The following is a 45,319-nucleotide window of genomic DNA, read 5'->3' as shown; positions in this document are numbered from 1 at the left end:
TTACCTACTTCTTTAAGACCTTTTTCTCCATGAAATCTATATTTTGAAGCAATAATACTTAGAGTCCCTGTAGCAATATTATATTCTTTTGCTACAACTGAAATTGGAATTCCTTCTTCAATATTTTTAACCATTTTAAGTTTTTCTTCAAATGTAAATTTACCTTTTCTTCCCATAAAAAATGTACCTCCAAACTTTTTCACATTTCTGTGTCCAGTTTTTTGGTACATATTCTGGCTTTTATTCTCCATATCCTGTATTTTTCTTATTAAATGTAATATCTATTGGGCATCCTTCAAATCCAAAATATTCTCTCAAGTTATTTTCTATATATCTCTTATATGAGAAATGTATTAAGTCTGGATTATTTGAAAAGAATACAAATCTTGGTGGTGCAACACCTATTTGTGTTCCATAATTAATCTTAACTGCTCTACCTTTTCTTGTAGGAACAGGATTTTTAGCTATCATTTCTTCTAGTACTTGGTTTAAAAGTCCAGTTGAAATTTTCTTATTATATTCTTCATCTATCATTTTAACTTGATCAATGATATTTATAGTTCTTTTACCTGTTAATGCAGATATAGTTACTATAGGTGCATAGTCTAAAAATGGCATATCCGCTTTAACAAGATCTGTAAATTCTTTAACAGTCTTATTATCTTTTTCTATTAAATCCCATTTGTTAATAGCTATAATTAAAGGTTTTTTCTCTTCATAAATTAATCCAGCTATTCTTTTATCTTGTTCAGTTAATAACTCAGTTGCATCTAACATAAGTACACATACATTAGCTCTTTGTATTGCCTTTACTGCTCTAAGTACTGAATAATATTCTATATCATCTTCAACCTTAGATTTTCTTCTAATACCTGCTGTATCTATAATAGTATATTTATTACCGTCATAATTAAAGCTTGAATCTATAGAATCTCTTGTTGTACCAGCTATATCACTAACTATAGATCTTTCTTTATTTAATATCTTATTTACAAAAGAAGATTTACCTGCATTAGGTCTTCCAAGAACTGCTATAGATAATCCTGGTTCTTCCTCCTTATTAACTACTGGGAATTTTTCAACTGCAGCATCTAATAAATCACCCAAGTTTACTTTATGTTCAGCAGAGATGGGAATTACATCTTCAAATCCTAATCCATAAAATTCATACATTGCATCCTTATCTCTCATATAGTTATCTATTTTATTAACTGCAACTATTACTTTTTTATCTTCTTTTCTTAGTATTTTAGCTATATCTTCATCTATTGCTGTAATACCAGCTTTTCCATCAACTAAAAATATTATTGAATCCGCTTCATCTATAGCTACTCTTGCTTGATCTTTAATTTTACTCATCATAAAATCATTGCTACGAGGTTCTAATCCTCCAGTATCTACTAATAGAAATTTTTTACCTGACCATTCTGTCTCTCTATATAGTCTATCTCTTGTAACTCCAATTTCATCTTTAACTATTGATAATCTATCTCCAATTAACTTATTAAACAGTGTAGACTTACCAACATTAGGTCTTCCAACTATTGCTACTATCATATTTCACTCCTTTCACATTTCAATTAAAATTATTCCTTGTATTTCTTTTATTTTATCTAATTCTTCATCTGAAACCCTTAGTCTCATCATTACTCTTTCGTTATATACTTTATCTAATACTTCTATATTATTTTTTTCTATTAATGTTTCAACTTCGGTAGATTTAGAATAATCAAAATCTAAAAGAACTATTTTTCTTACTACATATTCTACTATACCTGCCTCATTAATTGCAAGTTTTGCACATTTAGCATAATTTCTTATTAATCCGCCTGCACCAAGTTTTATTCCACCAAAGTATCTTGTTGCAACTACAACTAAGTTTGAAACACCTAATCTTGTTATTATCTCTGCCATAGGTTTTCCTGCAGTATTTACAGGTTCACCATTATCATTAAATTTAAAATATTCTTGATTATTTTCTATTACCTTATATGCATATACATTATGTGTAGCATCAAAATGTTTTTCATTAATCATTTCTATGAATTTTTCTGCTTCCTTAACTGTACTTACTGGTTTTATATATCCTATAAATTTTGACTTTTTCTCTATAAATTCTATTACCGTTTCTTTTTCTACTGTATTCATTTTATTAATCCTATTAAATCAAATATTATAGATCTAAATATTCCTGTATTTAAGATTACATACATTAGTATAACTAAAATTACTATACTGTATTTACTCATGATATAGAATATTCTTCTTAAATCATCATCAGCATAAGAATAAATCATATCAAACATATCAAAACCAGGAAGTGGTAATAGATTTAAAAGTAAAATAGAAGCAGAAACTACAAATATTGTAAACAGTAATTTAAAAAAGTTTACAAAAAATATTAATTCTGATTCATAATTTACAAAACTTATTATTATACTTTTATACTTAAATATTAAACCAGATAATAACATTAATGCAAAAGTTGAAAATAAAGAAGCAAATGCAACTTTAAGCATTCCTTTCCTATAATCCTTGAATAATCTGTATTTTATTTCTAAATTTTTACCCTGACCAAAGATTATTGGAGAATTAAAGAATATTAAAGCACTTATTATTACTATATCTGGAACTGATATATGATTTAATGGATTTAAACCCATTTTACCTTCAAATAACATAGTTACATCTCCAGCTCTAAATGCTGCCCTTGCTTTAAATGCTTTTCTAACAGTATTTACTATTAAAAAAGCAAATATATACATAATTCTAAAATCTATAATGATATATATACTTGTTATAATATATATAAATGTAATTAATATCATAACTAATAGTTTATTTTTTTCTTCTTTACTCCTCATTATTTCATAGACTCCTCTATTAATAAGTCTAAAGTTTCAGAATAAGAATATCCCATATATTGAGTTGATTTAGGTAATAAAGAATTTTTAGTCATACCAGGAAGGGTATTAACTTCTAAGAAATATGCCTTATTATCAACTAAAATATAGTCTATTCTTGCAAAACCTTTACATTTAACCGCCTTATATGCCTTTTCTGTAAAATCATTTATTTCTTTTTGTAATTCATCATCAAAGAAATGTACATATTCTTTAGCCCCACCATTTTCATATTTAGAAACATAGTCAAAGAAAGTGTCTTTTAATGGTTCTATAAGTAAAGTTGGAAATACTTTACCTGCAATTATAGGTACTGATATTTCAATACCTTTCTTCATTTCTTCTATAACAACTTCTTCTTCTCCTAATTTAAAAATTTCTTCTAAACCGTATTCTAATTCTTCTTGATTAATTGCAAAGTATATACCTATACTAGATCCACCACGATTAGGTTTTAGTATAACTTTTTTTCCTAAATTTAGATCAGAGAAATTAATAGAATCACCTTTTTTAACACAAATACCATCTATTACTCTTACACCAGCATTTTTAACTAATACTTTAGTAATGTCTTTATCCATACAAACAGCACTAGATAAAATCCCACTACCTGAATATTTAATACCTGCAGTTTCAAGCACAGCCTGTACATCTCCACTTTCTCCAAATTCTCCATGTAAAGCTATATATGCAAAGTCAAGATTTAAATCTACAACTTTAAATATATCTTCTTTTTTTGATATTTCTATTTCTACAACTTCATATTTATTTTTATCTAAATTACTAATAATTTGTTTTCCTGTATTGATTGAAACTTCTCTTTCTGTTGAAATTCCCCCATATATTACACCTATTTTCATTACTCTATCACCTTTTTCATGGCATCAACAACTGGTTTAAATACTTTCTCATTTTCTTCATTTAATCCCATTAGTATTTCATGCATCTCTAATATATATTTTGATTTTTCTAAATTATTTGAAAAGTCTTCACCTGATATTTCTTCAGTAACCTTTATATCATCTTTAGTTATTACCTCAACAAATTTATTAATACCCGTTTGTTTTAAGAAATTAAACGCTTCATCACTAGGATTAAGTATAACTAAACTCTTACCTTTAGACATTTTTATATCTATAGCATACTTAGCTACAAGTCCAAGAAAAGTAGAATCCATATATGTAGTTTCCGACATTTCAAATAAGATTCCTTTTGCTTCATTTATTTTTTCATCAACAAAATCTGATAAAACTTTTGAATTTTTCATAGTTGCCTTACCACAAATCTTAAATATATATTCATTATTAATTTCTGTAAATAGATATCCGTCCATGCTTCCCCCTTATTTTATTTTATTTTATATTTTTTACCACAAAAATTACATTCAATTTCTATAAATCCATCTTCTTTTATTATTTCTTCTTTTTCTTCTTTAGTTAATGCAACATCTAAAGCTCTTTCCATATATTTTTTATTACAATCACATTCATATGTTACATTGCTTTTTTCTAATATTTCTATATCCTCTATCATAGGTAATTTATCATATGGTAGTCCTTTATATAGATGCTCATTTTTAAAAATTTCTTCATCATTTTCAAATATTAAATGGGCTATTCTCTCTAAACTAAAGTCATTTTTTAACATATCTGTAATACTTAATAATCTTTCTAATTTATGTGCTAACCACGACAGTACATTTTCATCACCATTAGGTAATAGCTGTATTAATAGTCCCGATGCTTTTTCAACTTTTAAATTATCATCATATTTAGTTGAGCATATTAATATAGTTTTAGTTTGTTCAGACATTTCATAATATTTATTTAATGATAATTCTAACAAATTATCTTCAACTATAAATATTGATGAATATGGTTGTTTTAAACCATAATCTATCATTACCTGTAACTGTGCTCCAGTTAAATCATAAAGTTTTTTTACTTCTTCTATATTATTTGTATTAATTGCATCTAAAAGTTTAATATGTTTTTCTTGATCTATATCAACCTTTACAGCGATATTTGAATTTTTTGTTGATTTTGCAACAAAATTTCTAAGTGCTCCTTCACTTTTTAATGAAAGAGACATTTTAGTATTATCTAATTTAATACTTTGTGCAAGTATTGCACCCATAGTAGTTAGTTTAGAAACATCCTTAGAATAAAGTACATCTAAATTTGTATTTTCTATTACTTTATTTACAAGTTCTGTACTATCTATTATCATAAATTTTACACTTTTACTTATTCCTCTTAAAATCATTTATTCTCCTTGTTGTATACTAAAATTTATACCATTTAAAGTGGTAAAATATCTTCCTAAGATATCGTCAATATTTTCTTTTCTCAATAAGATTTTTCTATCTCTACCCTCATTTACCATTAAAAATTGACTTATTACTATCCTTTTAGGTATATTTTTAGAAGTCATTAATTCTACAAAGACATCTTTAATATTAACATCTGTTTGTCCAAGAAAAGTTTTTTTGAATATTTGCTTATATGCTAATTCAAACGTTTTTTCAACATCTATATTAGATATTTTTACATTTACAACTTCAGTTCCATCTTCCCTTTTAGTCTTATTTTGAACTTCGTATTCTAGATTATTAAATAAGGCATCAAAAAATACCACTTGAGATTCATTTTTAAAATTTAAATCTAAGCTATCAATAAGTTCTGGATTATTTAAATATTTTTTTGAATCCTCCATATTATATTCTTTAAATTCCTTCATAAATTTATTTACTACTACTTCACTTCTTGAAGTACAAGATATTGTAACTAAAAAAATACATAAAAATATTAAAATCTTTTTCATCTATACCTCACTTTTTAAATAACAAAGAGGACTAGTTTAACTAGTCCATAAATCTAGAATGTTTGTCCAAATCCAAAATTAAATTTACCTTTAGATTTATTTGTTCCTGGTTTTCTTTCTAAATCCCAAGCATAATCAAGTCTTACAACTCCTATAGGAGTGTTAACCCTTGCCCCTAAACCTATATTGTTCATAAATTTAAGTTTACCATTTGCATTTACAGCTTTTTGTGCTATACCTCCATCATAGAAAAGTACAGCTTGTAGGTAATCATTGATATATGTTCTATTTTCTGCAGTAAATGTAACAGCATATTGATTTCCAACTATAGGTGTTTGTAATCCTCTAAGAGTAATTCCATCTCCTACAGTAGTTAATTGACCTGAAGGTGTATTTGCATGTGAATAACTTGCAAGTAATCTATAGGCCATAGAGTTTTTATCTTTATACACTGGATGATATCCTCTTAAATCAAGAGATGTTGTGAAGTATGCTCTTGGTTTTTGAGTAATATAGTTATTATTATCATCTTTAGCAAATGCATAAGTTCCATCATTTTGTTTTTGTAATATTAATGATTTATCTCTAACTATATATCCACCTTCAAGGAATAAATCTGCATATAGTCCTTTTTTAGGTGTATTTCTATCATCTCTACTATCATATATTAAATCACTTCCTAATGCAAGTAAAGTATAATCTTGATATACTCTTGAATTTACATCAGTACCTTTATTTTTAGAATAAACATTTAATAATCTAGGTGAAACAGTTAAGTAAAGATCTTTTGTTAATCCTTTACCTATTTGACCATTAATACCAAATACAAATTGTTTATCTGTTGGTTGAACTAAGTTTTTATCTATAACTTCTTGTTCATTACCTTTTTTATATCCTTCTAAATCTCTTGGTTTAACAGAAGTTTTCTTAAAGTATATTGATCCTCCTGCAAGTAATCTATCAGTTCCTTTAATCCAAGGATCTTTAAAGTTAAATGAGAAGTTATAATTTCCTTTAACACCAGCTTCTCCAACTAATGAGAATGTTTGTTCACTACCTAAGAAGTTAGTATCTTCTAATTTTAATGAACCTGATAAACTATCTTCAGTTGAATAAGATATATTAGCACTTATCCCTGTTGTAGGTCTTTCAGTAACTATAATCTTTATTGTTAAATCTTCTAGATTTTCTGAATCTTTAATAATTTCATGAGAAAGAGAAGCAAATAGTCCTGTTCTAAATAATTCTCTTAATGTTACTTCTAATTCTTTTTGATTTAGTATTTCTCCTTTTTTAACATAAGTATTTCTTTCAAATATATGTTTTTGAGTTTTAAGAGCATAATCTTTTTCACTTATTCTCTCATTTTCTTTAACATTACCTTTTTTTTCATATACTACATCTTTAACTTTACCTTCTAGTAATTCTATAGTAACATCTCCATCTTTAGTTACTGTTACATCTTTAAATCCTACCCATAAGAATCCATTTTCAGAATATACTCTTATTATTGGAGATTCCTCTAAAGTAAGTAATCTACCATTTAATACATCTCCTACTTTTAATCCAGAAATTTCTTTTAATTGTTCTTCAGTTAAAATACTTGAACCCTTAATATTAATTGATTTAATAACAGGGTTTTCTAATACATTAACTTCTACATCTATTACTTTTTCGTCAGCAGTTCTAAATACTCTTATTTCTGTTGCACCAAAATATCCTGATGAAAGTATTAAATTTTCTAATAATTTAGCATCATAAGGAGTAAAATATTCTCCTCTTTTTAAACCTGTTTTATCAATTAAAGGTTGTATATTTTGATTAGTACCTTTAACTACTATATCTCCAATTTTAAATTCAGTTTTTTTCTTTAATTCTTCTATTTCCTTCATATTTTGAATTATTTTATCTGCATTAGGAACTTCATCTACTACTATTTTTAAATTAACATTTTCTCCATCTTCTGTAGGATAAACATTAACATTTTGTATAAATCCTGTTCTAACTAAAGCTAAGTAAATATCACTTAATTGTTTATTTGTATATTCTGTTCCTTCTTTTATCGGTAATAGTTCTCTTACCATTTCTTCTGGTAAATTTTTTAAATTGCTAATTTCAATATTATTAATTTTTGGAGCTGCAAATATAGCTGTTCCAAGAGATAATAAAGCAATTAATATCTTATTTTTCATAGAGTATCCTCCTATTTTTTATCAATTTATACATTTGTAATTATACCATAATTTTACTTTTTTTTCTACTTATTAGTATCTTCGTCAACATTATTTTCTATTTTTTCTTTATTTTCTAAAACCTTTTTCTTTTTAAATAAAGAAGATAAATCATCAATAATTTCTACAAAACTTCCATATCTATTATCATACTGAAGACCTGTATAGAATGTTGCATTTCCTGTCTTACTATTTGATATATCTATAGGTGTCTTAATACCTACAGTAGTTGATATACCTTTTTTAAGTAAATAATTTAACCATAAATTATATTTCAACTTATTCTTTACACTGTCAGTTCTTAAATCAAATGGAACTGTAAGCTCAGCATTCCAATATAGGTTATTTACATTGAAGAACTGATCATTGATATAGAAAGTAGTTGAAGTATTATCAATAATATCTTTAATTTCCAAACTATTCTTTGAATCAAAATTGGCTTTAATTTTAAAGTCATTTATACCTAAAGTTGAACTAATTTTATTAGTAAATGTTGAAAACAGAAGATTATTTAATGCAGATGATAAGGCTTTTCCTACTATATTAGATGTTTTTATTTTTTCAATATCTAATAATCCTCCCTCTTCATCAAATGCTATAATACCTAAAATTTCATTAGTATCTTTACCTTGTTCTGAACTAAGTTCTATAGTTCTATTATTAAGTGTTCCTGTTATTTTAACTTGTATTATATCTCCATTAACATTAGTAAATGCTTTAAATTCTATACTTGGATCTAAATTACCTACGAATTTTACTACAGCCTCTTCTATCTTAAATTTATGTCCATTTAATACAAATTCTCCTTTATTTACATTTAAATCTGAATAAATAGATAAGTTAGATCTATCAAAAGCTACCCTTGCATTACCAAAAGCACTTCCCTTAATATCTTTTACTAAACCTACAACTGAAGGTATATTAATATTAATATCTTTTTCAGTTTCTAGTGAAACGTCTAATACATGTTGATTAATAATATTTTTAATTATTTGATTTTTTAATTCAGTAAAATAGTCATTTACGTTAGTAATTGATTTTTTTGATTTATTATTTGAATTTAAAAATGGAGAAATATTTACAATATTACCATTATTTAAAACCACATTACCAAATATTTTATTATTTTCTATCTTAATATCACTAGTAACTTTCAAATTATTACCTGCATATTTTAGATTTACATTATCTATTTTAGTATTTACTTCTATAGGACCCATCTTAATATTTTTTGATTTTAAGAAGTCATCAGCTATTTCTGGTAAGTCTAGTTTACCTAACATACTGAAGTTACCTCCATTTGCATTACCTCTTAATTCATTAATACTAATAGTTTTATTCTTTAGGTCTATATCTGCATTAACTTTATTTAAATTAGCTATATCATCTGTAGTCTTTAGTGAGAAATTATCTATATTAATCTTTCCTTCGACTAAGTTTTTCTTAAGATATAGGTTTAAATTAGCTATACCACTTGACTCCTTAATTTTATCACTAATTTCTAAGAATTTTAAGTTAAAATCATTAGCTAATAGATTGAAATGATAGTCATTAAATGGATAAGATACATAACCATCTAATAAGAAAGGGTTATTTTCATATTCTAAATATGCTTCAGAAATATTTATACCATTTTCATTACCCTGAACATCTAAATTGACATCAGTTACTTTAAGATTATTTAGTAATAATGAATCACTCTTAACATTTAATGATGCTAATGTCTCATCTTTATTATGTCTTAATATCATATCTAATATTAATTTACCTTTATATGTTTTAGGATTTAATATAGTTATCTTTTCTAAATCTATTTCTTTTTTATCAACTCTATAATCTATATCTAAATTAGATAAATCAAAACTGTCTTTAAATTTAAATACTTCATTATTTTTACTATCTTTTATTTCAAAGCTATTAATGTCTAAATTACCAGTTTTAGTTAAATTAAATAAATTAGCATTTTTATGATTAATATCTAAGAATATCTTAGGTATTTTATATTCTTTATAGCTTAAATTTTCTATATCTAAATTACCTTTTATATCAGTATTTTCAAAATTACCCTTGATATTTAATTTAGAATTTACATTTAATTTAAGATCATTTATATCAACTAATTCTTCTATATTATTTTCTTTTAATTCTACATTTACATCGTAATTTTTTTCTTTAATATCAAATTCACCACTAATGTTATAGTCTCTAACTTTCATTTTTTCTAAATTTATCTTGTTATTTACTATATTTCCATTCATGACAAAATCTGATATTTGTTTTTTATTAAGTAATACGGGTGATTCATCTACTGAAATATTTCCATTTAAATCATTTATATTACCATTAACATTTAATCTCATATTATTAACTAATACATCTATATCTGGACCGAAGGTAGAGTAAATATTATACGCATTTAAACTAGATTTTAATTCAACATTTTCAGTTTTTAAATTATATTTACCCTCTACCTTTAATTTATCATTACCAAACTCATCAACAAAAATATCTTCTTTTCTAATTTTAACTTTAGATTTTACATCTAAGAATCTTTGATATTTAATCCATAATTCATCCATAGATAAGTCAAAATCCATATCAAATTCTTTAAGATTATTAATAGTACCTTTTAATTTTAAATTTTCATATTCTGCAATATATCCACCATATGCACTAGTTATATCTATATTCCCTCTTAGATTATCTAAATTACCATTAATTTTAGTATTAAAATTAAGTGGCATTTTTTCTTCTATATCTTTATTTAAATAACCTAGTTGTTTTCCTATTTCAAATATATCTATCTTCTCACCAGTTATATTATATGAATTAATTAAATCCTTAGTAGTATTACCACTAACTATTAATTTCCCATCTTTTATATTAACAACACTATTTATATCGTATTTTCCATTATTAATAATGATATTTGCATTAGCCATGTCAAAGAATTTTCCATCCCCACTAACACCTAAATCAATATTCCCTGATTTAACATTTCCATCTTTGTAGTTATATAGTACATCTCTTAATTTAGGCTTAATACCAAATTCATTGTCCTTATACAAAATATTTATAGGTTTTTTTACATCAGCTGAAATCAATATACTATCTTTAAGATTTTTAGCAACTATATCAGCACTTAAATCCTGTCTTGTACCTTCTACTTCATCTAAGTTTTTAACACCTATTTTTTTTGCAAATTTTATTAAGTCAAAATTCTTAGCATTAACATTATATTTATGAACTAAATTCTTACATGTTTGTCCATTTATATTAATATTTCCTTCATCTGTATTTGCTGAAGCATTTACTTTATATAGGCCCTTACCTATATTTACTTTACCATTTAATGTATTAAAGTATTTTCTATCGTTAGATTTTGCATTAATATCTAAGATACCACTTAAAATATCATTATTCTTTATAGAATAAGTTAAATCTTTAATACTAGGTATAATATCTAAATTATTATTTTTATATATTACATTAATTGGTGATTTAGGAATAAGATTTAATATGACATTTTGGTTTTCATTTACGTATTTTAAATTACCATTTACTTTATTTTCTTTAAAATCAACCAATACATCTTTGTTTTCTTTTACTTCAACATTACCAGTAATTTTTTTAAGATTAATAAAATTAGATTTATTATCAAATTCAAATATTCCTTTACCACTAATATTTTTAAGATTTAAATCAAAGTCTGCATTTGCATTTCCTTTAACTACTAAATCCTCTGATATTTTATTTGTAACTCCTATATTGTTACCACTAATATTTAATATATTTTTTTCTTTTAATTTAAATCCTAAATTTAAATCATTAAAATCTACTCCAAAAGAATTTAAATACTTAGTATTTACACTACCATCAAACTTATCAAAATCAACTTCTTTATCTTTAATTGAAAGTCCTAAATCTATGTCAACATCAATTTTATCTGATTTATTACCTAAATTCATTTTTTCTATTAATGAATATTTTTTTAAAGTCTCAATATATGCATTTTTTATCTTAGTTTTAAGATTTAATTTATTATTATCAACATTAAATTTTATACCTAAATCTAAATCAGAACCATCAACTTTAGCATTACCATTTAAATCTATATCATATTTATTAAATTTAACATTAGCATTTGCTTTTTTTATTATATCCTTGTATTCTTTATACCATATATCTGAATCTTTAATATCCAAATTCCCAAAAAACTCAAGTTTTCTATCCATGTTTTCAACTATTTCTAGTTTACCATTTAATTTCCCGTTATTTGCGGAAACCATGTCATTAATAGGTACATATTGAAATAGATCATTAGTTATATTTACATTTTTAAAATCAAAGTTAAATTTTATTCTTTCATTTTTTTCCTCACTATATTCTCTATTAGAGAAAAGATCAAATCCATTTTTCTTTTGTTCTGTTTCTAACTTAATCTTTATCTTTAATTCTTCATCTAAATCAGACTTACCTATAGCCTCTAAATCTAAACTAGTTTGTAAACTGTTATATAGATAACCATCTACATCCTTAAATTCCTTTTCTATTTTCTTATCAAAAGAATTGTCTATATATCTTAAAGTAACATCATTGAAATTAACCTTATTAATTAAAGATAATCTTCTATAATCTGTTTTTTTAGTAATAGGAAGTATTTTTTCTAAATTTATTCCTTTTTCATCTCTTTCTAAAATTACATTACCACCATAAAGTTCAACATCAGATATTCTAGATGGTGTAAATAGGTTAATTTTAGCCTTAGCTAAATCTACAGCTATTACTTCCTTATCATCTTGAGTTTTAAGTCTTAAATCTTTAATCTCTATTCTAGATAAACCATGTAATTTTAAGTCTGAATAATCTACCTTTATTTTAAAAACTTTATTTAATAAAATTTTTAAATGAGATTCAAAAGCATTAGTATTAACATATTCTTTAGCTCCAACTACTATTAAAGAAAGTGGTAATATCACTGATAAACTTCTTTTTAATCCCTTGTTCATATTCAGACCTCCTTTTTATATTGGTTTTTTACTAGGTATACCTACAGCTCTAGGATACATACTAGGCGTTTTTTTATTCTTACTAATTTCTAAAACTATCCTTTCATCCTTAGAAATAGGTAAATTGAATTTATGTATATTATCTATACTAGAATGTAATACATTTAATGCATTATTTGATTCTTCTAACTCATTTAAATTTAATTTTTGAGGTAAAAATCTTCCATTAACCTTTAAAAAAGGTATCATATACTCTAGTATTATTCTTAAATTTGCAACACCTCTACAAAGAGCTACATCAAATTTTTCTCTATATTTTTTTATTATTTCCTCTGCTCTTTCTGTACTAGTTTTTACATTTTTTAAATTTAGTTTTTCTATAACTTCATCTAAAAATGCAACTTTTTTCTTAACTGAATCCACTAATAGGAATTGCTTTTCAGGATAAAATATTGCTAGTACTAAGCCTGGAAATCCAGCACCTGTTCCAAGATCTATAAATGTTTTTTCATCATCCTTTATTACTTTAGTAAGCAAAAGTGCATCTATAAAGTGTTTTTCTAACATATCTTTTTCATCTCTAATAGCAGTAAGATTCATAACCTTATTTTTTCCTGCTAAAAGATATAGATAAGATAGCATATTATCAATTATATCTTCATCCATTTTTATTTCAGATAAATTTAAAAGATTAATAAAATATTCTTTCATTAAATTTCACCTTTTAATTCATAATATTTGGAAATGAATTCATATACTCTACCTCCAGCTTCTACTGCCCCATAACCACCTTGTTCAACAAGAGCAACAAATGCTATTTCTGGATTATTACTAGGAAAGTAGCCTGCCATCCACGAGTGATGTGCTTCATTTCTATTTTGTGCAGTACCTGTTTTGGCTGAAACTGATACAGGCAATGAATTTAATGCTCTTGCTGTACCCTCAGTTACTGTCATTCTTAATGCTTTTTGCATATTTTTTATATTTTCTTCTTTTAGGTTTAACTTTCTTAAAACTTCTGTTTCTTTAGTCATTTTCATTCCATCTGAATTTTCAAAATATTCTATAAAAGTTGGCCTAAGCATAACACCATTATTTGCTACAGCCTGATACATCATAAGTACTTGCATAGGAGTCATAAGCATATATCCTTGACCTATAGACATGTTTATTAAATCTCCAGGCAACCATTTTTGATCTATTGCATTTTTAAATCTTTTTTTCTTCCAATCCGGTGTAGGCAATACTCCTGAGATTTCTCCAGGTAAATCTACTTCAGTTAATTCACCTATACCGAAGTCTTTAGCTACTTCAAAATACTTATCTCTATTTATTCTTAAAATATTTTGGTAATAGTATGTATTTACTGATTCTGCTATAGCTTTAAAGAAATTAGTAGTTCCATGACCTGCTCTATTTGAATCTCTAAAAGTAACCTTACCATAAGTAAATTCACCCGTAGAATACATAGTTTCATATGGAGATATACCATTTTCAATTATAGCTAAACCACTGACTATTTTTGCTGTAGAACCAGGTGGGAATAATCCTGCAATACCTCTATTTAATAGAGGTCTCTTAGGTGAATTAAGTAAATTATCCCAGTCTGTCTTACTAATTCTTGAACTTAAAATATTTAAGTCTATTTCTGGATAACTTACATAAGTAATTACCTTACCAGTTTTAACATCTATAGCTATAAAGGTACCTACTTTTCCTCTAAATTTCTCTGTCATATATTCTTGTAGATTAAAATCTAGTGATAGATAAATATTTTTACCTGCTTCAGATTTTTCTTCATCAAGTTTATTTAATACATTTCCTCTTGCATCAACTTCAACAAATTCTTTACCAGATTTACCTTTTAGTTCTATATTATATGTTTTTTCTATACCATCTTTCCCTACAAGGTCATCTTTTTCAAAACCTTTGTCCTTAAGTTCTTCATACTCTTTTTCACTAATTAACTTAACATTACCTATAACATGTGATGCTATCTCATGTTTATGATAATATCTTTTATCATATTCTAGAATATCTAAACGTGGATTAGTTATTTTTTCTACTCCTATTAATGCATTATTTACATTTAAATCCTCATCTATAATTATTACCTTATCAAATCCTGTAGGTAAAACTTTATAGAATTTGTTAATTATATCTTCATATTCCATATTAGTAAGTTTCATTATATCTAAGCTATCTAAATATATTTCTTCTAGTTTAGCTTTTGATTTTTTACTTAGTTTAGAAAAAGCTTCTTCTCTATAAACATCACTTTTATTATATACATCTTTTAATAATTCAGCTTCTTCTTTAGATATATTTTGAGTTTCTTTATGTATTAAATGATAACCTGTAGTATTACTAACTAAAAGTAATCCATTTTTATCATATATTTTACCTCTTGCTGGCTTAATAGTATTAGTTCTTAAACTATTTCTTGAGGCCCTATTTTGATATAGCTCACTATTAGTAATTTGTAAATTATATAGTCTTAATACTAATCCAAAAAATATTAGAAATACTATGAATATAAAAGCTGAAGCCCTTTTACTCTTATCTTCTATATCTAATATTCTCATTTTTCTTATACACTTTCATAAAATTCATCTAGGTTATAGTAATCTCTTGCATCTTTTGTAAAAACACTAACTATTACATCTCCACCATCTATTAAAACCCAATTTGCCTCTTCTTGTCCTTCAATTCCTTTTACTAAAGGCATATTTTTCTTTAATTCTTGTACTATAGCTTCAACATTTCTAGAAGAAGAACCTGTACAAAGTATAGAATAATCAAAGAAAGGTGATTTACCTTTTAAATCATATACTTTAATATCTAATCCTTTTTTTTCCTCTATTGCATCTACTACTACTTTTACTATATCTTCCATATTTCTCCTTATTTTGTTGTTATTATTAATTTTCCATTTACAGTTGTATCTTCTTTTAAAGTTGCATTAGGTAATAATCCTAATAATTTTTTAGCTATAAATATATCTTCAGGATTATATATGATTATAGTTTCATCTTTAATATCTTCATTATTGTATTTTGCTTCAGTTTTTGTAGTAACACTATATCCTGAAAGCAAATTTTCAACATCTTTTAATCCACCTTTTGATAACACTTCTATACTATATTTAACATTTGCATCATTACCAGTAATTAATACAACATCTTGATCTGATTTTAAATCTGGATTATTTTGAACTTTAATATATTTTATATTTACAGTATTTACTAATTTTTCTAATTCTTCTTGTGTTAATTTATGATTAATTATGTAAGATAAATTTTCTCCTTTACCATAATTTTCTGACATAGCATCTAATCCTAAAGTAGCTTTTAAACTTTCTCCTAATCTTCTTGCATAACCATCTATACCATTAGCATTTAATATTGCTATTTTTTTACCTGTTAAATTTACTTCTTTAGCTTCTGTTTTATTATCTTCTTTTTTCTCTTCTTCATCCTTAGTTTCATCTTTTGCTATTAAAAGCTCAGGATTTTTACTAGATAAATCTTTAGATAGAGCTATTGCATCTATTATTTTCTTTTCACCTAATGAAAGTAGAGGCATTTGACTAAAGTTAGTAGGTGCTTCACCTTCTACTATACCATTAAATCCATGTGGAAAATATTTTTTTAAGTCAACTAAGAAATCATCTTCTTCATTGCTAAAAAATGATCCTTTAAAATAGTCTGAAACTTTTTTATCCTTAGTAATATATGTGTCCTCATTTAATTTAATAACTGTATCGTTATAGTGTAAGTAATAAGTATTTTCTACTTTTACTATTTTGTTCCCTTCAATTTCTTTCATTGTCTTAGTTCCACAAGAAACTAATGCTAATAATATTAAAAATATTGTTAAATTTTTTTTCATTTTTACCTTCCTTTTATTCCTTTATATTTATTATACTTCCTGCAAGCACTATAGCTGCTGTTTCAGCCCTTAGTATTCTTTTTCCTAAACTAATTTCTATAGCTCCTACAGATTTTAAATATTCAACTTCTTCTAATGTAAATCCGCCTTCTGGACCTATGATAATTAATATATTTCTATCATCTTTACTAATTGCATCTTTAATATTTAAAGATGAACTACTATTTTCATAAGCATATATAATTTTATCATAGTTTCCATATTTTATCCTTTTAATTTCATTAAGTATTTCTACGTTAGTTTTTTTTATGGCCCTACATTGTTTCATACTTTCTCTAACTACTAAGTCCCATTTTTCCTTCTTCTCATTAATTTTAACTACTACTCTTTCAGTTTTTAATGGAATAATGTTTCTTATACCTAGCTCTGTTAATTTTTGTATAAGTAATTTCATTTTTTCATTCTTTAATAATCCTATTGCAATATCTATATTAAATGGTAATGAATACTGATCTTCTTTTTTTTCAGAAATACTAATTAAAATATTTTTCTTATTTATTTCTTTAATTATTCCCCTGTATTCATATTCAAAATCTATAACCCTTACTTCATCATTTTCTTTTAGTCTATATACATTTTTTATATGATTAATTTCAGTTATTTCATTAATTTCTACTAAATTACCTAAAATTTTATCTGCTATAACAGTTAACATCTTACCTCTTTTCAAGTCCCATATGAGAGTAAGCTAGGTCTGTAACCTCTCTTCCTCTTAAACTTACTTTTAATAGTCCTAATTGTATTAAATATGGTTCATATACTTCTTCTATAGTTTTTCTATCCTCACCTAAATGTGTAGCCAATGTTTCAACTCCTACAGGACCTCCTGAATAATTTATAATTATAGCTCTTAATAAGTTTCTATCCATCTCATCAAGACCCTTATCATCAACCTTAAGTATTCTTATTACTTCTTTCATAATATTATCATCTATAATACCATTACCATTAACAGTAGCATAATCTCTTGATCTTTTTAAAACCCTATTTGCAAGCCTAGGTGTTCCTCTACTTCTAAGAGCAATTTCACGTAATGAATTTCCTCTACACTCTACTTCTAAAATATTTGCAGATCTTGCAATTATTTTCATAAGTTCTTCTGTAGTATAGAAATTCATTCTATGTTGTATTCCAAATCTATCTTTAAACGGTTTAGATAATTTTCCTGCCATAGTTGTTGCGCCTATAAGAGTAAATCTTTTTAATTCAACTCTATAACTAGTAGCTCCATGACCCTTTCCTAACATTATATCTACTTTAAAATCTTCCATAGCTGAATAAAGTATTTCTTCTATATTAGTACTTAATCTATGTATTTCATCTATAAACAAGACATCCCCATCTTCAAGTGTAGTAAGTATAGATACTAAATCACCAGCCTTTTCTAATACAGGCCCTGAAGTTATCTTAATATTAGTTCCCATTTCATTTGCAATAACTGTAGCCATAGTAGTTTTACCTAGTCCTGGTGGACCAAAAAGTAGAATATGATCTAATGACTCCTGTCTTATCTTTGCTGCTTTTATAGATATATTTAGCGTTTCTTTAAGATCTTCTTGTCCTATATAGTCTTTAAATAGTTGTGGTCTTAAAGAATTTATATCATTACTTATTTCATAATCTTCCAATAATTCATTTAAATCAACAAATCTGTTTTCCACAATTACCTCCCTATTCTAATTCTAACTCAATAACATTATTATATACTTTTGTATTATTCTCAATATTAATAAACTCACCCTTAACTAAATCTCCATATACTTTTACCTTTTCGTTAGCAAAATCTATTAAATCTTTTTTAAAATTATTAAATTTAACTAAGTTATTATTACCATCGAAAAACAAGGCATCTATAGAAGTACTGTCTTTTGATAAGTCAAAAATACTTTTTTCTATTTTAGCTGAAATTTCTGTAGATAAATCTTTCTTTATTATATCTTTTAAATTTTTTATATCAAAATCAAAATTCTTACTAACTATAAAAAGATTTTCTACATTTAGTTTTTCAGTAAATACAGGGTTTATAACATTGTTATTGGGTTGACTTGGTTCAGAAATCAAATCACTAGTATTAACATATGTAGAATAGTCTTCAATATTAATGCCCTCTAAATGATCTATATATTTTTTTACTATTTCTTCATCTTCAAATACATTTACCTCTTTTTTTAGCTCAATTGGAGAAGAAATTACTCCAATTAAAGCTATAAATAATAATAATTTTTTCATTTCTCCTCCTTTATCACTTAAACTTGTATTAATTTATTAACTTTAGCTAAAACTTCATTTATTAAAGCTATTCTATTATTTTTTATTGCTTCATCTTTTACATTAATTATTACATTTTCAAAGAAATTATTAATTATATCTTTCTTATTTAATAACATATCTATGTCATTAAAATCTCCAGTTAATTCTTGAGATAATGAATATAGTTCTTTTTCTTCAGAAGTTTCAAAAATATTTAAATTTACATTTAAATTAACATCTTTAGCTATATTTTTTAATCTCTTAATTAGGTTAATTAATATTTCAAAATTTTCACCTTTTTCAAGACTTGAAAGCTTAGTTAATCTATCTTTAAGTTCCATAATAGATGTAACATTATTAATTTGGTAAGAAATTAAATTCTTACTGAAATCACTAGAAAGTATTGCTTCTAATCTTTGTTTTACAAATTCTAAAATATTTTCTCTTGATTTTTCATTTAATATTTTCTTATCTTCACCAAATATTTCTAATGCCTTATCAACTAATTCTACATAATCTATATTTAATCCTTTATTAAATGCACATAATAATAATCCGTTAGTAGCACGTCTTAAAGCATAAGGATCCTTAGAACTTGTAGGTATTAAATTAACTGAAAAAGCACCAACTAAAGTATCTAGTTTATCAGCTATAGATGCTATAGTACCTTCTATAGTTTCAGGTAAAATATCTCCTTGGTATCTTGGTAAATAGTGTTCAAATATACCTTTAGCAACTTCAGGTTTTTCTCCTTCTTTTTCAGCATAAACTGAACCCATAAACCCTTGTAATTTTGTAAATTCTTTTTCATTAATCACATTACTTACAAGATCTGCCTTAGATAAGAAAATGGTTCTTAAAATCTCATCAGTTTTTACTAAATTTAATTTTTCTATTAGATATTTAGCAATTTTTTGACTTCTTTCCATTTTTTCAAATATAGTTCCCATATCTTTTTGGAAAGTAACATTTTTAAGTTTTTCAACATTATCTTCTAATTTAATTTTTAAATCTTCATCAAAGAAGAATTTAGCATCAGCAAGTCTTGGCTCTATAACCTTTTCATTACCTTTTTTAACAAGTTCTGAATATTCAGGAGCGTTTCTTACTAATACAAATTTATTTGCAAGTTTACCATCTGAACTCTTAACAGGGAAATATCTTTGATGTGTTTCCATAGTTATAGTAATAATGTCTTCGGGCAATTCTAGATAATCTTTATTAAATTCACCTTTAATAGCATAAGGATATTCTACAAGGTTTACTACTTCATCTAATAAGTATTTATTTACTATTACCTTATCTCCATCATTTTCACAGTTATTTTTAACACTTTCAATTATCATTTCACGTCTTTTAACAGGATCTACTACTACATATTCTTTAAGTAATTTCTCCTCATACTTAGTACTATCATCTATTAATACTTCTTGACTTCCAAATAATCTCATACCTCTAGATACATTACTTGCTTTAATACCTTCAAATTCAAAATCAACAACCTTATCATCTATTGTTGCAACTATCCATTTTATAGGTCTTGCAAATCTAAAAGTTCTATCACTCCACTTCATAGTTTTATCAAAATCAAGTGCTTTTATAGCTTTTTCCATTAATTCTGGTAAAACTAAAGTTGTTTCAACTCCTTTAAGATTTTTTTCTACATAGATGTATTCACCTTTATCAGTTTTTTCTATTTTTAAATCACCTTCAGTTAAATTTTGAGAATTTAAAAATCCTAAAGCTGCCTTAGTTAAAACCCCATCTTTATATGCTACTGTTGTCGATGGACCTGTTTTCTTTTCATAAAAGTCTTTTTGCATACTTGCAATATTTTCAAAATATATTGCCATTCTTCTAGGTGAATTGTATTTTTTCTCACCTGAAAATTCAATTCTTGCTTCATTTAATTCTTTTTTAAATACTTCAAGTAAATCATCACTAGCCTTATCTACATATCTTGAAGGTAATTCTTCAACTCCAATTTCAAATAGAAATCTCATTATTTATCTCCCCCTTTTTTTAAAAGTGGATGTCCTAATTCCTCACGTGTTTTAACGAATATTTCTGCACATTTTTTAGCTAAATCTCTTACTCTTAAAATATATGACATTCTCTCTGTAGTTGAAATAGCTCCTCTTGCATCTAAATTGTTAAAAGTATGAGAACATTTTAATACATAATCATAAGCTGGTAATACTAATTTATGATTAATACAATTATTTGCTTCTTTTTCATACATATCAAATAAAGTAAAATTCATAGCACTATCACTAACTTCAAAACTATATTTGCTCATTTCATACTCATATTGGAATCTTCTTTCCCCATATTTAACACCCTTAGTCCACTCTAAGTCATATACATTTTCTTTGTTTTGTAGATAAAGTGCTATTCTTTCTAGTCCATAAGTAATTTCTGAAGGTGTAATATCTACTTCTATACCCCCTACTTGTTGGAAATATGTAAATTGTGTAATTTCCATACCATCTAGCCATACTTCCCAACCTAATCCCCAAGCTCCAAGAGTTGGAGATTCCCAGTTATCTTCAACAAATCTAATATCATGATTTTTTACATCTATACCTAAAGCTTCTAAACTTTTTAGATAAAGTTCTTGAATATTATCTGGTGATGGTTTCATTATCACTTGGAATTGATGATGTTGATATACTCTATTTGGATTTTGACCATATCTTCCATCTTTAGGTCTTCTTGAAGGTTCAACATAGGCTACATTCCATGGTTCTGGTCCTAAAGACATTAAGAATGTATCTGGGTTAAAAGTTCCTGCTCCAGTTTCAACATCATATGGATTACTAATTATACATCCTTGTTCACTCCAGTATTTTTGAAGTGTAAGTATTATATCCTGAAAATACATAGTATTTCCCCTTTCTTATGCTTATTTTTCTTTCTTAAATAGGTATATTAGTATAAGCATGTATATACCTATATGTATATAAATATCTGCAACATTAAATATGAATTGCCAGATTCCTCTGAAGTCTATCATATCTATAACAAAACCTCTAAAGAATCTGTCTATCATATTACCAGTTGCTCCTGCTGCAATAAAAATTATTGCAATTTTTTTTATGAAATCTGATTTTAAAAAATTTTTCCATTCTGTATAAATTATGTATGTTATTAAAATAGTACTAATTATTGTAAATACAACAATATGTCCTTGAAACATACCAAATACTCCACCATGATTTTCTATATATGTTAATTTAAAGAAATCTCCTAGTATAGGGATAGAATAACCAATTTGAGCATTTGAAATATTATACATAAAACTTTTTGTAAATTGATCTAGAAATACTAAAAATGCATATACTAGTACTAAAAATAAATATTGCATATTATTGTCCTTTCAACATTCTTAATACTTTAGCATCTCTTAGTGTTACATCAGGATATTCTGGATCTGTTCCAACTTCTTCAGAATATTTCCAACATCTTTCACATTTTTTACCTAAAGCTCTTACAACCTTAACTTCAAATCCTTCTAAATCTGTTGATTCTAATTCTTCTGAATTTGTAAATTCAACTTGTGAAACTAAGAATATATCTGAAATATCCCAATTTGAGTATTCTTTAATAAATTCATACTTATCATTAGTTACTTTAATTAATACTCTAGCATCTAATGATAATCCTATAGAACCATTTTGTCTTTCTTTTTCTATTTTTTTGTTTACTTCTTTTCTAAGCTCACCTAGTATTTGCCATTTTTTAGCTAATTCTTCATTTATATGTTCTGGTTTTGCTTGTACCCATGAAGCTAAATGAACACTTTCTTCCTTACCTTCATAGTCAAGTCTTTCCCAAATTTCTTCAGCTGTAAATGATAATACTGGAGATATTACTCTAACTAATACATCTAATATATCTACAAGTACTGTTTGAGCAGATCTTCTTTCAACCGAAGTTTTATATTCACAATAAAGTCTATCTTTTATAATATCTAAGTAGAATGATGACATTTCTACTGAACAGAAATATAGGATTTCTTGGAATAATGAATAGAATTCATAATTATCATAATGCTTAGTTACTTTAGCTTTTAATTCTTCTAATTTATGCATAGCCCATTTATCTATTTCTAGCATATCATCATATTTTACTCTATCATTTCTATCAAAATCATTTATATTACCTAATAAGTATCTTGCAGTATTTCTGATTTTTCTATATGAATCTGCCATTTGTTGTATTATATTATCAGATATTCTAACATCTTCTCTATAATCAACACTAGAAACCCATAATCTTAAAATATCTGCACCATGTACATCTATTATATCTTTAGGAGTTATAGTATTACCTAATGATTTAGACATTTTTCTACCTTGTCCATCCATAACAAATCCATGAGTTAATAATTTCTTATAAGGAGCATCATAAGTAGAAGCAACAGATGTAAGTAGTGATGATTGGAACCATCCTCTATGTTGGTCAGAACCTTCTAAGTAAAGATCTACAGGTCTAATATTATATCCTCTAGGTCTTAGTACAGCTCTATGTGTTACTCCAGAATCAAACCAAACATCAAGTATTGATTTTTCTTTTCTTAATTCTATATTTTTTAGGTTATGTTTAGCTAATAGTTCTTCACCTATTATTTCTTCAGCACTATATTTCCACCAAATATCAGTACCTTCTTTTTCTACTAAGTCTATTACTCTAGACATTATTTCTGATTGATATATTACTTCATTAGTTTTTGCATTATAGAATATTGGTATAGGCACTCCCCATACTCTTTGTCTAGATATAGTCCAATCTGGTCTATTTTCCATCATAGAAGTTATTCTATTTCTTCCCCAACTAGGTACAAATTCTACTTCTTCTAATCTATCTAATGCATTTTCTCTAACTTCCCCATCAACTTTTATAAACCATTGTTCAGTTGCTCTAAATATTACAGGTTTTTTACTTCTCCAATCATGAGGATAAGAGTGAACTAATTTTTTATGTCCTAGTAAATATCCTTTTTCATCAAGATCGTTCATTATTGCACCATTAGCTTTTTTGTAGAATAACCCTTCATATCCTGGAGCTTCATGAGTCATATGACCTTTATTATCTACAGGAGACAGGATTCCTATTCCATATTTTTGTGCTACGTTATAGTCATCAGCCCCGTGTCCTGGTGCAGTATGTACACATCCAGTCCCTGCATCTTCAGTTACGTGATCTCCTAATATTAACATAAACTCTCTGTTGTATAACGGGTGAGTATAAGTTAATCTTTCAAAATCTTTCCCAGATATTTCTTTTATTAACTCAAAACTTAAGTTCATTTCAGAGAAAGCTTTTTCAGCTAATGATTTAGAAAGTATTAAGTTTCCTTTTTCTGTTTTATATACTCCGTAAACAAATTCTTCATTTAAAGATATTGCAAGGTTTGCAGGTATAGTCCAAGGTGTAGTTGTCCATATTACCATAGCTGCATTTTCAACACCTAATTTTTCATTAGATTCATCAGTTAAGTTCATCTTAACGTATATTGAATCTGATTCAACATCCTTATATTCTATTTCAGCTTCTGCTAAAGCAGTTTCTGTAGTTGGTGACCAGTACACAGGTTTTAAACCTTTGTATACATATCCATTTTCATATATATCTCTAAATACTCTCAATTGCTCTGCTTCAAAATCTTTGTTTAAAGTTATATATGGATTTTCCCAATCACCTAAAATACCCATTCTAACAAAGTCTTTCTTTTGATTTTCTACAGATTTTAACGCATATTTTTTACAAGCATTTCTTAATTCTATAGGAGACATTTCTTTTGCTTTTTCTCCTAAATCTTGTATCATTTTCCATTCTATAGGAAGTCCATGTGTATCCCATCCAGGTATATATGGTGCATTAAATCCTTGTAATCTTTTATATTTTAATATTATATCTTTAAGCACTTTATTTATAGCATGTCCTATATGTAAATCTCCATTGGCATATGGTGGTCCATCATGTAAGAAAAAAGTTGGTTTTTCATCATGTAAAGATTTTTCATATATTTTATTCTTTCCCCAATCCCTTATAGTTAAAGGTTCTTTTTGTGCAAGATTTGCTTTCATTTTAAAGCTTGTTTTAGGTAAATTAAGCGTACTTGCATAATCTACTTTATTTTCTTCTGACATATTTTCCTCCTATTTTTTTATTTTCCATCCTTTATTTATTAATTGTTGCTCAAGTTTTCTTCTTTGAATCTCTTCTTTATTAACTTTTTGTTGTTTTTTCTTATTTTCCTTACTATTTTTATTAGGTTTAACATAGTTTGGATCTCTTCTAGTTAAACCAACTCTGCCTCTTTGCATATCAACATCTAATACTCTAACTTTAATAATTTGTCCTATTGATAAAACCTTAGTAGGATCATCAACAAATGAATCTGATAATTCTGAAATATGTATCATAGCATCATTTTTTAATCCTATATCAACGAAAGCTCCAAACTTAGTTACATTTCTAACTGTCCCTTCAAGTTCCATTCCAGCTTTTAAATCTTCTATAGATAATACATCTTCTCTTAATAAAGGTTTATCAAAATCATCTCTAGGATCACGTCTATCTTTAATCAATGCTTCATAGACATCTTTTGTAGTTTTATCTAATCCTGTTTTTTCAATAATATTTTGTAAATTAATAGATTTAAGTTTTTCTCTTACAGCTTCTAAATCTGTTTTTAAATCTTCTACTTTAGTTTCAGAGCTTGATAAAATTTCTTCTGCTATATGATAAGACTCTGGGTGAATTATTGTATTATCTAAAGGATTTTCTCCATTAGGTATTACTACAAATCCTGCAAGTTGTTCAAATGCCTTAGCACCTAAACCTTTAACTTTTAAAATTTCTTTTCTATTTTTAAAGTCTCCATTTTCTTTTCTATATTCAACTATATTTTTAGCAATATTCTTCTTAATACCTGAAACAAAACCTAATAATTCTGCACTAGCTGTGTTAATATTTACTCCAACTCTATTAACTATTTTTTCTATAGTCTGTTCTAGTTCTTCATTAAGTTTCTTTTGATTTACATCATGTTGATACATACCAACACCTATAGATTTAGGATCTATCTTAACAAGTTCTGCTAAAGGATCTTGTAATCTTCTAGATATAGAGATAGTTCCTCTAACAGTAACATCTAGTTCTGGGAATTCTTCTGCTGCTACTTTAGATGCAGAATAAACAGATGCTCCTGCTTCATTAACTATAATATATGATACTTTCTTTTCCTTATATTCCTTTAACAAGGCTGCAACAAAACTTTCTGTTTCACGGCTTGCAGTACCATTACCTATGGCTACTATATCAACATCATATTTGCTTAAGTATTTAAGTATTTTACTCTTTGCAGTTTCAAGTTGTTTATCTGTATGCATATCTTTTACTAGATATACTACATCGCTTTCTTGAAAGAATCCATCTTTATCTATAATTGCAAGTTTTGCTCCCGTTCTATATCCAGGGTCTAAACCTAATATAGTTTTTTTGTTTAAAGGTGGTTGTAAAAGTAATCCTTCTAAGTTAGTAGCAAAGTTTTCTATAGCTTCTAATTCAGCCTTTTCTGTTAATATATTTCTTAATTCATTTTCTATAGATGGATACATTAATCTATCTATAGCATCATTAATTACAGTAATAAAGAAAGCTTTTAAATTTACATTATTAAAATTCATTTTATATATATGATTTACTAATTCTTCTCTAGTAACTTCGTCAATTTCTAAATTAACCTTTAATATTTTTTCATTTTCTCCACGATTTACAGCAAGTATTCTATGTGTTACTATTTTAGAATAAGCCTCAGAGAAATTATAGTAATCTTTATATACTTGTTTTTCGTCTAAATCTTTATTTTTTTCTATTAATTTAGATACTACTAATGATTTTTCAGCAAGTAATTTTCTAAAATATTCTCTATTTGCAACTTCTTCAGATAATTTTTGCGCATAAATTAAATGAACTCCTTCTAAAGCAGCATCTACATCACTAACATTTTCATTAATATATTTAGTTGCTTCTTCTCTTAAAGCATCCATAGTAACTTTTTCATCCTTCGCAAAAATTGATAGTGGTTCTAAACCATTTTCTATTGCAATATCAGCCTTAGTTTTTTTCTTTTTCTTATATGGCATATATAAGTCTTCTACTCTTTGTAAAACCATAGCATCATTAATAGATTTTTCTAATTCTGGTGTTAGGGCACCTTGTTCCTCTATTAATCTAATAACTTCTTCTTTTCTCTTTTCTAAGTTTCTGTAATAAGTAATTTTTTCAACTACATCCCTAATTTGTTCTTCATCTAGATTTCCTGTAACTTCTTTCCTATATCTAGATATGAATGGTATAGTTGCACCATCATCATAAAGTTTCATAGTTTCTTCTATTTGTTTTAAACCTATATTTAGTTCTTTAGAAACATACTCAAATATTTTACTTTCCATTTTTGCCTCCAGTTTTTTCCTATCATATTATTTTATCATATTTTTTGCAAAAATTCTAGATAAAATCATATATTTAAGCTATATATCACATAAAAAAAACAGTAATTAATATATTGAAATTTTTACATTTTCAAAAGTATCAATTACTGTAACAAATATTATCAAATCATATTTTCAAGTATAGTCTTCTTAAGTTCTAAAAGTTCAGGTTTAGAATAAAAGTATTTAATTTTATAAGACTTAACATCATTTCCCTCAGGGAACTTATTTAAAACAAAAAACACAAATGTTTCTGCAAAATCTTCATACATGTTATTTGCAGCATAAGATGAAACAAATATATCTCTATTTGCATTATAGAATTTTTCAAAAACTTTAGGCTTCTTCATTTCATTATCTTGCCAATTTTCAGGAAATCCATCTTTCCAAAAAAGATTATAGTATTCTTTTAAATATGAATCATCATAAAAACAATTAACTTTTTCTAATTTACAAGAGTAATCAAATTGATTACTATTAAGTGAAAAACTATGAGCAAATTCATGTGTTAAAAAATATATTTTACCCTTAATTGTTCTAAACAAACCTTCATCTACATTTATTGCAAAATATTGCAAATCATTATTTCCTTCAAGAGTTGTAATATACCCTCCCATACCAGGATTATTAACAAAACCTCTAAATTCAACAACATTTTTTGCCCAATCTTTAGGAAAAATTTTAAAGAATATTTCTTTCATTTCAACTAATCTTTTAATTTCTTCTTCACTAGGTTCATTAAATTTTTCTATTTCCTTAATACTGTTATCTTCATTTAAAATTAATATTGCTTTTGGTAAAAATTTGCCATCTGTAAGTTGATCTATGTCCTCAGTCCTATTTTCAGTAGCAATTTCACCAAGATTTATTATATCTATATACTCATCTACTTTTTTTACTTTCCCCATATCTAAATCAAAAGCATAAATTTTTTCACCATTAAAAACAGGAACTTTTTCAGATCCTCTTAAGTATATTACGCTTCCTATTATAGCTAGAAATAGGAATAATAAAATTTTTTTCATTATTTCTTCCTTTCAAAAGCCACACTACCTATTTCAGTAGGATGGTCTAATATTAATATTTCTTTTTCTTTATCTATATTTTTCAAAATATTTTCAACTATTAAAATATCACCAAAAGCACCTACTACCATAGTAACCCCAACAAAAAGAGTTAAAAAACTCCCTGTAATAAAACTATGTATAGCAGGAATTATTCCTAATATTACTAAAGGCATTAAAGCCGATATTACATATTCTTTTAAAAATACAGGTGAAATACATGAACAATATACTGTTAAATGTTTCCAAACTGCTCCAAAAGCTATGTCTTTAAATCCATTTTTAGAAAACATTGCAAAAAATATTCCATGTATTAATTCATGTATTACTATTAATAGAAAATATATTAAAATCATATATATTATTTTTGTATTTAATACAAATAGATCGGAATTATTTTTATTAAGTAGATAAAAAGGAATCAAAATTAACAATACTGTTGGTATCATTAATTTTATAGCCCTAGAATTTACCTCATTAATATCTAACATAAGTTCCTTCTTTTCATAACCCATATCTATCATTTCTTGACATTTTTTATCAAATATTTCTTTTCTTTTTTCTTCATTTTTCGTTAATTTTCTTCCCATTAAAACCTCACTTTTCAAATTCTAAACCACATCTATTTAAGGCATTTATAAAATCTTTATGTATTTGTCCTATAACCTTAATTTCTTTATTAGTTATAGGATGTATAAATTCTAGTGAATATGCATGTAGCATTTGTCTTTCATATTCATCTTTTCTCCCATATACATCATCACCTAAAATAGGAAAGAAAAAATGTGATAAATGAACCCTTATTTGATGTGTTCTACCAGTCTCTAAATTAACTTTAACTAAAGAATATTTTTCATTACTATCCACTACTTCATAGTTAGTAATAGCTAATTTACCACTTTCAACTACAGCCATTTTTTTCCTATCATTAGGATTTCTACCTATCATAGTTTCTATTCTACCACTTTTTTTCTTTATATTACCCTTTACTATGGCATAATATATTTTTTTTATTTCTTTATTTTTAAACATCTCTGTTAATCTATTATGAGTCTTATCATCTTTTGCAATTATTATTAAACCTGAAGTATTTTTATCTAGTCTATGAACTATACCAGGTCTTAAATCTCCATTTATTCCTGATAAATCTTTTATTTTAAACATAATTGCATTAACCAAAGTATTTTCTTCATGTCCCTTAGATGGATGTACTACCATACCAGCATATTTATTAATTATAGCTAAGTATTCATCTTCATAAACTATATCTATATCTATATTTTGTGCTTTAATATCTACTTCTTTAACTTCAGGTATTTCTACCAAAATATTATCTCCAGCACTAACCTTATATGAAGCTTTAGTCTTTTTATCATTAACTAGAATATTTTCACTTTTAATTAATTCCTGTATCCTACTTCTTGTTTCATCAAGAATTCTAGATAAATATACATCTATTCTCTCTAAATTATCTTCCTTTACCTCAATTAGCATCATCTACTCCTTGAAATTTTTTCATATTTTCATCTACATCTTTATCATGGTGTATTAAAATCAATTTAGAAAGTTCATCATCTAATACAGATAATCTTTCACTTCCTATTTCCATATGCTCTCTCAACTTTGTTTTAAAACCTAATTTATGTAATACTCTAGTCAAAAATGTAGCACCATCTTTACCATTATCATGAAGCAAAGCAAGCTTCAAATATATTTTAGGTAAGCCAAGTTTTAAAACTCCCTTATATACATTTAAACTATGTAATTTATCATATTTAGATTGAGATAAAAATATTTTTCTCTCTACTTCATTTAAAATTGATATAATATTTTTCATTTCAACTTCATCTATTTTTTGAATAAAATATTCATAAAACTTTCTTATCATAGGTACTTCTCTATAATTTCATCTACTGTATCTACCTTAGTATTTTCATCTATTCCAACCTCACCTTTAACCTTACCAAATCCCCAATTACAGTAAACAAAATCTACATTAGAATTTTTTGCAGTATCTCTATCAACTAACATATCACCTACAAAAAGTATGTCTTCATTTTTTAATTTAAATTCATCTCTTAACCTTAATACATTTACATTAGATGGTTTTCTTTCATCTAATTTTTCTGGATCTACACCTATGATTTTACAGAAAGAATAAGGTTTTAGTTCATCTATCATACAAGATTTAACTGCTAAGTCATGATCCTTATTTGTAATTACAGCAAATTTAATATCATTTATAGTTAGATGATATAGTAACTTTTCTATACCTTCATAAGGTTTAAGATTATAGTCATATTCTTTATTGTATATATCAAGTAGTACTTCCATAATTTCATCTACACTTTTATCATGACCTTCTTTTTCTATAATTATCTCTACTAATTTTCTAAGTCCATTACCCACAAAATTATTATATTCCATTGCATCATATGTTTTAAGTCCAAAATATTCAAGTGCCTTATTTGTTGCATTGGCTATAGCATATATAGAATTTAATAATGTACCATCTAAATCAAAAATTACTAATTTTTTCTTCATTTTCTTACCTTTTCTTTCTAAGTATCTCTCTCATTTTTTCTAAATCTTCTCTATTAAATGATCCTATTTTTACTTTTCTTCCATTTTTTAGAGTAACTACAAAATTTTCAGCCATAATACCTTTTTGAATTTCACCAACACTACTAATATCATTAAATAGTATTTTTAATTTTTTGTAATAAAAGAAGTCTTTATTATAGCTATAGTTTTCTCCATCTATTACAAAAGATAACATATATAATATATATCCATTTAAATTTAAAGTTTTAAATACTAACAAATAATAAAAGGTTAAAAAAATGGATAAAACTATAACAAAATATCTAATATAGTCTATGTTATTTAATCTAACTACATTACTATTTTCTAAAACATTAAGTTTTGATATATTAAGTATTCCAAGTAATACTACTAATACAGAGTATATTATAATATCTATTCTTGGATATATATCATTAAATAAATTTAAAAACAACGGAACTAACATAAGAACACTTATTATTATTACCAAATTTTTTTTATTCATAAATTCTCCTACTCTTTATTTTAAAATAGCCCAATTATTACCTTCACTACCATTAACTTTTAATATTACATTTTCAAATTTAATAGTATTTTCCATAATATTTCTAATTTTTTCAGCATAGTCTAAATCTTCCCTTACTTCAAAAATTAATTCATCATGTACTTGTAGTAACATTTTAAAATCTTCATTACATAACTTGTCAAATATTTCTTTCATTACTTTTTTAATAATATTAGCTGCTGTACCTTGTATCACTGTGTTAACAGCCATTCTTTTAGCTTGTTCTTTAACATTTACATTAGATGAATTAATATCATATACATATCTTCTTGTACCAAATAAAGTTTCTACATATCCATCATTTTGTGCTTTTTCAATAATATCATCAAGTAATATTCTAACTTTTGGATATTCCTTAAAATATGTATCTATGTATAATTTTGCATCTTGAACTGTAATTTTTAATTCCTTAGATAAACCAAAAGAAGTCTTTCCATAAAGAACAGAGAAATTAATTACTTTTGCTATATTTCTTTGTACTTTACTTACAACTTCATCATCTTTTAACATGAATAATTTTCTTGCAGTTAATTCATGTAAATCCAAATTATTTTTATATGCATTTATTAAATTTTCATCTTTTGATATTTCTGCCAATACTCTTAATTCTATTTGAGAATAATCAAATGATAAAAGCTTCATCCCCTTTGAAGCTACAAAACCTTCCCTTATTTTAGAACCTTCTTCAGTTCTAGTAGGTATATTTTGTAAATTAGGATTACTAGATGAAAGTCTTCCTGTTGCAGTCCCTGTCTGATTATATGTTGTATGTATTCTTCCATTAGTTTCTAATTTTAAAAGAGGTTCCACATATGTAGATTTTAATTTAACAAACTCCCTATATTCTAGTATTAATTCTGCAATTTTTATTCCCCTATCTCTTAATAATTCTAATACTTCAGCATCAGTTGAATATCCTGTTTTATTCTTTTTAACAGCCTCTATTTCCATTTTTTCAAAAAGGATTTCACCTAATTGTTTAGGAGATGATATATTAAATCTTTCTCCACTTTCTGCATATATTTTTTCCTCTATATCTTTTATCTTATCTTCTAATTCTAAACTATATTTTTCAAAATATTTAGAATCTATAGCTATACCTTGTTTTTCCATATATATTAAAACATCCGTAAAGTCTTTTTCTTCATTATACATATTAACTTGATTTTCTTTTTCAAGTAAATCTACAAATACATCTTTTAGTTTAAATAAAGAGTAAGTAATTTTAATTAACCTATTTTTTTTGTACTCATATAGCTTGCTTGGTTCTAATTTATTAATTACCTTTTTATCTAATTCTTCTATAGATATACCCAATTTATCAAATGCCATAGTTTCAATTTTTTGTGATCTATCTGTTCCCAATGTAAAACTTGCAAGCAAGACATCAAAATAGTTTGTGAAGTTTACTCCTAAACTCTTCCATTCCTTAGCTGAATAAACACATACTTTTAAATCACTATCTATATCTCTTACACTAACACTTTTAACAAATAGATTATCTATACCTTCATCTAAATTAAAAGTATAATGTACCTCTTTATTATTATAGAAAGCTATACCTTCTTCTCCTAGGTAAATAGAAACTTCTGAGTTATATGTATTTAACTTATTAATAAAATCTGAAAGATTATCATATTTAACTTCATTAATTAAAAGTTCTTCTTTAGGTTTATTCTCTATTAATTTTTCATATTCTTTTCTAAGCTCATATTTTAAATATATCTCAGATAATTTATCAAAGTCTTTTTCTTTAACTTTAGCATCTTCTATATTTAAATCTAAATCTAAATCATCAAATACAGTTGCTAAATCTCTACTTATATATGCTATATCTTTAGAAGCTATAAGTTTCTTTTGTACAGCACCCTTAATATTATCTATATTTGCATAAATATTATCTAGATTATCATATTCAGCTATAAGTTTAGCACCTGTTTTAGGCCCTATACCTGCTACACCTGGTATACCATCACTACTATCACCTATAAGGCCAAATAAATCCCTTATCTGGTTTGATTTTACCCCTAAATATTCTATTACATCTTCATCATTTTTAACCATTTTATATGGCTCATTATCTTCTTTTTTTCCAAGTAATGCTATAGAAGTATTTTCATTAATTAATTGTGCTAAATCCTTATCTCCTGTAAGAACTACAACTTCAAAGTCTTTTGAATATTTTTTGGCAATTGAAGAAATTACATCGTCAGCTTCATAGCTAGGTATTTTTATTATAGGTATACCATAGCCATCTAAAACACCATCTATAGCATCAAGTTGTCCTACTAATTCATCTGGCATACCACTTCTATTTTCCTTATACTCTGAATATATTTCACGTCTTTTAAGTTCTGCTCTTTTAACATCTTTAGCTGCAATGATATAATCAGGTGAAAAATATGTTAATGCAAGTTCTAATTGTCTAATAAATCCTAATATAGCTCCCACTGGTTCTCCATTTGAATTTCTAAAATTCATAAGAGCAAAATGTGATCTATACATAATCGCACTAGTATCTAATACTAATATTTTCTTCATTTCTACTCCTATCTTAAATAACCAAGAATTTGTTTGTATATTTCTTCATTAAACATACCTTTATGAAATTTTTCTTTTTCTTCTTCACTATTTTGTATTAATTCTTTTAAATTTTCTGGATATTCAGAAAAAATTCTAGTAACCTTTATACCATCAACTATAAATAGAGTAGGTATTTTACCTTCTGGCGAATATTGAAGTAGTAATTCCTTATCCTCACTTCTTTTTCTATAGTCAACATTCATACTAGGAATGAATCTTCTCATTGCCTCTAAAACAGCTATAACTATAGAACAATCAGGACACTTAGGATGTGCAAAAACTAATAAATTAATTTCTTTATCAACTTCTTCTAATTCTTCTTGTTGATCCTCAGATAAATTTACTTCACCTAAAAGTCTAATTTGTTTATCCATATATTCCATTTCATCAGTAAATCTTAAATATTCTTTGAATGTAGCCATATTTCCTCCTATTTTGAGTTATTTAATTCAAGCATTTTAGCATAAAGACCGTTTAATTTGATTAAATCATTATGTATTCCACTTTCTACTATTTCACCCTTATATAATATTATTATATTATCAGCATTTCTTATAGTTGATAATCTATGTGCAATTATTAATGTTGTCCTATTTTTCTTAAGAACTTCTATACCATGTTGTATAATTTGTTCAGTTTTACTATCAACATTTGCAGTTGCCTCATCTAGTATAAGTATTTTAGGTTCTTTAGCTAAAGCTCTTGCAAAAGATATTAATTGTTTTTCTCCAGTAGAGAAATTACTTCCATCTTGTAAAACTTTACCATCTAGTCCTCTTTCATCTATTAGGTATTTTGCACCTATCATTTCTAAACATTTTCTAGAAACTTCCATATCACTTGAAATATTTTCAGCTATAGTACCTTCAAACAAGAAGGAATCTTGTAAAACTATAGCAATATTATCCCTTAGAGTATAAGTATCTATATCTTTGATATCTATACCAGAAACTTTTATTTTACCTTTTTGATTTTCATAGAATTTAACTAAGAGATTCATTATAGTTGATTTCCCACTACCAGTATGACCAACAAATGCAACTGTTTGGTTTTCTTTTATATCTATATTTATATCTTTTAAAACATATTTTTCATCTTCATATGCAAAACATACGTCTTCAAATGAAATATCCCCATAAATATCATCTGGAATTATCAATCCTTTTTTTGATTCAACATTTAATTCTAATAACTCAGAAATGTTTTTAGCAGATCCTCTTGCCTTAGAATAAAGAGATAAATTAGCAGTTAAATTTGTAAGTCCATTTACTATATTAGAGATATAGAAAATAAATACCAAAGTATCTCCAGCAGTAATTAAATTTAGATTATATGTTGTTGAATATATGAAGTAAAATATTATTGTAAGTTGCATAAGTCTTGTTAAAAAATCAAAAGCATTATGCATTATGAATACTTCTAATAAAGTAACAAACTTACCATTTCTATATCTACTTTTTGCTGGTTTTTCCCAATCCTCTAATAAAGCATTTTCGTTATTAAATGCTGCAACTATTTCTAAATTTTGTATCATTTCATTTGCAATACCATTACATTTTGAATTATCTTTTCTCATATTAGTTACATAATCATATGTAAGATTTTTATTATATTTTTGTATAATAACTATAATAGGAAGGTATATTAATAAAATTAATGATAACTTCCAATTGATATATAGCATTACAGTATAAATTATTACTAGTTGTGCCAATACAACTACTGTAGATAAAAGTGTTTCTGCAAAGAAATGTTTAATAGATCTAACATCAGATGTTATTTTTGATAAAACAGATCCTGCAGGCATATCATCAAAATATTTAATAGGTAGATTTTGAACATGATCATATACTAAAATTTGAACATTAGTATAGACTATATTCGCTGCAATTTGTAACATTTTCTTTCTGTAAACAAGTAAAATAGCTTCTAATATTTTAAAAATTATATAAACTATTGCTATACCTATAGCGAAATTAAAAGCTTTATTTAATTCTAATTTATTATTATTTTCATCAAAAGCCTTAGCAATTAACTTTATTGCTGAAACTTCAAATATCATACCTAATAGAAGAGCAATTATTCCTAGAACATATTCTTTTTTTGCTTTTATAGTAAATTTAAAAAAATCAAATAAATAATTTTTATTCTTCATCTTCTACCTCCTTCTTATTTTGGTATTCATAAAGTTCTCTATACCATTTAGAAGTAAGTAATAGTTCTTCATGTTTTCCCATATCCTCAATAATACCATCAGAAAGTATTATTATATTATCAGCATTTATTACACTACTTATTCTATGAGAAACTATGATATTAGTTTTACCTTTTCTATTTTCATTTAATCTTTTTATTATATTTTTCTCTGTCTTAATATCTAGAGCTGATAAAGAATCATCAAATATTAATATTTCTGGATTATTAATTATAGCTCTTGCAATAGATAATCTTTGTTTTTGTCCTCCAGATAATGAAACTCCATTTTCTCCAACTAGAGTATCTATTCCATCTTTAAATCCTACTATATCTTTATTTAAATCTGCAACTTCTAATGCATAATCCAATTTATCTTCTAGTTCTCTATTAAATAGAACATTTTCTTTTATAGTTTTAGAAAAAATGAAATATTCTTGAGGTGAATATCCTATATTTGATCTTAGTGATTTTAATTTATATTCTTCTATAGGTAATCCATCTATATATATGCCTTTAGTACTTTCATAAAATCTTAAAAGTTGTTTTATAAAAGTTGTTTTTCCACTACCAGTTTTTCCAACTATACCTAAAGTTTCCCCTTTATTTATAACTAGGTTAATGTTATTAAGTACATTTTTATTACCTTCATATGAAAAAGCAAAATTCTTAAATTCTATTTTTTCTGAAAATTTTAAATCCTTACCTTTTTCATTTATTAATTTACTATCTTCTAGATTAAGAATATCATTAACCCTATTTACACCTAAATTTAAATCAAACTTAGACAAGAAAAAGCTTGCAAAAACTGTATATGGCCATGGCATTAAAAACATTACAAGTGATACTGAAATTATAGTTCCAAAAGTAATGTTACCACGACTATATTGATAATAACCATATATAATTAAAACAAAATATGAAAATCCAACTGCAAGTATATTTAATCCGTGAGAGTAAATACCTCTTAAATTGTACTGTAAATTTGAACTTGCATATTTTAATATTTTTTCTTTAAACTCTTCTCTTAATTTTGAAAACATATTATATGATCTAACTATTCTTACACCCTTAATGCTTTCTAAAGTTTTATCTGACACATCATCAAAGTTATTAGTCATTTCTTTATATAACTTATCATATTTTTCTTTTTGAGCTACAATAATATATGTTGCAATTAGATAAGGTATATTAATTAGTATAACAAAGACTAAATCTATCTTAAACAATATAAAAATAAATATCATTATTACACCTAAAATACCCTTAGTAAAACAGTATATTCCCCAAGATAAAAAAGGTGAAATATATTCTTCTACATCTCCAGTAAGTCTACTCATTATTTCTCCAACACTTATTTTTTGTAAAATTTCTGGATTTTGTTTTAAAACCTTATCTAATATTTGCTTTTGAATTTCCAACAAACTCTCATCATAACTTATAAAAGTAAAATATTCATACACTCCTTGTATGATATAGTAGGCTATACCCATTACTAACATAAGTATTACCTTATATTTTATTTCATCTACACCCATAGTCTTATTATTAACACCATCGACAATAGAGCCTAAATAATCCAAAGGTAAGATTATAAATAGAAATACTACTATATTTAAAATAAATATAAGTAACAATCTCCACCTTCTATCCCATAACATTTTATTTATCATTTTTTATCTCCCTATTTAAATTATATTTATACATGAATATACCAACAAGTATTATAATTATATATCCCATTATACTAAATTTATCTGGAACTTCAGATAAAAATACAAATCCTAAAATAGATGAAATTATTACTTGAGAATATTCAAAAACTGAAATTTCTTTAGCTGGCGCAAAATTATATGCAAAAGTGATTCCAAATTGACCTATAGATCCAAAAATTCCTATACCTATTAAAAGTAACATAGTTCTTAAATCAAAATTAATTCCATTAACTATAACAAATGGAAATGAAAATATTGTACTAGCTAAAGAAAAGTAGAAAACTGTAAGTAAAGGATCTACTTTTTTTCTTAATCCTATTGCTCTTATACAAGTATAAGCAGATGCAGAACAAAATGCACCTAGTATAGCAAGTATATATCCAAAGGAAAAACTTGAACTACCAGGTTTAACTATTAGTATTACTCCTATAAATGAAAATACTAGGGCCATGAATTGTATTTTAGTAAATTTTTCATTAAAGAAAAAATATGAGAATATTAGGACTATAAAAGAAGATAATTTCTGTATAGTTGTTGAATCTGCAAGTAATATATATGTAAGTGTATAAAAACTGATTATTACACCTAGTATACCAAAAATAACCCTTGCTGTAAGTAATGGCCATTCACTTTTTTCAATCTTACAACTAACACCTCTTAACTTCATTAAAATATATGTTATTATAGTAATTATTACATTTCTATAAAATAATTTACTAGCTACTGAAACATTTGGTAACATTTTAACTATCATTTGTAAGCTTGAAAAACCTATCGCTGATAGTAATACAAATAATATACCTAAATAATATCTTTTTTTATTTTCCACATTTACTCCTTATACAAATTCAACAAATACTTCATTAGATAAAAGCATACCCTCTGTAGTAAGTCTAATTCTATTTTCAAATTTTTCTATTAACCCTCTTTTTATTAATTTTTCAATTTTTTCATTATATGTGTACTCTACACCCTTTATTAGCATTCTTAAACCAAGTATGTACTTTAAGTTTTCAAGTTCAACTTCATCTACTATTTCTATAGTTTTTTCTTCTATAGGTATAATATTTTGATCTATTAGCTTATAATACTTAGATAAAGATTTTACTTTTGCAAATCTTTTACCGTCATAGAAGCTAGTGGCATTAACTCCAACTCCTACATATTCTGTATTATCCCAATATTTAATATTATGTTTACTTTCTCTTCCTTTTTTACAAAAAGAAGAAATCTCATAATGTTCATAATTATTTTCATTTAATTTTTCCTGAATTTTTAAAAACATATCTGCTTCTAAATCTTCATCTACAGCTCTTAATTCACCTTTCTCTAACCTCCTTGTAAAATTAGTACCTTCTTCCCATATTAAAGAATAAATAGAAAGATGTTCTGGAGAAAGTTCTAAAAATTTTACTAAATCATTTTCAAGCATAGGCATATCCTGACCTGGGACAGAAAATATTAAGTCTAAAGAAATATTATCAAATCCAACACTTCTTGCATTATTATATGTCTCTATTGCTTTATCTGAACTATGATCTCTATTCATAAACTTAAGCATTTCATCATTAAAACTTTGTACTCCTATACTTAATCTGTTGATTCCAGCTTCTCTAATTTTTCTTAATCTTTTTATATCCATATCACTAGGATTTAATTCTAGTGTAATTTCTACATCACCAGTTTTATCTAAACTATCTAATATTCTTTTAATTTGAAACTCATTTAAAAGTGAAGGAGTTCCTCCACCAAAATATATAGTATCATATTTAAATTTAGGATAAAGATTTATTTCCTTAATTAAATAATCAACATATTTTTCTATTTTATCATTCATATTTACAAATACATGAAAATCACAATAGTGACATCTTTTATTACAAAAAGGTATGTGTAAATATATTCCTGTTATATTCTTCATAATACTCCTATTTTTTTATTAAATACATATGTTTTAAAACAACAATTTATCTAGTATTTACTATACTAGTATAACCTTTCTTAAACTTTTTGTCAATTAATTAAGATAGTTATATTATTTCCTTATATTAAAAAAGTACCTATAAACTTTTAACAAAAGTAAAAGTTTGTGGTACATATATTTTTTTTATTTTATATTGGTAAAAATTGGCACCCCTATAAGCCAAATTCTGTATTTGTTAATCATTTTTCTAGGCTTGTATTTACATACAAACTCGAGCGAATAACCAAAAGAAGGACGAGCAGCCCCATAATCTTTTATTTCATTCTTGCTTCTGGTGGGGTTTACAAGCAAATATAGTCTCCTATATCTCTGGTGAGTTCTTACCTCACCCTTTCACCCTTACCTTATAGGCGGTTTACTTTCTGTTGCACTTTCCTTAGGATTACTCCCAGCAGTCGTTAACTGCCACCATTGCTCTATGAAGTTTGGACTTTCCTCAAGATAAATCTTGCGATTAACTGGGATACCAATATATTTATTTTATAATAAAAAAGTAAAAAAGGCAAGTATAAACTTACCTTATAAATATTCAAATACTTCTTTTGAATCAAATTTTAAAATTTCTAAACTTTCATCTATTTGTCTAATTTTTTCTTCAAATAAATCTACTACCATTTTCTCACTACCATAGTGATCTATATCTAATAAATGTAGATTTTCTTCACCCATATCAAGTGAAATATGGTGTTTTAAATCTCCAGTTATAAACAAATCAACTTTCCCTCTAATTAATGGAATAAACGAATCTCCAGCTCCTGTTGTTACTGCAATTTTTTTAACCAATCTATTATCATTAGCTCTACTTAATCTTACATTTTCTATATTTAAACTTACTTTTATTTTAGTAATTATTTCTTCTATAGTAGTCTTTTCTTTTAAATTAAATCTTCTAAGAGCTATTAAATCTCCATCTAATATTTCACCCTCTAATTTCATTTTGTGTAAAATATATTCATTTAAGCCACCTTTAGCAGCATCAACATTAGTATGTGCTGAATATACTGCTATATCATTTTTAATTATATCTATAATCTTAGATCCTATAATAGTATCTTGTAATATTTTCTTTTGTCCTTTAAATATGAATGGATGATGAGAAATAATTAAATCTACATTTTCTTTAACTGCAAAATCAACAACTTCTTTAGTTATATCTAAACAAACCATTACTTTATTAATTTTTTTTCTAATATCTCCAACTAAAAGTCCAACGTTGTCCCATTCTTCAGCCAGTTCTCTAGGAAACATTTCTTCAAATTCCTTAACTAATTTAGATAAGTTTATCATTAATACCCTCCAAATCAGAATATATTCTTTCTAAATCATTTAATACATCAAAGTTATATATTAGTGATAATTTAAATATACTCGTATTTATTATTTCTTGTATACTTTTTTTATCTGTATTATTTTTTTTAGCAATTTCTTGAACTGATAACTTTGTTCCATCAACACCTAAATACATAGAAAGTATTGTTTCTTCTAAAAACGTTAATCTATTAGTATTTAAAGCTATTTCATATTTTCTTTTAATTCTTTCTGTCTCTTCTTTAATTTCATCATATGTTAAAGAAAATTCTTTATTTTCATACACATTTACTAAATTTTCATAGTATTCTTTACTTATACCTATTCTGTTTAATATATCTTCTAACTTTTCTCCTTCACTTAATTCGCTACTAATTTTAATATATAGTAATGAAAGGTATTCTTGTTCAGAATAATTTGATAGTTCTGTATATTGATAACTTATTATATATCTTCTAATATATAGTCTTACAATATTTTTTACAAACTCTAAATCATATGATTTTGAAAGTTTTTCATAAAATTCATTTTTGAATTTAATTACAGCAAGTAATGCTTCTTGTTTAATATCACTAAACGAAAAGTTTATTTTAGTATTCTTTATACTTTCATGTATGGCAATTTTTACAAATTCATTTAAAACATCATCTTGATAATCATCTTCATTTTCATTGTAATTTTTAAGAAAATCCTCTACTTCACCATCATTAAAATATGAATTTTCAATTTCTGAATAATTTAAATCATAAGATTCTGTAACATCATCTATATTATTTTTCAAGCAATATACTACTGTTCCTAAAACATCTAAATCTGTTAAATCTTTTCTAATAAATAATGTATTATAGTCAACCTTATTATTTTTTTCTATATCTGCAATAATTTTTGCTAATTTACTTTCCATTTTTTACCTCACATTAAAATTTAATACCAGCATTTAAACCTGCTAATAATCCTACTTTTTTATTTGAATTAAATCCCAATCCTAAATATCCATTTAAATCTACAGGTAAGAATTTACTTTTTATACCTACTCCCAAACCATCTGTAAACTTAACATTCTTTGTATAATTTTGATAAACTATTAAATCATTAAAGAAATATAGTTGTGAATCAAGTATTTTAAAACTATCTACATTAGTCTTAAACATAAATGCTAAATCTCCACCTATTTCATTATCTTCTATTATTTTTGCATCATATACTTTTATTTTATATTTTTCTTTTAAAGGTATAGTTGCAAATTTTAAATAAAGTTCATTATTTAGTTTTGCATTATTTGAAAGATCGACAGAAGAATTTAGTCTACTTTCAAAAAATATATTATAGTCGTTAGTTAAAAATCTATTTTCATAATTAATATTTGTATTAAGATTAAGTTTCAATCCTGAAATAACTTTCATTTTATAGTCCATACCCATAACTAAATTTATTTTATGTGTATCCAAATATGAATATTTAAAACTAACATTAGGTTTAATAAAATATTCATAAGAACTAATTTTATTACTTAATGCATATTTTTGTGCTTCAGCTTTTAAAAATAGGCCGTCTTCTTTATCTAGACCTCCACTAAAAATATATTTTTCATTTCTCTTAAAATTATATATTGAATAATTTGCTTTTATATCTGCTTTAATATCTTTAAAATATATTTTAGTATCAAAATTTAGAACATCATTATCTCTAAAATTACCTTTAGTATAATTAAAAGTAGCTACACTTTCCATGTTATTAATACTAACATCAGTGTATATTTCATCACTATTTTCATTAACTTCATCAATTACTACACCCACAGTACCATCTTTATCTATTACAACTCTATAGTAAAGGTTAAGTATTTCTTGTTCATTTAATAATTCTATAGTTTTTGGATCAAATAAAAAGTCTACATCTCTAAGTATTTTACCTATATATATATCTGGTAATGCTTTTAAAATACTATTCATATTATATTTTTTAGAATTAATTTTAATATACTGTACTCTAGGGTAAATATTTATCGCATCTTCCAAAATTTCAGCATAATACTTACCTGAATATTCTTTTTCTAAATATTCATTTATATTTTCTTGTTTTTCTATTTTTTTTATTTCATTACTTGTTAAATAAGTTGTAAATCCTTTTACTTCTTTCGAATAAGTATATGAAGATAGAATTAAAATTAATAATAATATATATTTTTTCATACCAATACTCCTTTTATTCCTTTAGTATAAGTTTAGCAAATTTATCTCTTTTTTTCTAGTCCCTACTTGAATAAAATAGTAAAAAGCTGTATAATAGTCTATAAAATTAAAGAAGGAGAGATTTATTATATGTTAAATCCAAAAATTATTTCTTCAGTAATTATGATTATTATTATATTATTTTTAGTCTATTTTTTAACGAAGAAATATAAGTTAACAAAAAAACAAATTATTATATTCTGGATACTAGTATTATTCTGGTCTAGTGTTAGTATAATAAGAGCTTATAGAAAGGCTTATGCTATAGATATCGTTGAAATAGGAGGACTAGGATTAGATATAGCTATTGCAACCCAAATTACAGCAGCATATGGATTAATAAGTTTTATACTAAGACTTCCACTATTTTTCATAAGTGATTTATTAGATAGAAAGAGAATTTTTATTCAACTTGGTATGATATTTATGATGATAGCTTCAATCCTAGTTTACTTTAAACCAGGATATACAACTTTATATATTTCATCTATGTCTATGGGTGCCTGTGCTTCAATGCTAGCAATATTTAATGTAATATTTTCAGAAACATTTTCTAAGGAACAGGCTGCAGTATCTACATCTATACTTGCAACAGCCCCTTTACTTGCTGAATTTATAGCTGCTCCTATACAATATATAGGAACATCTGGTGATATAAAAAATTATTCATTATTATGGTTATTATCAACTATTATTGCATTTATTACTTTAATATTAACTTCATTTATTACAGATATAGAACATAAAAAAATACCTTTTTCTATAACTAAGGTAAAAAATGTATTAAATAATAAAGCTTTTATATATATTTGTGTAATTGCATTTATGCAATCTTTTGTAAAATTTGCAACTAGTGGACCAAATATGATAGTTTACAATAAAGGTATAGGTATGCAGCCATTATTACTTGCATATAACGATGTAATGTTTGCAGCTCCTCAACTAATTGCAAGTATACTAGTTGGAACATATTTAATAAAAAAATATAATATAGAAAGAATTTTACAAATTGGTATTATTTCAACTATAATGTTTTATATCTTAGTAATATTAAATAATAATCCAAAAATAGTATTTTTATCATATATATTTAATGGATTTGGATACGGACTAATATATACTTCTATAATATCAATTACATTACAATATTTTGACAAAGAATATAGAAATATTAGTATGGGAATATTCCAAGCATTCTTTTCTGCAGGTATATATTTTGGTGATAGTATACATAAATCAATATACACTTATTTACCAAATGGATTATTAAATATAGAATCTAATAAAACTATTTTTATTATTGCTATTATTACATCTACTATAACTATATCATTATGTCAAATAAGTATATTTTTAAAACGAACTAAATAATAAAAAAAGGTGATTCGGGATTTTAAAAAAATCCTTGAATCACCTCTTTCTTTTCTGTATAATTAAGTT

Annotated in this window: 38 protein-coding genes and 1 other RNA gene; 1 reads left to right on the top strand and 38 read right to left on the bottom strand. The window is 25.5% G+C overall.

Features of this window, described 5'->3' with window-relative positions:
* The 38 genes from AYC60_RS09635 to AYC60_RS06675 form a co-directional block, all read right to left on the bottom strand.
* On the bottom strand, window positions 1-176 hold a 176-nt coding region (locus AYC60_RS09635; RefSeq protein ID WP_197416999.1), incomplete at its 3' end, for a helix-turn-helix domain-containing protein.
* A 64-nt stretch (window positions 177-240) separates the two neighbouring features.
* Window positions 241-1,557 carry a ribosome biogenesis GTPase Der gene (der, locus tag AYC60_RS06855; RefSeq protein ID WP_067322836.1) on the bottom strand — a complete coding sequence of 439 codons (1,317 nt, stop codon included), beginning with the start codon at window positions 1,555-1,557 and terminating at the stop codon, window positions 241-243.
* A 12-nt stretch (window positions 1,558-1,569) separates the two neighbouring features.
* A complete protein-coding gene (locus AYC60_RS06850; protein WP_067322833.1) occupies window positions 1,570-2,148 on the bottom strand; it encodes an IMPACT family protein in 579 nt (192 codons plus the stop codon).
* The gene (locus AYC60_RS06845; protein WP_067322830.1) at window positions 2,145-2,864 is read right to left on the bottom strand and encodes a zinc metalloprotease; all 720 of its coding nucleotides are present in this window, start codon (window positions 2,862-2,864) and stop codon (window positions 2,145-2,147) included. The genes AYC60_RS06850 and AYC60_RS06845 overlap by 4 nt, the downstream gene beginning before the upstream one ends.
* Window positions 2,864-3,763 carry a D-alanine--D-alanine ligase gene (locus AYC60_RS06840; RefSeq protein ID WP_067322827.1) on the bottom strand — a complete coding sequence of 300 codons (900 nt, stop codon included), beginning with the start codon at window positions 3,761-3,763 and terminating at the stop codon, window positions 2,864-2,866. Before AYC60_RS06840 ends, AYC60_RS06845 begins: the two co-directional genes overlap by 1 nt.
* Window positions 3,763-4,236, bottom strand: coding sequence for an STAS domain-containing protein (locus tag AYC60_RS06835; protein ID WP_067322824.1), 474 nt, complete (start codon window positions 4,234-4,236; stop codon window positions 3,763-3,765). The genes AYC60_RS06840 and AYC60_RS06835 overlap by 1 nt, the downstream gene beginning before the upstream one ends.
* A 14-nt stretch (window positions 4,237-4,250) precedes the next feature.
* On the bottom strand, window positions 4,251-5,168 hold the full coding sequence (locus AYC60_RS06830) for an Hsp33 family molecular chaperone HslO (protein ID WP_067322823.1): 918 nt from the start codon (window positions 5,166-5,168) through the stop codon (window positions 4,251-4,253).
* A complete protein-coding gene (locus AYC60_RS06825) occupies window positions 5,169-5,726 on the bottom strand; it encodes a hypothetical protein (RefSeq protein ID WP_067322820.1) in 558 nt (185 codons plus the stop codon).
* 53 nt (window positions 5,727-5,779) lie between these two features.
* Window positions 5,780-7,918 carry a BamA/OMP85 family outer membrane protein gene (locus AYC60_RS06820; RefSeq protein ID WP_067322817.1) on the bottom strand — a complete coding sequence of 713 codons (2,139 nt, stop codon included), beginning with the start codon at window positions 7,916-7,918 and terminating at the stop codon, window positions 5,780-5,782.
* 65 nt (window positions 7,919-7,983) lie between these two features.
* Entirely contained in the window at window positions 7,984-12,966 is a 4,983-nt protein-coding gene (locus tag AYC60_RS06815; protein ID WP_067322815.1) for a translocation/assembly module TamB domain-containing protein, read from the bottom strand.
* A 15-nt stretch (window positions 12,967-12,981) separates the two neighbouring features.
* Window positions 12,982-13,677 carry a 16S rRNA (guanine(527)-N(7))-methyltransferase RsmG gene (gene rsmG, locus AYC60_RS06810; RefSeq protein WP_067322812.1) on the bottom strand — a complete coding sequence of 232 codons (696 nt, stop codon included), beginning with the start codon at window positions 13,675-13,677 and terminating at the stop codon, window positions 12,982-12,984.
* On the bottom strand, window positions 13,677-15,551 hold the full coding sequence (gene mrdA, locus AYC60_RS06805; RefSeq protein WP_067322810.1) for a penicillin-binding protein 2: 1,875 nt from the start codon (window positions 15,549-15,551) through the stop codon (window positions 13,677-13,679). Before mrdA ends, rsmG begins: the two co-directional genes overlap by 1 nt.
* A gap of 5 nt (window positions 15,552-15,556) precedes the next feature.
* Complete coding sequence (gene rsfS / locus AYC60_RS06800) at window positions 15,557-15,862, bottom strand: ribosome silencing factor (protein WP_067322807.1); 306 nt, start codon at window positions 15,860-15,862, stop codon at window positions 15,557-15,559.
* An 8-nt stretch (window positions 15,863-15,870) separates the two neighbouring features.
* A complete protein-coding gene (locus AYC60_RS06795) occupies window positions 15,871-16,857 on the bottom strand; it encodes a LytR C-terminal domain-containing protein (RefSeq protein ID WP_067322804.1) in 987 nt (328 codons plus the stop codon).
* 13 nt (window positions 16,858-16,870) lie between these two features.
* Window positions 16,871-17,572, bottom strand: a complete 702-nt coding sequence (locus tag AYC60_RS06790; protein WP_067322801.1) for an RsmE family RNA methyltransferase — start codon at window positions 17,570-17,572, stop codon at window positions 16,871-16,873.
* A gap of 1 nt (window position 17,573) precedes the next feature.
* Window positions 17,574-18,578 carry a Holliday junction branch migration DNA helicase RuvB gene (gene ruvB / locus AYC60_RS06785; RefSeq protein ID WP_082762594.1) on the bottom strand — a complete coding sequence of 335 codons (1,005 nt, stop codon included), beginning with the start codon at window positions 18,576-18,578 and terminating at the stop codon, window positions 17,574-17,576.
* A 10-nt stretch (window positions 18,579-18,588) separates the two neighbouring features.
* Window positions 18,589-19,146 carry a hypothetical protein gene (locus AYC60_RS06780; RefSeq protein ID WP_067322796.1) on the bottom strand — a complete coding sequence of 186 codons (558 nt, stop codon included), beginning with the start codon at window positions 19,144-19,146 and terminating at the stop codon, window positions 18,589-18,591.
* A 17-nt stretch (window positions 19,147-19,163) separates the two neighbouring features.
* The gene (gene glyS / locus AYC60_RS06775; protein ID WP_067322793.1) at window positions 19,164-21,170 is read right to left on the bottom strand and encodes a glycine--tRNA ligase subunit beta; all 2,007 of its coding nucleotides are present in this window, start codon (window positions 21,168-21,170) and stop codon (window positions 19,164-19,166) included.
* Window positions 21,170-22,051 (bottom strand): glycine--tRNA ligase subunit alpha, encoded by an 882-nt coding sequence (glyQ, locus tag AYC60_RS06770; RefSeq protein ID WP_067322790.1) that lies wholly within the window; start codon window positions 22,049-22,051, stop codon window positions 21,170-21,172. The genes glyS and glyQ overlap by 1 nt, the downstream gene beginning before the upstream one ends.
* Window positions 22,052-22,072: 21 nt before the next feature.
* Window positions 22,073-22,534 (bottom strand): signal peptidase II, encoded by a 462-nt coding sequence (gene lspA / locus AYC60_RS06765; protein ID WP_067322787.1) that lies wholly within the window; start codon window positions 22,532-22,534, stop codon window positions 22,073-22,075.
* Between the two features lies 1 nt (window position 22,535).
* Window positions 22,536-25,322 (bottom strand): isoleucine--tRNA ligase, encoded by a 2,787-nt coding sequence (gene ileS / locus AYC60_RS06760; RefSeq protein ID WP_067322785.1) that lies wholly within the window; start codon window positions 25,320-25,322, stop codon window positions 22,536-22,538.
* 9 nt (window positions 25,323-25,331) lie between these two features.
* Window positions 25,332-27,632, bottom strand: a complete 2,301-nt coding sequence (locus AYC60_RS06755) for a Tex family protein (RefSeq protein ID WP_067322783.1) — start codon at window positions 27,630-27,632, stop codon at window positions 25,332-25,334.
* Window positions 27,633-27,793: 161 nt separating this feature from the next.
* Window positions 27,794-28,696 (bottom strand): hypothetical protein, encoded by a 903-nt coding sequence (locus AYC60_RS06750; RefSeq protein ID WP_067322781.1) that lies wholly within the window; start codon window positions 28,694-28,696, stop codon window positions 27,794-27,796.
* Window positions 28,696-29,325: a DUF3267 domain-containing protein gene (locus AYC60_RS06745; RefSeq protein ID WP_067322778.1), complete on the bottom strand. Its 630-nt coding sequence runs from the start codon at window positions 29,323-29,325 to the stop codon at window positions 28,696-28,698. Before AYC60_RS06745 ends, AYC60_RS06750 begins: the two co-directional genes overlap by 1 nt.
* Before the next feature lie 7 nt (window positions 29,326-29,332).
* Entirely contained in the window at window positions 29,333-30,229 is an 897-nt protein-coding gene (locus AYC60_RS06740) for an RluA family pseudouridine synthase (protein ID WP_067322776.1), read from the bottom strand.
* Entirely contained in the window at window positions 30,219-30,623 is a 405-nt protein-coding gene (locus AYC60_RS06735; RefSeq protein WP_067322773.1) for an HD domain-containing protein, read from the bottom strand. The genes AYC60_RS06740 and AYC60_RS06735 overlap by 11 nt, the downstream gene beginning before the upstream one ends.
* Complete coding sequence (locus AYC60_RS06730) at window positions 30,620-31,279, bottom strand: HAD family hydrolase (protein ID WP_067322770.1); 660 nt, start codon at window positions 31,277-31,279, stop codon at window positions 30,620-30,622. The genes AYC60_RS06735 and AYC60_RS06730 overlap by 4 nt, the downstream gene beginning before the upstream one ends.
* A gap of 4 nt (window positions 31,280-31,283) precedes the next feature.
* Window positions 31,284-31,805: a hypothetical protein gene (locus AYC60_RS06725; RefSeq protein WP_067322768.1), complete on the bottom strand. Its 522-nt coding sequence runs from the start codon at window positions 31,803-31,805 to the stop codon at window positions 31,284-31,286.
* Window positions 31,806-31,820: 15 nt separating this feature from the next.
* On the bottom strand, window positions 31,821-34,406 hold the full coding sequence (gene polA, locus AYC60_RS06720; RefSeq protein WP_067322766.1) for a DNA polymerase I: 2,586 nt from the start codon (window positions 34,404-34,406) through the stop codon (window positions 31,821-31,823).
* Window positions 34,407-34,414: 8 nt separating this feature from the next.
* Window positions 34,415-34,870 (bottom strand): thioredoxin family protein, encoded by a 456-nt coding sequence (locus AYC60_RS06715; RefSeq protein ID WP_067322764.1) that lies wholly within the window; start codon window positions 34,868-34,870, stop codon window positions 34,415-34,417.
* A gap of 8 nt (window positions 34,871-34,878) precedes the next feature.
* A complete protein-coding gene (locus AYC60_RS06710) occupies window positions 34,879-36,603 on the bottom strand; it encodes an ABC transporter ATP-binding protein (RefSeq protein ID WP_067322761.1) in 1,725 nt (574 codons plus the stop codon).
* Window positions 36,593-38,314 carry an ABC transporter ATP-binding protein gene (locus AYC60_RS06705; protein ID WP_067322758.1) on the bottom strand — a complete coding sequence of 574 codons (1,722 nt, stop codon included), beginning with the start codon at window positions 38,312-38,314 and terminating at the stop codon, window positions 36,593-36,595. The genes AYC60_RS06710 and AYC60_RS06705 overlap by 11 nt, the downstream gene beginning before the upstream one ends.
* Entirely contained in the window at window positions 38,304-39,185 is an 882-nt protein-coding gene (locus tag AYC60_RS06700) for a DMT family transporter (RefSeq protein WP_067322757.1), read from the bottom strand. Before AYC60_RS06700 ends, AYC60_RS06705 begins: the two co-directional genes overlap by 11 nt.
* A 9-nt stretch (window positions 39,186-39,194) precedes the next feature.
* Window positions 39,195-40,277 (bottom strand): radical SAM family heme chaperone HemW, encoded by a 1,083-nt coding sequence (hemW, locus tag AYC60_RS06695; RefSeq protein ID WP_067322754.1) that lies wholly within the window; start codon window positions 40,275-40,277, stop codon window positions 39,195-39,197.
* A gap of 202 nt (window positions 40,278-40,479) precedes the next feature.
* Window positions 40,480-40,810, bottom strand: an RNA gene (gene rnpB / locus AYC60_RS06690) — RNase P RNA component class A.
* Window positions 40,811-40,859: 49 nt separating this feature from the next.
* Window positions 40,860-41,627: a Nif3-like dinuclear metal center hexameric protein gene (locus AYC60_RS06685; RefSeq protein ID WP_067322752.1), complete on the bottom strand. Its 768-nt coding sequence runs from the start codon at window positions 41,625-41,627 to the stop codon at window positions 40,860-40,862.
* Window positions 41,611-42,552 (bottom strand): hypothetical protein, encoded by a 942-nt coding sequence (locus tag AYC60_RS06680; RefSeq protein ID WP_067322750.1) that lies wholly within the window; start codon window positions 42,550-42,552, stop codon window positions 41,611-41,613. The genes AYC60_RS06685 and AYC60_RS06680 overlap by 17 nt, the downstream gene beginning before the upstream one ends.
* Before the next feature lie 13 nt (window positions 42,553-42,565).
* Window positions 42,566-43,840: a hypothetical protein gene (locus AYC60_RS06675; RefSeq protein WP_067322748.1), complete on the bottom strand. Its 1,275-nt coding sequence runs from the start codon at window positions 43,838-43,840 to the stop codon at window positions 42,566-42,568.
* Window positions 43,841-43,969: 129 nt separating this feature from the next.
* On the opposite strand from AYC60_RS06675, the gene AYC60_RS06670 reads away from it, so the two are divergent.
* Window positions 43,970-45,250 carry an MFS transporter gene (locus AYC60_RS06670; RefSeq protein ID WP_067322745.1) on the top strand — a complete coding sequence of 427 codons (1,281 nt, stop codon included), beginning with the start codon at window positions 43,970-43,972 and terminating at the stop codon, window positions 45,248-45,250.
* Window positions 45,251-45,319 lie beyond the last annotated feature (69 nt).

The sequence above is a fragment of the Streptobacillus felis genome (assembly GCF_001559775.1).
GTDB classification, from domain to species: domain Bacteria; phylum Fusobacteriota; class Fusobacteriia; order Fusobacteriales; family Leptotrichiaceae; genus Streptobacillus; species Streptobacillus felis.
The sequence above is the reverse complement of the archived record's forward strand: the minus strand, read 5'-3'. Positions and strand labels throughout refer to the sequence as shown.

What these genes read in the sequence shown, in the direction of transcription:
- der (WP_067322836.1), bottom strand. Translation starts at nt 1,557, where the DNA reads ATGATAGTAGCAATAGTTGGAAGACCTAATGTTGGTAAGTCTACACTG.
- AYC60_RS06850 (WP_067322833.1), bottom strand. Translation starts at nt 2,148, where the DNA reads ATGAATACAGTAGAAAAAGAAACGGTAATAGAATTTATAGAGAAAAAG.
- AYC60_RS06845 (WP_067322830.1), bottom strand. Translation starts at nt 2,864, where the DNA reads ATGAGGAGTAAAGAAGAAAAAAATAAACTATTAGTTATGATATTAATT.
- AYC60_RS06840 (WP_067322827.1), bottom strand. Translation starts at nt 3,763, where the DNA reads ATGAAAATAGGTGTAATATATGGGGGAATTTCAACAGAAAGAGAAGTT.
- AYC60_RS06835 (WP_067322824.1), bottom strand. Translation starts at nt 4,236, where the DNA reads ATGGACGGATATCTATTTACAGAAATTAATAATGAATATATATTTAAG.
- AYC60_RS06830 (WP_067322823.1), bottom strand. Translation starts at nt 5,168, where the DNA reads ATGATTTTAAGAGGAATAAGTAAAAGTGTAAAATTTATGATAATAGAT.
- AYC60_RS06825 (WP_067322820.1), bottom strand. Translation starts at nt 5,726, where the DNA reads ATGAAAAAGATTTTAATATTTTTATGTATTTTTTTAGTTACAATATCT.
- AYC60_RS06820 (WP_067322817.1), bottom strand. Translation starts at nt 7,918, where the DNA reads ATGAAAAATAAGATATTAATTGCTTTATTATCTCTTGGAACAGCTATA.
- AYC60_RS06815 (WP_067322815.1), bottom strand. Translation starts at nt 12,966, where the DNA reads ATGAACAAGGGATTAAAAAGAAGTTTATCAGTGATATTACCACTTTCT.
- rsmG (WP_067322812.1), bottom strand. Translation starts at nt 13,677, where the DNA reads ATGAAAGAATATTTTATTAATCTTTTAAATTTATCTGAAATAAAAATG.
- mrdA (WP_067322810.1), bottom strand. Translation starts at nt 15,551, where the DNA reads ATGAGAATATTAGATATAGAAGATAAGAGTAAAAGGGCTTCAGCTTTT.
- rsfS (WP_067322807.1), bottom strand. Translation starts at nt 15,862, where the DNA reads ATGGAAGATATAGTAAAAGTAGTAGTAGATGCAATAGAGGAAAAAAAA.
- AYC60_RS06795 (WP_067322804.1), bottom strand. Translation starts at nt 16,857, where the DNA reads ATGAAAAAAAATTTAACAATATTTTTAATATTATTAGCATTAGTTTCT.
- AYC60_RS06790 (WP_067322801.1), bottom strand. Translation starts at nt 17,572, where the DNA reads ATGTTAACTGTTATAGCAGATAAAATTTTAGGTAATTTAGTAGAAATT.
- AYC60_RS06780 (WP_067322796.1), bottom strand. Translation starts at nt 19,146, where the DNA reads ATGAAAAAATTATTATTATTTATAGCTTTAATTGGAGTAATTTCTTCT.
- glyS (WP_067322793.1), bottom strand. Translation starts at nt 21,170, where the DNA reads ATGAGATTTCTATTTGAAATTGGAGTTGAAGAATTACCTTCAAGATAT.
- glyQ (WP_067322790.1), bottom strand. Translation starts at nt 22,051, where the DNA reads ATGTATTTTCAGGATATAATACTTACACTTCAAAAATACTGGAGTGAA.
- lspA (WP_067322787.1), bottom strand. Translation starts at nt 22,534, where the DNA reads ATGCAATATTTATTTTTAGTACTAGTATATGCATTTTTAGTATTTCTA.
- ileS (WP_067322785.1), bottom strand. Translation starts at nt 25,322, where the DNA reads ATGTCAGAAGAAAATAAAGTAGATTATGCAAGTACGCTTAATTTACCT.
- AYC60_RS06755 (WP_067322783.1), bottom strand. Translation starts at nt 27,632, where the DNA reads ATGGAAAGTAAAATATTTGAGTATGTTTCTAAAGAACTAAATATAGGT.
- AYC60_RS06750 (WP_067322781.1), bottom strand. Translation starts at nt 28,696, where the DNA reads ATGAAAAAAATTTTATTATTCCTATTTCTAGCTATAATAGGAAGCGTA.
- AYC60_RS06745 (WP_067322778.1), bottom strand. Translation starts at nt 29,325, where the DNA reads ATGGGAAGAAAATTAACGAAAAATGAAGAAAAAAGAAAAGAAATATTT.
- AYC60_RS06740 (WP_067322776.1), bottom strand. Translation starts at nt 30,229, where the DNA reads ATGCTAATTGAGGTAAAGGAAGATAATTTAGAGAGAATAGATGTATAT.
- AYC60_RS06735 (WP_067322773.1), bottom strand. Translation starts at nt 30,623, where the DNA reads ATGATAAGAAAGTTTTATGAATATTTTATTCAAAAAATAGATGAAGTT.
- AYC60_RS06730 (WP_067322770.1), bottom strand. Translation starts at nt 31,279, where the DNA reads ATGAAGAAAAAATTAGTAATTTTTGATTTAGATGGTACATTATTAAAT.
- AYC60_RS06725 (WP_067322768.1), bottom strand. Translation starts at nt 31,805, where the DNA reads ATGAATAAAAAAAATTTGGTAATAATAATAAGTGTTCTTATGTTAGTT.
- polA (WP_067322766.1), bottom strand. Translation starts at nt 34,406, where the DNA reads ATGAAGAAAATATTAGTATTAGATACTAGTGCGATTATGTATAGATCA.
- AYC60_RS06715 (WP_067322764.1), bottom strand. Translation starts at nt 34,870, where the DNA reads ATGGCTACATTCAAAGAATATTTAAGATTTACTGATGAAATGGAATAT.
- AYC60_RS06710 (WP_067322761.1), bottom strand. Translation starts at nt 36,603, where the DNA reads ATGAAGAATAAAAATTATTTATTTGATTTTTTTAAATTTACTATAAAA.
- AYC60_RS06705 (WP_067322758.1), bottom strand. Translation starts at nt 38,314, where the DNA reads ATGATAAATAAAATGTTATGGGATAGAAGGTGGAGATTGTTACTTATA.
- hemW (WP_067322754.1), bottom strand. Translation starts at nt 40,277, where the DNA reads ATGAAGAATATAACAGGAATATATTTACACATACCTTTTTGTAATAAA.
- AYC60_RS06685 (WP_067322752.1), bottom strand. Translation starts at nt 41,627, where the DNA reads ATGATAAACTTATCTAAATTAGTTAAGGAATTTGAAGAAATGTTTCCT.
- AYC60_RS06680 (WP_067322750.1), bottom strand. Translation starts at nt 42,552, where the DNA reads ATGGAAAGTAAATTAGCAAAAATTATTGCAGATATAGAAAAAAATAAT.
- AYC60_RS06675 (WP_067322748.1), bottom strand. Translation starts at nt 43,840, where the DNA reads ATGAAAAAATATATATTATTATTAATTTTAATTCTATCTTCATATACT.
- AYC60_RS06670 (WP_067322745.1), top strand. Translation starts at nt 43,970, where the DNA reads ATGTTAAATCCAAAAATTATTTCTTCAGTAATTATGATTATTATTATA.